This window comes from Cupriavidus necator (genome assembly GCF_013141915.1).
GTDB classification, from domain to species: domain Bacteria; phylum Pseudomonadota; class Gammaproteobacteria; order Burkholderiales; family Burkholderiaceae; genus Cupriavidus; species Cupriavidus necator_B.
In genome coordinates this window covers 1-56,237 of the sequence record NZ_SROX01000009.1, presented here as the reverse complement: position 1 = coordinate 56,237, position 56,237 = coordinate 1, and the positions used below count along the sequence as shown (strand labels likewise).

At 66.1% G+C, this 56,237-nt stretch carries 50 protein-coding genes, 1 tRNA gene and 2 pseudogenes (1 of these 53 running past the window's edge); 22 read left to right on the top strand and 31 right to left on the bottom strand.

Annotation, left to right across the window (positions count from 1 at the left end):
- The 4 genes from E5S69_RS17720 to E5S69_RS17705 all read left to right on the top strand — a co-directional run.
- On the top strand, positions 1–181 hold the end of the coding sequence (locus E5S69_RS17720; protein WP_171515956.1) for an HlyD family efflux transporter periplasmic adaptor subunit. 1,202 nt of this gene lie to the left of the window's left edge; 181 of the gene's 1,383 nt are visible here — the last part of the coding sequence; the start codon falls outside the window, past its left edge; it ends in the stop codon at positions 179–181.
- Positions 182–258: 77 nt separating this feature from the next.
- On the top strand, positions 259–1,011 hold the full coding sequence (locus E5S69_RS17715; RefSeq protein ID WP_171515955.1) for a peptidylprolyl isomerase: 753 nt from the start codon (positions 259–261) through the stop codon (positions 1,009–1,011).
- The gene (locus E5S69_RS17710; protein WP_171515954.1) at positions 992–4,111 is read left to right on the top strand and encodes a peptidase domain-containing ABC transporter; all 3,120 of its coding nucleotides are present in this window, start codon (positions 992–994) and stop codon (positions 4,109–4,111) included. The genes E5S69_RS17715 and E5S69_RS17710 overlap by 20 nt, the downstream gene beginning before the upstream one ends.
- Positions 4,108–5,424 carry a sigma-54 interaction domain-containing protein gene (locus E5S69_RS17705; RefSeq protein ID WP_171515953.1) on the top strand — a complete coding sequence of 439 codons (1,317 nt, stop codon included), beginning with the start codon at positions 4,108–4,110 and terminating at the stop codon, positions 5,422–5,424. The genes E5S69_RS17710 and E5S69_RS17705 overlap by 4 nt, the downstream gene beginning before the upstream one ends.
- A gap of 13 nt (positions 5,425–5,437) precedes the next feature.
- On the opposite strand, the gene E5S69_RS17700 is transcribed toward E5S69_RS17705, so the two are convergent.
- Positions 5,438–6,214 carry a PP2C family protein-serine/threonine phosphatase gene (locus tag E5S69_RS17700; RefSeq protein WP_171515952.1) on the bottom strand — a complete coding sequence of 259 codons (777 nt, stop codon included), beginning with the start codon at positions 6,212–6,214 and terminating at the stop codon, positions 5,438–5,440.
- A 97-nt stretch (positions 6,215–6,311) separates the two neighbouring features.
- Positions 6,312–6,605, bottom strand: a complete 294-nt coding sequence (locus E5S69_RS17695) for a hypothetical protein (RefSeq protein WP_171515951.1) — start codon at positions 6,603–6,605, stop codon at positions 6,312–6,314.
- Between the two features lie 301 nt (positions 6,606–6,906).
- Here E5S69_RS17695 and E5S69_RS17690 point away from each other — a divergent pair.
- Positions 6,907–6,981 (top strand) — tRNA-Arg (locus tag E5S69_RS17690).
- 257 nt (positions 6,982–7,238) lie between these two features.
- Here the strand turns inward: E5S69_RS17690 and E5S69_RS17685 are convergent.
- From E5S69_RS17685 to E5S69_RS32430, 3 genes are all read right to left on the bottom strand, one after another.
- Positions 7,239–7,451, bottom strand: coding sequence for a hypothetical protein (locus E5S69_RS17685; RefSeq protein WP_171515950.1), 213 nt, complete (start codon positions 7,449–7,451; stop codon positions 7,239–7,241).
- Between the two features lie 626 nt (positions 7,452–8,077).
- A complete protein-coding gene (locus tag E5S69_RS17680; RefSeq protein WP_236901378.1) occupies positions 8,078–9,097 on the bottom strand; it encodes an acyltransferase in 1,020 nt (339 codons plus the stop codon).
- Positions 9,009–9,254, bottom strand: a complete 246-nt coding sequence (locus E5S69_RS32430) for a hypothetical protein (protein ID WP_236901381.1) — start codon at positions 9,252–9,254, stop codon at positions 9,009–9,011. The genes E5S69_RS17680 and E5S69_RS32430 overlap by 89 nt, the downstream gene beginning before the upstream one ends.
- Here E5S69_RS32430 and E5S69_RS32650 point away from each other — a divergent pair.
- The 3 genes from E5S69_RS32650 to E5S69_RS17670 all read left to right on the top strand — a co-directional run bounded on the left by E5S69_RS32650 (position 9,253) and on the right by E5S69_RS17670 (position 10,244).
- Complete coding sequence (locus E5S69_RS32650) at positions 9,253–9,378, top strand: hypothetical protein (RefSeq protein ID WP_272871724.1); 126 nt, start codon at positions 9,253–9,255, stop codon at positions 9,376–9,378. The genes E5S69_RS32430 and E5S69_RS32650 overlap by 2 nt on opposite strands.
- A 236-nt stretch (positions 9,379–9,614) precedes the next feature.
- Entirely contained in the window at positions 9,615–9,959 is a 345-nt protein-coding gene (locus E5S69_RS17675) for a hypothetical protein (RefSeq protein ID WP_236901374.1), read from the top strand.
- A gap of 42 nt (positions 9,960–10,001) precedes the next feature.
- Positions 10,002–10,244 carry a hypothetical protein gene (locus E5S69_RS17670; RefSeq protein WP_236901373.1) on the top strand — a complete coding sequence of 81 codons (243 nt, stop codon included), beginning with the start codon at positions 10,002–10,004 and terminating at the stop codon, positions 10,242–10,244.
- Positions 10,245–10,246: 2 nt separating this feature from the next.
- Here the strand turns inward: E5S69_RS17670 and E5S69_RS17665 are convergent, their stop codons facing one another.
- The 3 genes from E5S69_RS17665 to E5S69_RS32960 form a co-directional block, all read right to left on the bottom strand.
- Complete coding sequence (locus E5S69_RS17665) at positions 10,247–11,362, bottom strand: acyltransferase family protein (protein ID WP_171515948.1); 1,116 nt, start codon at positions 11,360–11,362, stop codon at positions 10,247–10,249.
- 844 nt (positions 11,363–12,206) lie between these two features.
- Positions 12,207–12,509 (bottom strand): hypothetical protein, encoded by a 303-nt coding sequence (locus E5S69_RS17660; RefSeq protein WP_171515947.1) that lies wholly within the window; start codon positions 12,507–12,509, stop codon positions 12,207–12,209.
- Positions 12,499–12,693, bottom strand: a complete 195-nt coding sequence (locus tag E5S69_RS32960; protein ID WP_236901372.1) for a DUF2471 family protein — start codon at positions 12,691–12,693, stop codon at positions 12,499–12,501. Before E5S69_RS32960 ends, E5S69_RS17660 begins: the two co-directional genes overlap by 11 nt.
- Before the next feature lie 766 nt (positions 12,694–13,459).
- Between E5S69_RS32960 and E5S69_RS17650 the strand changes: the two genes are divergently transcribed.
- Both E5S69_RS17650 and E5S69_RS17645 read left to right on the top strand, forming a co-directional pair.
- Positions 13,460–14,620 (top strand): glycosyltransferase, encoded by a 1,161-nt coding sequence (locus tag E5S69_RS17650; protein ID WP_171516116.1) that lies wholly within the window; start codon positions 13,460–13,462, stop codon positions 14,618–14,620.
- Between the two features lie 20 nt (positions 14,621–14,640).
- A complete protein-coding gene (locus E5S69_RS17645) occupies positions 14,641–15,378 on the top strand; it encodes a polysaccharide deacetylase family protein (protein WP_171515945.1) in 738 nt (245 codons plus the stop codon).
- Between the two features lie 50 nt (positions 15,379–15,428).
- Here the strand turns inward: E5S69_RS17645 and E5S69_RS17640 are convergent, their stop codons facing one another.
- Positions 15,429–15,761: a DMT family transporter gene (locus tag E5S69_RS17640; RefSeq protein ID WP_171515944.1), complete on the bottom strand. Its 333-nt coding sequence runs from the start codon at positions 15,759–15,761 to the stop codon at positions 15,429–15,431.
- A 256-nt stretch (positions 15,762–16,017) separates the two neighbouring features.
- Here E5S69_RS17640 and E5S69_RS17635 point away from each other — a divergent pair, with 256 nt between their 5' ends.
- Positions 16,018–16,527, top strand: coding sequence for a hypothetical protein (locus E5S69_RS17635; RefSeq protein WP_171515943.1), 510 nt, complete (start codon positions 16,018–16,020; stop codon positions 16,525–16,527).
- A gap of 21 nt (positions 16,528–16,548) precedes the next feature.
- Here the strand turns inward: E5S69_RS17635 and E5S69_RS17630 are convergent, their stop codons facing one another.
- Positions 16,549–17,727, bottom strand: a complete 1,179-nt coding sequence (locus tag E5S69_RS17630) for a benzoate/H(+) symporter BenE family transporter (protein ID WP_171515942.1) — start codon at positions 17,725–17,727, stop codon at positions 16,549–16,551.
- 339 nt (positions 17,728–18,066) lie between these two features.
- Between E5S69_RS17630 and E5S69_RS17625 the strand changes: the two genes are divergently transcribed.
- Entirely contained in the window at positions 18,067–20,001 is a 1,935-nt protein-coding gene (locus tag E5S69_RS17625; RefSeq protein ID WP_171515941.1) for an ATP-binding cassette domain-containing protein, read from the top strand.
- Between the two features lie 163 nt (positions 20,002–20,164).
- Here the strand turns inward: E5S69_RS17625 and E5S69_RS17620 are convergent.
- From E5S69_RS17620 to E5S69_RS17605, 4 genes and pseudogenes are all read right to left on the bottom strand, one after another.
- Positions 20,165–20,464 (bottom strand): annotated as a pseudogene (locus E5S69_RS17620) (transposase); the annotation flags it as partial.
- A 45-nt stretch (positions 20,465–20,509) separates the two neighbouring features.
- A complete protein-coding gene (locus tag E5S69_RS17615) occupies positions 20,510–21,781 on the bottom strand; it encodes an IS256 family transposase (protein ID WP_423766649.1) in 1,272 nt (423 codons plus the stop codon).
- Positions 21,782–21,836: 55 nt separating this feature from the next.
- Positions 21,837–22,428, bottom strand: a pseudogene (locus E5S69_RS17610) (transposase); the annotation flags it as partial.
- Between the two features lie 247 nt (positions 22,429–22,675).
- Positions 22,676–23,887 carry an MFS transporter gene (locus E5S69_RS17605; protein WP_171515939.1) on the bottom strand — a complete coding sequence of 404 codons (1,212 nt, stop codon included), beginning with the start codon at positions 23,885–23,887 and terminating at the stop codon, positions 22,676–22,678.
- A 345-nt stretch (positions 23,888–24,232) separates the two neighbouring features.
- On the opposite strand from E5S69_RS17605, the gene E5S69_RS17600 reads away from it, so the two are divergent.
- From E5S69_RS17600 to parC, 3 genes are all read left to right on the top strand, one after another.
- On the top strand, positions 24,233–26,224 hold the full coding sequence (locus E5S69_RS17600; protein ID WP_171515938.1) for a DNA topoisomerase IV subunit B: 1,992 nt from the start codon (positions 24,233–24,235) through the stop codon (positions 26,222–26,224).
- A 97-nt stretch (positions 26,225–26,321) separates the two neighbouring features.
- Positions 26,322–27,122, top strand: coding sequence for a lytic transglycosylase domain-containing protein (locus E5S69_RS17595; protein WP_171515937.1), 801 nt, complete (start codon positions 26,322–26,324; stop codon positions 27,120–27,122).
- An 80-nt stretch (positions 27,123–27,202) separates the two neighbouring features.
- Positions 27,203–29,545 (top strand): DNA topoisomerase IV subunit A, encoded by a 2,343-nt coding sequence (gene parC, locus E5S69_RS17590; protein ID WP_171515936.1) that lies wholly within the window; start codon positions 27,203–27,205, stop codon positions 29,543–29,545.
- A gap of 203 nt (positions 29,546–29,748) precedes the next feature.
- Here parC and E5S69_RS17585 read toward each other — a convergent pair whose 3' ends face one another.
- Positions 29,749–31,578 carry an ABC transporter ATP-binding protein gene (locus E5S69_RS17585; RefSeq protein ID WP_171515935.1) on the bottom strand — a complete coding sequence of 610 codons (1,830 nt, stop codon included), beginning with the start codon at positions 31,576–31,578 and terminating at the stop codon, positions 29,749–29,751.
- Between the two features lie 155 nt (positions 31,579–31,733).
- On the bottom strand, positions 31,734–33,410 hold the full coding sequence (locus tag E5S69_RS17580; RefSeq protein ID WP_171515934.1) for a lactate permease LctP family transporter: 1,677 nt from the start codon (positions 33,408–33,410) through the stop codon (positions 31,734–31,736).
- 413 nt (positions 33,411–33,823) lie between these two features.
- Between E5S69_RS17580 and E5S69_RS17575 the strand changes: the two genes are divergently transcribed.
- Positions 33,824–34,477, top strand: a complete 654-nt coding sequence (locus tag E5S69_RS17575; RefSeq protein WP_171515933.1) for a LysE family translocator — start codon at positions 33,824–33,826, stop codon at positions 34,475–34,477.
- Positions 34,478–34,508: 31 nt separating this feature from the next.
- Here the strand turns inward: E5S69_RS17575 and E5S69_RS17570 are convergent, their stop codons facing one another.
- Genes E5S69_RS17570 through E5S69_RS17535 form a run of 8 tightly spaced genes read right to left on the bottom strand, consistent with a single transcriptional unit; the run spans position 34,509 to position 40,395 of the window.
- Positions 34,509–35,153 carry a glutathione S-transferase family protein gene (locus E5S69_RS17570; RefSeq protein WP_171515932.1) on the bottom strand — a complete coding sequence of 215 codons (645 nt, stop codon included), beginning with the start codon at positions 35,151–35,153 and terminating at the stop codon, positions 34,509–34,511.
- 37 nt (positions 35,154–35,190) lie between these two features.
- A complete protein-coding gene (locus E5S69_RS17565) occupies positions 35,191–36,375 on the bottom strand; it encodes a PLP-dependent aminotransferase family protein (RefSeq protein ID WP_171515931.1) in 1,185 nt (394 codons plus the stop codon).
- 60 nt (positions 36,376–36,435) lie between these two features.
- On the bottom strand, positions 36,436–36,765 hold the full coding sequence (locus tag E5S69_RS17560) for a DHCW motif cupin fold protein (RefSeq protein ID WP_171515930.1): 330 nt from the start codon (positions 36,763–36,765) through the stop codon (positions 36,436–36,438).
- A 17-nt stretch (positions 36,766–36,782) separates the two neighbouring features.
- A complete protein-coding gene (locus E5S69_RS17555; RefSeq protein ID WP_171515929.1) occupies positions 36,783–37,250 on the bottom strand; it encodes a RidA family protein in 468 nt (155 codons plus the stop codon).
- An 11-nt stretch (positions 37,251–37,261) separates the two neighbouring features.
- The gene (locus E5S69_RS17550) at positions 37,262–38,263 is read right to left on the bottom strand and encodes a DMT family transporter (protein ID WP_423766645.1); all 1,002 of its coding nucleotides are present in this window, start codon (positions 38,261–38,263) and stop codon (positions 37,262–37,264) included.
- Positions 38,264–38,301: 38 nt separating this feature from the next.
- A complete protein-coding gene (locus E5S69_RS17545) occupies positions 38,302–38,976 on the bottom strand; it encodes a LysE family translocator (RefSeq protein WP_171515927.1) in 675 nt (224 codons plus the stop codon).
- The gene (locus E5S69_RS17540) at positions 38,973–39,686 is read right to left on the bottom strand and encodes an alanyl-tRNA editing protein (RefSeq protein WP_171515926.1); all 714 of its coding nucleotides are present in this window, start codon (positions 39,684–39,686) and stop codon (positions 38,973–38,975) included. The genes E5S69_RS17545 and E5S69_RS17540 overlap by 4 nt, the downstream gene beginning before the upstream one ends.
- Positions 39,687–39,717: 31 nt before the next feature.
- On the bottom strand, positions 39,718–40,395 hold the full coding sequence (locus E5S69_RS17535; protein ID WP_171515925.1) for a VOC family protein: 678 nt from the start codon (positions 40,393–40,395) through the stop codon (positions 39,718–39,720).
- Between the two features lie 85 nt (positions 40,396–40,480).
- On the opposite strand from E5S69_RS17535, the gene E5S69_RS17530 reads away from it, so the two are divergent.
- From E5S69_RS17530 to E5S69_RS17520, 3 genes are all read left to right on the top strand, one after another.
- Entirely contained in the window at positions 40,481–42,043 is a 1,563-nt protein-coding gene (locus tag E5S69_RS17530; RefSeq protein WP_171515924.1) for a PLP-dependent aminotransferase family protein, read from the top strand.
- A gap of 119 nt (positions 42,044–42,162) precedes the next feature.
- Positions 42,163–44,064 carry a molecular chaperone HtpG gene (gene htpG / locus E5S69_RS17525; RefSeq protein WP_171515923.1) on the top strand — a complete coding sequence of 634 codons (1,902 nt, stop codon included), beginning with the start codon at positions 42,163–42,165 and terminating at the stop codon, positions 44,062–44,064.
- Positions 44,065–44,131: 67 nt separating this feature from the next.
- Positions 44,132–44,620, top strand: a complete 489-nt coding sequence (locus tag E5S69_RS17520) for a DNA-deoxyinosine glycosylase (RefSeq protein WP_171515922.1) — start codon at positions 44,132–44,134, stop codon at positions 44,618–44,620.
- A gap of 24 nt (positions 44,621–44,644) precedes the next feature.
- Here the strand turns inward: E5S69_RS17520 and E5S69_RS17515 are convergent, their stop codons facing one another.
- Positions 44,645–45,727 carry an SRPBCC domain-containing protein gene (locus E5S69_RS17515; RefSeq protein WP_171515921.1) on the bottom strand — a complete coding sequence of 361 codons (1,083 nt, stop codon included), beginning with the start codon at positions 45,725–45,727 and terminating at the stop codon, positions 44,645–44,647.
- Entirely contained in the window at positions 45,724–46,092 is a 369-nt protein-coding gene (locus E5S69_RS17510; RefSeq protein WP_171516115.1) for an ArsR/SmtB family transcription factor, read from the bottom strand. The genes E5S69_RS17515 and E5S69_RS17510 overlap by 4 nt, the downstream gene beginning before the upstream one ends.
- Before the next feature lie 203 nt (positions 46,093–46,295).
- Here E5S69_RS17510 and E5S69_RS17505 point away from each other — a divergent pair, with 203 nt between their 5' ends.
- Complete coding sequence (locus tag E5S69_RS17505) at positions 46,296–47,048, top strand: tetratricopeptide repeat protein (RefSeq protein WP_171515920.1); 753 nt, start codon at positions 46,296–46,298, stop codon at positions 47,046–47,048.
- Between the two features lie 54 nt (positions 47,049–47,102).
- On the top strand, positions 47,103–47,975 hold the full coding sequence (locus E5S69_RS17500) for a spermidine synthase (RefSeq protein ID WP_171516114.1): 873 nt from the start codon (positions 47,103–47,105) through the stop codon (positions 47,973–47,975).
- Between the two features lie 232 nt (positions 47,976–48,207).
- Here the strand turns inward: E5S69_RS17500 and E5S69_RS17495 are convergent, their stop codons facing one another.
- Positions 48,208–49,848: an ABC transporter substrate-binding protein gene (locus tag E5S69_RS17495; RefSeq protein ID WP_171515919.1), complete on the bottom strand. Its 1,641-nt coding sequence runs from the start codon at positions 49,846–49,848 to the stop codon at positions 48,208–48,210.
- A gap of 136 nt (positions 49,849–49,984) precedes the next feature.
- Between E5S69_RS17495 and trmB the strand changes: the two genes are divergently transcribed.
- On the top strand, positions 49,985–50,671 hold the full coding sequence (gene trmB, locus E5S69_RS17490) for a tRNA (guanine(46)-N(7))-methyltransferase TrmB (RefSeq protein ID WP_171515918.1): 687 nt from the start codon (positions 49,985–49,987) through the stop codon (positions 50,669–50,671).
- A gap of 62 nt (positions 50,672–50,733) precedes the next feature.
- Here trmB and E5S69_RS17485 read toward each other — a convergent pair whose 3' ends face one another.
- The 4 genes from E5S69_RS17485 to E5S69_RS17470 all read right to left on the bottom strand — a co-directional run bounded on the left by E5S69_RS17485 (position 50,734) and on the right by E5S69_RS17470 (position 55,972).
- On the bottom strand, positions 50,734–51,936 hold the full coding sequence (locus tag E5S69_RS17485) for a DUF2863 family protein (protein WP_171515917.1): 1,203 nt from the start codon (positions 51,934–51,936) through the stop codon (positions 50,734–50,736).
- Between the two features lie 107 nt (positions 51,937–52,043).
- Complete coding sequence (locus E5S69_RS17480; protein WP_165835099.1) at positions 52,044–52,199, bottom strand: hypothetical protein; 156 nt, start codon at positions 52,197–52,199, stop codon at positions 52,044–52,046.
- Positions 52,200–52,415: 216 nt separating this feature from the next.
- Positions 52,416–55,121: an aconitate hydratase AcnA gene (acnA, locus tag E5S69_RS17475; protein ID WP_171515916.1), complete on the bottom strand. Its 2,706-nt coding sequence runs from the start codon at positions 55,119–55,121 to the stop codon at positions 52,416–52,418.
- A 272-nt stretch (positions 55,122–55,393) separates the two neighbouring features.
- The gene (locus tag E5S69_RS17470) at positions 55,394–55,972 is read right to left on the bottom strand and encodes a hypothetical protein (protein WP_171515915.1); all 579 of its coding nucleotides are present in this window, start codon (positions 55,970–55,972) and stop codon (positions 55,394–55,396) included.
- Between the last annotated feature and the right edge of the window lie 265 nt (positions 55,973–56,237).

The following is a 56,237-nucleotide window of genomic DNA, read 5'->3' as shown; positions in this document are numbered from 1 at the left end:
GGGCGGGCCGGACAAGCAGCCGGTCTACGAGGGCCGCGTGCGCCTGGCGCGCGACTATTACACCGTGGCCGATAACAAGTATCCGCTGCGCTATGGCATGACCGCCACCGCGGAGATCGTGGTGCGCGCGCGGCGCCTGATCGATCTCGGGCTCGACCCCTTCCGCGAGGTGGCCGGCTAGCGCCCCGGTGGCACACAGCAACAGCATCTGGACAGCCGGGCGCGCAGCCGCGCCGGGCCGTCAAAGGAGTAGCAAACATGACTGGCATCGTGCGTATCGACGACGAGGTGCTTGGTGTCGAGGAATTCGTGCGCCTGCTCAAGCTGACCGGGCAGTTTGAAGGGCTGGTCGAGCAGATCGTGCGCGACAAGCTGACCGTGCACGCGGCCATGCGACAGGGGCTGGTGGTCACGCCGGAACAGATCCAGGAACGCGCTGACCAGTTCCGCCGCGTGCAGGGCCTGCACCGCGCCGCCGACATGAACCACTACCTGGATGCCCTTAACGTCAGCCTGGACGAGTTCGAGGCCTTTATCACCGACAACCTGTACCAGGAGCGGATGATGGAACAGGTGTGCAGTGAAGCCGCGGTGCAGGAATACTTTGCGCTGAACTCGCCACGCTTCGACAGCATCGAGGTCAGCCATATCGTGGTCGACAGCGAGGGCAAGGCCAAGGAGCTGATCTCGTACCTGCAGGACGACCCCGAGGCCTTTGCCGAGATGGCGCGCGAGCACTCCATCGCCGACACCCGCGAGCGCGGCGGCGAGATCGGCAAGGTGCTGCGCGGCTCGCTCAAGACCGATATCGAGGCCAAGGTTTTCAACGCCGAGCCGGGCGACCTGCTGGGGCCGTTCCCGTCGGCGGACCGCTCGTTCTTCGAGGTCTTCCTGGTGCGCGGCAAGCACCCGGCCACGCTCGACAGCGAGGTGGCGGTCGAAGTGCGCCGCCTGCTGCGCGAGGACTGGCTGATGGCGAGGGCGCAGGAACATGTCATCGAAGCCCGCTAGCGAGGCCGGACCGGCCGGCGCTGGCGCCGCCACGGCCGCGCCGCAGCAGCCGGAGGCGGGGCCGGCGCTGGCCGCGTTCCTGGCCGGCGTCGAGATCCTGTCGGTGCTGACGCCGGAGGAACTGGCGCGCCTGGCCGAAGCCGCGCAGGTGCTGAGCTTCGGTTTTGGCGACACCGTCTGTAATGCCGGCGATACCGCGCCGGGCCTGTTTATCGTCAAGTCTGGCTCGGTGCGCGTGTTCAACGAAGAACACGGCAAGGAAATCAGCATGGGGGTGCGCAAGGCCGGCGAGGTCTTTGCCGATATCGCGCTGCTGCGCGACTACCGGCACGAGTCGTCGGTGCGCGCCTCGGGCAAGACCGAGCTGCTGATGATCCCGCGCAGCGTGAGCGAGCCAGTGGTGGCGGGCAACCCCGCCGCGCTCGCCTTCATCACCAGCTATGTCGCGATCAGCTCGGCCGGCGGCTTTGTCGCGCGGCTGTTCGACCTGCGCGGCAAGCTCGACAAGCAGGAGCTGGAGGACGCGGTGCGCAGCGTCGGTGTCAAGCGCGTGGCGGCCGGTCGCGAAATCCTGAAGCAGGATGGCCGCGAGGACCGGCGCCTGTACGTGGTGCGCCAGGGCACCGTGCGCATCGTGCGCAGCGAAGAGGGCAGCGAGTTTCCGCTGGCCACGCTGGGGCAGGGCGATATCTTCGGCGAGCGCGCCTGCGTGATGCGGCAGGAGCAGCTGGCCTCGGCCCTTGCCGAGACCGACGTGCGCTTGCTGGTGATTCCCGAGAAAACCGTGCAGGTGATCCTGGAGCGCAATCCGCGCCTGCGCGAGGTGCTGGAGGAGCGTATCCGGGTGCTCGATCGCGAGCTGCACCGGCAAAAGAAGCTGGCCGAGCGGCGCAAGCGCCCGGTGCTGCTCGACCTGGCCTCCAAGCCCGAGCTGGGCGAGAAGCTGATCCGCCGCTTCGCGCTGGTGGAGCAGGCCGAGGAAATGGATTGCGGCGCGGCCTGCCTGGCGATGATCTGCCGGCACTACGGCATCCCGATGACGCTGGGCAAGCTGCGCGAACTGGCCAATGTCACCACGCAGGGCGCCACGCTCGACAGCCTGGCGCGGGCGGGGGAATCGCTGGGGTTCACCACGCGCGGGGTGCAATGCACGCGCGATTCGCTGATGGGCTTCGAGCTGCCGTTCATCGTCCATTGGGAGGGCTACCACTACGTGGTGGTGTACGGCATCTCGTCGCGCTGGGTGTGGGTGGCCGACCCGGCCATCGGCTTCCGCAAGATGAGCGCCGAGGAATTCGAGCGGGGCTGGAGCGGCACGTGCCTGCTGTTCTCGCCGGGCGAAAGCCTGACGCAGCTGTCGGTGCAGCGCTCGCCATGGCTGCGCTTCATCGGCTATCTGGCGCCGTACAAGAAGATCCTGGCGCACCTGTTCCTGGCGACCTTCGTGATCCAGATGCTGGGCGTGGTGCCGCCGTTGATCATCCAGAACATCCTGGACGGCGTGGTGGTGCACCAGAACGTGGGGCTGCTGCACCTGCTGATCGCGGGGCTGGTCATCTCCAGCGTGTTCTCGCAGCTGATGTCGACGATCCGCGCTTACCTCGCCAACTTCATGGTGCGCAACATGGATTTCGCCATGATGTCGCACTTCTTCAAGCACACGCTGTCGCTGCCGTTATCGTTCTTCGCCAAGCGCAAGACCGGCGACATCTTCGCGCGCTTCCAGGAGAACCAGACCATCCGCGCCTTCCTGACCGAATCGACGGTGACCACGGCGCTGAACCTGCTGATGGTGTTTATCTACTTCACCATCATGTTTCTCTACAACGTCAAGCTGACCCTGCTGCTGATCGCCTTCGTGATCCCGATCGCCGCGCTGACGGTGGTGGTGACGCCCCGGGTCAAGGCCTATGCCCGCGAAGTCTTCGCCGCCTCGACCGATGCCAAGGCCTACCTGATGGAGACGCTGGGCGGCGCCGAAACCGTCAAGGGCATGGGCATCGAGCGCCCGGTGCGGCTGCGCTGGGAGCGCAAGTACACCAAGGCGCTGGAGGCGCAGTACAAGGCGCAGGCGTTCCATATCCTGGTCGGCCTGGCCAGCCAGCTGCTCAATGCCGCCACCACCATCGCGGTGCTGTGGGTGGGCGCGACGCTGGTGCTGGAGCGCGAGCTGACCATCGGCCAGCTCATTGCCTTCAATGCCTTCATGGGCAGCGTGCTCGCGCCGCTGATGGGGCTGGTGGCGCTGTGGGGCCAGCTGAACGACGCCGGCGTGGCGATGGAGCGTCTGGGCGACGTGCTCGACCTGGAACCGGAGCAGAAGCCGCAGGACGTGCTGTCGCGCGTGATGCTGCCCGACTTGCAGGGCGAGATCGTGATGAAGGACCTGTACTTCCGCTACGGCGGTGAAGACACGCCTTATGTGCTGGAGAACATCAGCTTCGCCATCCGGCCCGGCGAGATGGTCGCCATCGTCGGGCGCAGCGGCTCGGGCAAGACCACGCTGGCCAAGCTGCTGGTGGGCTTCTACAAGCCCACCGAGGGTTCGATGACGGTGGACGGCTATGACCTCAACGTGATCGACGCGGCGTTCTACCGCGCCCAGGTGGGTTACGTGATGCAGTCCAACCTGCTGTTTTCCGGGACCATCGCCGAGAACATCGCCTGCGGCGACGACAGCCCGGACCGGCGCCGCATCGAGGAAGTGGCGCGCATGGCCGACGCGCATGCCTTTATCAGCAAGCTGCCGCTGGGCTACGAGCAGGTGGTAGGCGAGCGCGGCATCGGCCTCTCGGGCGGGCAGATCCAGCGGCTGTGCATTGCGCGCGCGCTGTACCACGACCCGCGCCTGCTGGTGTTCGATGAAGCCACCTCGGCGCTGGATACGCAGTCCGAGAGCAACATCCTGGCCAATATGCAGGAAATCCTGCGCGGGCGCACCGCGGTCATCATCGCGCACCGGCTCAGCACCATCATGCAGGCCGACAAGATCCTGGTGCTGTACGAAGGCGCCATCGTCGAGCAGGGCCGGCATGATGAGCTGCTCGAACGCAAGGGCATGTATTTCCAACTGGTGCAGAAGCAACTGAGTGCCGCATGAAGCTATACAACCAGGGTGCCACCCCCGTCTCGGTGACGTCGCCGGTGTCGTTCGCCGGCCTGATCGAGAAGATCGAGATCCTGCGCTCGACCCTGCGCTGGGCGTCGAAGCTTGACCGGCCCGAGATCGAGAAGCTGCTCAAGCAGGCCACCACGCTGCGCGACGAGGTGATGGGCCTGTCGCACAAGGAGCGCTTCGTGCAGGCGGCGTCGGCCGAGGCCGCGCCGCCGCAGCCGGAGGTCGAACGCCTGCCGCGCGAGCGCCGGCAGGCGCTGATGGAGCGCAGCTTTATCTTTGAAGGTACCTTCGGCGACAACCCCAGGCTGCTCGAAGCGCTGGAAATCGCCGAGAAGGCCGCGCCCACCGACCTGCCGGTGCTGATCGACGGCGAGAGCGGCACCGGCAAGGAGCTGATGGCCAAGGTGATCCACGCCAATGGCGCGCGCACCGACAAGCCGTTTATCTCGGTCAACTGCGGCGCCATCCCCGACAGCCTGCTCGAGTCCGAGCTGTTCGGCCACAAGAAGGGCGCCTTCACGGGCGCCAGCAACGACCGGCGCGGCAAGTTCGAGAGCGCCCATGCCGGCACCATCTTCCTCGACGAGATCGGCGAACTGCCGCTGACCGGGCAGGTCAAGCTGCTGCGCGTGCTGGAGGCGCACGAAATCCAGCGCGTCGGGTCGGACGAGATCATTACGGTCGACGCGCGCATCGTCGCAGCGACCAACAAGGACCTGCGCCGGATGAGCCAGGCCGGCACCTTCCGCGAGGACCTGTTCTATCGCCTGAGCGTGATCCACGTCAGCCTGCCGGCGCTGCGCGAGCGGCGCGACGAGATCCCGCTGCTGGTGTCGTTCTTCAGCGACGAGGCCGCCGGCATGCTCAGGCGCGCGCCGGTCCGGCTGACGCCGCGGCTGCGCGACTTCCTGCTGCACTACGACTACCCCGGCAATATCCGCGAGCTGCGCAACCTGCTGTACCGGCTGAGCTGCCTTGCCGGCGATACCGCCGACCTGCCGCATTTGCCGCAGGACATCCGTCCGAAGCCCGCCGCGCTAGCCGTGGTCGGCAACGGTGCGTGCGGCGCGGACGCCGCCATGGCGACATCGCTGAGCGAGGCCAAGCGCGCGGCCAGCGACGAGGCCGAGCGCGCCTTCCTCGAGCGCGGACTGCAGGAGGTGGGTGGCACGGTTGCCGAACTGGCGCGGCGCTTCGACATGAACCGGTCGCACGTGCAGATGCTGCTCAAGAAGCACGGCATCCATTCCAAGGACTTCCGCGCCAGCCGGCAGGCGGATGGCGGCAAGGGGTAACGCGCGCGAGGCGTCAGGCGTCCAGTTCCGGATTGACCAGCGTGCGGTCGGAGCCGTACGGATCGGCCGCGCGCAGCACCACGACCGACACGTTGTCGCGCCCGCCCGCATCGAGCGCTTTCTGCACCAGCGTCAGCGCGGCCTGCGCCACGTCCTGCTGTGCCAGGACCGCGGCGATCTCGTCATCGTCGACTTCATTGCTCAGGCCGTCGCTGCACAACAGGTAGCTATCGCCGTCGACCACGTCGGTCAGCAGCTGCTCCGGCGCCAGCGCCGGGGCCGCGCCGACCGCGCGCGTGATGGTGTTCTGCGCGGGATGGTGGCGCGCCTGTTCCGGCGTGATCAGGCCCCGCGCCAGCAGGCGTTCGACCTGGTTGTGATCCCGCGTGAGGCGCACCAGCTGGCCGCCGCGCAGCCGGTACAGGCGGCTGTCCCCGGCCCACAGGCAGGCACAGCGGCTGTCGCCCGCAAGCAGGACCACCACAGTGCTGCCGATGCAGCGCACCCCCAGTCGCGCGGCTTCGTCGACCAGCGCCAGGTTCACCCCCTGCAAGGCCGCATGCGTGGCGTCGATGCGGTCTTCCAGCCGCGCCTGCGGCGGCAGCGCCGCCAGCGCGCGCACTACCGCCTGGCTGGCGAAATCGCCGACGGCATGGCCGCCCATGCCGTCGGCCACGGCCCACAACTGCTGGCCGGGCAGGTCCAGGCAAGCGTCCTCATTGCGCTCGCGCACGCGCCCGACGTCCGTGCACGCCGCCGAGGTCCACCGGAAATGCGAGTCGCAACCCAATCTCGTCTCCGCTCCGCATCCGCCCGGTCTACGCCACCGCGCCGGTCGCGCCCGAGGCATTGGCCACGGACGCACCAGCACTCAATTCCACACCGGATCAGACCAGCCGGCCGTCGTTCCTGGCACCCTGGTCGGCCCGGACATTGATGTTGGCATTGGGCGCGTTGTTGCGGATATCGATGTTCTGGAACTGGTTGTTCATCTGATCAGCATAGAAGCTGTAGTTGATCTCGTAAAAGTTGATCACCGCGCCGAGCGGCGCCGGCGACGAGGGCACGAACGGGCGGATCCAGCCGAACACCCACTGTCCGCCGGCGCCGCGCACGCGCGCCATGGCGGCGGGAGCCAGTTCGCGGCAGCTGGCAAGGTCACGGATCGAAAGGTTGGCCATGATGCGGTCTCCGGGAGAAGCGGCGTTGCGCCGGGGCGGTACGGACATTGAGCAAGCGGCGTGCCACGGCCGCGAGCCGACCGGCGCAGACCGGAAACCCAGGCGCGCCGGGGGTGCCAGCCAGGCGCGGCCCGCAGCCGCCCCCGGCCGCGTTGGTTGACTGCCAACACCCCGGCAGGCCAGTGTCGGTCAACCCCCACCACTGCAGCGGCGCCGGGCCGCGGGTGTGCGGATTTTGATATACTCCGGCCCGTCTCCAGGATCACCGCGCCCGCGGCTTGCCGTCCTGGCAGTCCTGTCCCTCGCCGTAGTTCAATGGATAGAACGAGCGCCTCCTAAGCGCTAGATACAGGTTCGATTCCTGTCGGCGGGACCATAGAATAGTTCGCGGCAGTTCGTCAAAGTCCTCATCTCCCAAGTAAATCGAGGCTTAGCGTCGCATCGGCGTTCGCTATAGTTCGTCTTGGACCGTTGTATCCGTCACTTTTGAGGGATCCTAAGGGACATCTTCGAATGCCCCTATTTTCGGTGCCCTCGAGCTAACCACGAAGGGAGACACAGTGCTGGGTTCTTCTCCAACATAAGGAGCGCGAAGAGAAGCCGTGGTGGCACCGACCGGAAGCTAGATGCCAGTCAAGGGCTGAGGCGCTCAGAATGGCGATTGCGCTTAGAACCGGCGTTGGTATGCGCTGGCGTTAAGATGTGGAAATAGCGGTAGACCATACCCACCAAAGCCCCGAAGGCGAAATCCAGCAGGATCGGATTCGTCGCAAAGTCGAGGTTGATGTTGTCAAGGACAGGTGGCCTCTCTGGGTAGAAGGTGAAATACCCGTTCAGGGTTGGCACGAGATACGAGAAAGAAAAGGAACATGCCTAGAGTAGAAGCTTAAGACTCCGGAATAACATCGAGGGCGCGAGGAGCATAGAACAGCATTACATAGTTCAGCGTCACCCGACGGTAAGACTCGGCTAAAAACAGTGGCTTCTCCAGTTTTTGCTGGAAGAAGCAAGAGGCTCTCCGGCAACATCGAGGACGGATGGATGGAGCTCGACGTTCTGCCGTAGGCAAATCCAGGCTGCGGTCTAGGAAGCATTGGCAGGCCACACACGGGCGAATCGCTTCACGAGAAATTCCGCGGCGCTCTTTAAGCCCCGTTGGCGCCCCATGTCGTGTGAACCATGATGAAGCCACCGATCATGAAGAATAGGTCGACATCGACGCCCCCCATCGAGAGGAAGTGGCGCAAGCCTGGAAGATCATCGCTTCCTGCAAGCAGGTAGACGGAGTGCTTAAGGACACGAGGAGTGCAGCAACACCCCCATAGCGTGGACGGAAGGGATAGGCGTCTAGTCATCAAGTTCTGCTTTCTTTGCGTCGTGTGGCAATCGTATCGCCAGCAGCAGAGAGACCTCCGAGTCAGCCTGGATATCCGCAAGCGATTGTGTGGGCCACCCCAGCCCACCATTTAGGCTCACCTTGCGATAAGTCGGTCTGCAACCCTCAAGCATGGTCCAGTGACGAATGTCTGTATCACTGCGGCGACGAGGAGCGATCCGAGCAGTACTGTAGATGTCAGCAAAAAAGTGTTCCAGATCGGATGGAACTCTGTCATCTCGAACACCTTGTCCCGCAGCCATACCAAAACCAATGGGTGTACCAGATAGATTTCGTAAGAGTAGGTGGAGATCGTGTTCATCACCCGGTCCAGTATCGCCCCATCAGCTGGTAGCCGCGTCGAACTCATGAATAGCCCGAACACGCCTAACGATAGGGCGTACATGTTCAGGCCTTGATCGAAGATTCCAATCTCTAATTGCCAAGCACGCGCGAAGAAGGTCGTAACAAATCCTAGCGCCGTCAGCGTCAGGAACGCTGGTCTGTATCGCTTCCCATCTACCCTGGTGATGGCATACCCGCCAACAAGGTAAAGAAGCCACGGGCCTATGGTGACCAGACTTCCGTTGATATGGAGTCCTACAAGAGGGGAAAGCTGCCGCAACTGCAACAGCGTCATCGAGACCAGTAGCCCTGTCCATAGCATTCTGTTGTCCATCTGCGTTACGGCGATCGATATGAAAGGTACGATGAAGTAGATGCCAATAAGGGTATAGACGAACCAAAGATGGTAGAACTGCGGTTCGCGAACTATTGCCATCCAGAAGTCGCCGAAGGACATTGGCGACGGCTTCTCGACCAGGTGCCCGTAGACGTAGTAGGCCGCCGAGTAAAGGATGAACGGTATTAGGATCTTTGGGAAACGTCTTAGGTAAAAGCGGCTCACCGAGTCACAAGGCTTAGTCAAAAGCAGCGCGCCGCTGATCATGAAGAACAACGGCAGTCCAACCCGTACTGTCGTGTCGATGATGCCACCCACGATTCCGGTCGGACTCCACATGGCAGGCTTATGGAAAAACGGGCCGTGTGTGTGGATTCCAATCACACAGATCGCCGAGAAAGCCCGCAGGTGGTCTACGTACTTTTGCCTTGTCATTATCAAAAAATGGCAGATCCTCTGGATCGGCCATTCTACCAACGTCATAGCCGCCACCCGTCGTGGCGATTCTCAGCCCGCTCGCGTGGGCAATTTTTGTTTCCCGAGCCGCCATGCCACTCACTATTCCCGCAACTCTGCCGGGAGGCCAGAACATGGCAGCCTTCCTGGACATGCTGGCATTCAGCGAGGGAACGTCACCCGTTCCGGGGAAGGTCGACGGCTACAACGTCAACGTCGGCCGCACGCTGTTCCAGGCGACGTCAACCACCCACGCATAGCGGTCCTGACGCGGTCGGGCTGGAGCGACGCCGCAGCCGGTACCAGGTCATGGCAGCCATTCCGGGAAGGCCAAAACGGATGCCTGGGACTGGGCGAGCCGCGCGTGCGGGGTGCAGGATTTCAGTCCGGCCGCGCAGGACAAGGTTGCTGTCTACCTTATCACCCGCCGCGGCGCGCTCGCCGACATCCCAGGTCGGCCGTCTGGCCGACGCCATCGCGAAATGCCGAAAGGCTGATGTCGATCAACCTTGTGGCGAACGCCATCATCTGGGGCGGCTCGATGTGGGCCGTGCTGACGCAGAGGGTGCGGAACCGGGCCGGCGGTGCCATCGTCGTGCTGTTGCTGGTCAACTTTGCAGCGCTCGGAAACACGATTAGTCCATGGACATGCCACAGCGAGCCAGAAGTCGGGCTGAACACCGCCGTCGCGCTAGGTGTCTTGTGGGGCATCTGGCGACTGGAACTGCAGCACCTAGTGAAGCGGAGGCTGGCGTGCGCATTCTCGATCCTCGCCTGTGGCTGGCTGTCCTGGTGGTCCTTGGCGCGGCTCGCGGTGCCGGCTACGTTAAGGGCAGATTAGACCGGAAGGCCGTGGAGCGTGCGGCCGCGCAGAAGGAGGTCGGTGACTTGGCGCACCAACGCCGACGCCGCCTTCAGCCTGTACCTGGAAATCCGCGACAAGAAGACGGTGCAGTACCGCACCATCACCGAGACCGTGGAGGCTGCCAAGCATGCGACGCCTGACATTGCTGATTGCCGCACTGGTGACGACTGGATGCGCATCTATCGCGATAACGCCGCCATTGCCAACGGCACAGACTTGTTCGCGAGCACTGGAAGCGTCGACGGGGCCGACGCTCGCTGATCTCAGGCAGTTCGCCCTTGACCTGCAGTGTCAGAGCCGCGAGTGCCGGGACCGCCATCAGGCGTTGATCGACTCGCTTGGTTGGAAGTAAGGCGCCACGTCAAGTATCGCCGCGCCGGCTGCTCGACGGTGTAATAGGTGAGTGTAGCCACCAGCAGTACCGCCCCTACCGCCACGATGCCGCGATACGGCGCCGGCAGATCAAGGAATCGAGACACAACACGCGCGACCAGCGGGTGCATAAGGTAGACCGAGTATGAGATGTCGCCGAGGAAAACCAGAGGCTTCGTACGCAGAATGGACGAAAGGAATGAGCGGCCTAGCGAGATGAATACCAAGGCCGGGTAGATGAACAGCACCACGACATAATCGGCCCCCTCCATCCCCGGCGTCTTGTATGCATAGCTCACCCAAGCTAGCAGAGCCAATACAGCGATTGCCGCTGCATTCCCGCCCAGCGACGGTGTGCCATGGACGGTTAGCGTGCGCGCCATCACTACGCCTAGCGAGAATCCCATCACGCAGCGCACCAGCCCGATATTGATGCCGAACTTGTTGGCGAAGGTGAAATCTAGATTCGGGCCCATAGTGGTGAAGATGAACAGGCCCGCTACGATTACCGCCGATATGAAGAACGCAGCCGTCGGTCGTAGCTTCACGAGCACATAGAACCACAGCAGGTTCACGACCATTTCAGTCGAGATCGACCATGACACATCGTTCCATGTCATTTGGCTGGTCAATCCTACGTTCTGCAGGAACACCAAGTTCAAAAAAAATGAGTAGAGCGGCATGTACCAGTTCACTACGTGCCCATGTCCCGTCACCCATGACCACAGCTCGGCCAGCAGAAATAACGCTAGTGCCAGATAGTGAAGGGGTGCCAGCCGGGCAAATCGCCGTGCGAGGAAATCACGCGCGCTAATAGAGCCGGATAGGATCTGAGCCTCATAGGTCTTGGTTAGGACGATCCCGCTCAGAATGAAGAACAGGTCGACAGCAAGGAATCCCCAATGCACAACGCGCGACCAGAAGAACGGCTGGAAATGGGTGAAGACCACGATGAGGGCGGCGATCCCTCGTAGGGAATCAATCTCATATATGCGGCGGTTGCTCATGTGTCGGCCTTGGTGCAAGCAGCGCGCATTGTAGCGCGCGCTGATACTTCCCCACCCGCCAATATTCCACTAAGGCGGAGGGGAAACTTCTCGGAATTCCTCCGAGCATGCGGATTTCGACCGGGTCCAAGCGCTCCGGCGGCACGCCGCCGGGGGGACTTCAACCGCGGCGCGTCGCCAGTGGTAAACAGCGGGCGGTAGCCGTCGTATTTGATCTCGAAGTGCCAGCCGGGCTCGCTTGGGATGGTTTTGCGCTCGCACACCAGCATCGGCGTAGCTCTGCCAGGGTCGGTACCGGTGGCAGCGCGGGCATGATCGTTATCCGACGAAGTCAGCGGGATTGGTGCTTTCGGCACGCAGTCGCACGCCGGCCGCCCAGTGGCTGGATGTGCAGCTCGATATCCTCGCGTCGAGCTCCGGCCCACCCCACACTGATGGCGGCTTCGAGCGCAGGCTGCCAGTCTCCGCTCGCTCGCCGATATCAGTCGCCGTCCGACATGCCAGAACCTCTATCGCCATTACCGATCCATTTTTTCTGGGTCGAGCGCTACCGGTCCTACAAGTAGTCCGTAGTTCCATCTCGGCGCGGAAGGCCGCCCAGTAATAGTGGCTGTGGCGGTTATGGCGTACAAGGCTTCTTCTCGACGAAGAGACGCACGGTGCCAAGGTGGCCAGCTTCTATCAACACCTCATGATGATTCGGCGTTGCCGCCGTGGCCGGCCCAGCGTCTGCAGGCTGGCGGCAATGTGGTCACCTTGGACGCGTCCGAGGATGCCGTTGGCCCTGGTGGTTGGATAGGACTCGGGAATTGTCGCTGGCAGGTGGCAGCCGGCGGCGAGTTTGCTATTGCCCGTGGTCGACTTCCGCAATCGCTGCGTGCTCGCGCCGCGCAAACACGCCCGTGCTTGGCGCGGCCTCAGCCCAGCCACTCACTGCGTGCCGCCGCACCTGTCCAGCAGCCTGAAAAGAGACGAAGTCCGGCGTCCAGCGCAGCGCGCGGACGTGGCGCACATCGAGACCATGGACGACGATTTTGTCCCGCCTCTCGGTGATGGCTTCGCAGTCCAGCCGCTCTTCGACCTGGTCGTCGGGAAGGAACTGTGCCTCGAGGAATACCGCGGACATGTCGCGCAGTTCAGTGGACATGCTTCCATGCCTCCACAATGATGCTGAAGGTCACCGCAACCGCGCCGGCGCTGCCGAAATCGACGGGCTCATCGTTCTTCGGATACCCCACCAGCGGCGACGCGCGCATCATGCGCAGGATGCCTGGGTTCACCTTCCGGCTCGCCTCAACGGCGGCGACAACCTCGTCTTCGATCTGATGCAACAGGCGCCAGGTCAGGTGCCCGGCGGCTCGTGGCGGGCTACGATGTCCGGCGCAGCCTCGCGAATAGCGGTTTCGGCTACGTGGATGGGATCCATGGGTTTCAGTATTGAGTACTGTATGGATATACGTGTACCCAAGCGCCAAAACCCCAGCATTATTTTCGGGGCATTGGTAGGGGCACCGAAATACTCACAGGACCGGTATCCCGCGTACCTAGCGGATTTCTAGCGTTTTTATGAATCCTGTCGGCGGGACCAGCCCATTTCCCCGCTTCCAGCAATTCCCGGCAAGGCACCGTAGCGCTAGGCTATCCGGCGGATCCAGCCTTCGCTGTTCCCGAGTTTCCTTTGATCTGCGCTCGGCATATCAGGACAAGTCATTTGCCGAGGATTCTGTGTCCCCGGCAGATGGCCCTTTTACTGATCACCATCAGATCCCTGCGCTGCATGGCTGCATAAAGTCGCTGTCGGCCATGTCCTTCGCTATCCCGTTCCTGCTGGCCCCGCGTCAACGAGAATGTTTCTCAAGGCGTTACGAAATCTTACTGGGCGAATGCCGGCGGCCGGCCGCGGCGGGCAGGGATTCGACCCATTGTGCGAAGGGTTGCAATCGATTTATCTTTTGCTTTCAAGGGGATGGACGCAAGGATCAGCAGTCCCCCTTGCCTGAAGGCGGGTTTGAGCCACTTTCCTTCCAGGTCCGGCGTAATGGTTTGTAAGAATAAGAGAATGCTCTGAGCATAAAAGAGCACTCAGTGGAGGAGAAATTGAGAGTGCTTTTTACGAACTTCCACCGCGAAAACGGTGGGGGGCATGATACTTATGTCGTCAATCTGTTGACGGGACTGGCGCCCCAGCATGAAGTCACCGTCGCCGTTCCGCGCACGAGCCGTTTATACCGGCTTGCCAGCGTCCGCCCTGCGGTCCGTGTAGTTGCGCTGGACTATGCTCCCCGAGGCCTACGCTGGCTGTGCGAAGTCTGGGCGCTCTGGCGGCTCATCAGCCTGGGGCGGTTCGATATCATCCATGTCAACGGCTCGGCGGACCACAAGCTGGTTTCGCTGGTACGCCTCATTGCCTTGCGTCGGCCACGCATTATCTATACGAAACACAATGACCATCGCAGCACAAGTTTCGGTAATTGGCTGCGCGCCTGGATCGGTACGGATCATGTGATTGCAGTCAGTGACTATGTCGAGCGTAAGCTGCGCTCGTCTCCATACTGCCGTGTGCCGATGACCACTGTTCCGCATGGCCTCGATCCCGAGTATTTCGCACCGCCCGATCTGGCGCGCGTCGAGGCGGCGCGGGCGCGGTATTTTGGTCCCGACGCTGCTTGCACCGTTTTTGTCAGTACCGCCGGCACCCGTTATGAGAAGGGCTGGACGGATTTGCTCGCGGCTGTTGCGCAACTGCCTTGCGACGTGCGCAGCGGTGTGCGCGTGATCCTGGCCGGCGAAGCGCCCTTGCCCTGCATGACGAGTAAAGTCGCTGCGCTCGGTCTTACCGATCAAGTCGTGTTTACTGGCTTGCTCGACGATGTTCGCCCCGCCCTGGCGGCGGGGCATGCTGCTTTTGTGCTGTCGCGAAGCGAGACCTTGTCATTTGCCTGCCGTGAGGCGATGGCGATGGGCCTGCCGGTACTGGTCAGCGATGCCGGCGGCCTGCCGGAGAATGTCACCGATGGGCAGGACGGCTGGGTCGTACCCCGCGCTGACATCGCGGCACTGAAGGCGCGTCTCGAGCAGATCCTGGCTACGCCTGGCCAGCTGGGTGAGATGGGGCAGGCTGCCCTGGCGAAAAGCGCGACTTGCTTCGGCATGGATCGCTTCGTGGCCGCCACCCTCGGGGTGTATCAGGCGGCGCTTGCGCGCGGTGCCCGGTTCCACGTGCTTCCTGCCGCGCCTCGGCGTAGCCTCGGCCAGTAAAGCCGCGCCTTTCTTCCGCCATGTCGATCCCGATCCTGACCTATCACCAGATTGATATCGTGCCGCCCGCTGGCACGCCATTTCGCGGCCTGACCGTCAGTCCCGCGCAATTTCGTCAGCAGCTGGCGTGGATGCGCCGGCTCGGCTATCGCGGCCTGTCGATGCGCGAGCTCATGCCCTATCTGCGAGGGGAGCGGACGGGCAAGGTGTTCGGGATCACGTTTGACGACGGTTTCCGCAATGTCCACCGCCATGCGTTGCCCGTCCTGGCCGAATTTGGTTTCAGCGCCACCAACTACTTTGTGTCTGGCCAGATCGACGGCGGCAACGTCTGGGACGCAGGCCAGGGCATTCCGCATGCGCCGCTGATGAACGCAAGGGAGGTGCGGGAGTGGGCACGCCTTGGCAACGAGGTGGGCGCCCATACGGTCGATCACGTCCACTTGCCCGCCTTGTCGCCGGAAGAAGCGCGCCGCCAAATTGAAACGTCGAAAGCAGCCCTGGAGGACCTGGTGTCGATGCCAGTCACCGCGTTCTGTTACCCCTATGGCGAACAACTGCCGCTCCACCGGGACATGGTGCGCGAGTCCGGGTTCGACAACGCCACGCTGACGCAGCGTGGCCTGGCATGTGCCGATGACAATCCGTTCGGCCTGCCGCGCGTGCACGTGCATTGCGGCACCAACCTGTTCCGCTTCCTGCAGAAATGCCTGACGCGACATGAAGATAAGCGGCGAGCGAAATCGGAGGGATCCTGACATTGGCGCGCCACTTGAAGCAAAACTGGTAGCGCGGTACCCATGCCGCGTCAATGCGCGCTGGTCTTCGAAAACAGCTGGATCACCGCCACGCCGGCAATGATCAGCCCGATCCCGACACAGGCCGCCAGGTCCGGCACCTGCCGGTACAACACCACGGCGATCAGCGATACCAGCACGATCCCGGCGCCGCTCCAGATCGCATAGGCGATGCCGACCGGCACCGTGCGCATCACCAGCATCAGCAGATAGAAGGCGGCGACGTAGCCGGTGACCACCAGCACGCTGGGCATCAGCCGCGTAAAACCCTGCGAGGCTTTCAGGCTGCTGGTGGCGATGACTTCGGCGACGATGGCGAGGGCGAGCAGCAGGTATCCGTTCATGGCTTGCAGAAGTGGTTGGCCGGTTTGGGCCTGATCCGGCATCTTAGCGTCCTGCGCATGTTGCGCCAAAGCCGCGTCCCTCCCTCGCGGTGGTTGTGCGAAGCGGCCATGCAGGATTGAATGTGCCGATCAGGACCGCACCGGGCGGGCGCACGCTGGCCTGCGGCAGGACGGTTGTCGAGGCAGTCGCGGAAGTTTGCCTGACCAAGCCGGCACGCACGATGCCGGTGGCGGGCGCGGGGGATAGGGGAGCGGTATGCAACACACTGGCATCGACGGCGCGGCCGTCTCGGCGTCATCTGCGTCCGGGGACACCGTCATCACGCCTGACACGAATCCATGGCAAGACACCATCGCGGCGGCGGACCAGGCGCTGGAAGAAGCCGCGCGGATTCAGCGCGGGGTGCAGCACAACCTGAGGCTGATGCAGGAGGTGCGCGCGCTGCGTGAGGAACTGCGCAAGGCCCATGCAGAGGCCGACCGCTACCGCGGCATGCACGCCCGGGTAGTCGTGGGCATGCGCCAGCTGGAAGAAGAGCACACCGGCGCAATCAGCCGGCTGCATGCCGACAACGAGATGCTGGTGGTGCGGCACCGGGTCTACCGGCTGCTGGCCGAGCACTACGCGCGCGTGGCGCTGCGGCTGGATCCGCAGGCCTTTGCCGGGGACCGCGACCGCGTGCTGCAGCACATCCTGTTCCAGCGCCGCAAGGGCGTGCCGCCCGAGGAAATCGGGCTGTCCGACCTGGCTTTCCTGCTGCTGTAGCGTCCCGGCGCGGGCCTGCCGTCAGGCCGGCCGGGGGCGCAGCACGTGGTAGGCGAGCACGCCGCCCACCACGCCCCAGAACGCCGAGCCGATGCCCGCCAGGGTCATGCCGGAGGCCGTGATCATGAACGTCAGCAGGGCAGCTTCGCGCTCCGCCGGGATTTGCATGGCCACGGTCAGGCCGTTGGCGATCGAGCCCATCAGCGCGAACGCGGTCACGCCCACCACCAGCGCCTGCGGAAAGGCGGTGAACAGCGCGGCAATGCTGGCGGCAAGCGTGCCCGCGACCAGGTAGCCGACGCCGCACACCACCGCCGCGGTATAGCGGCGGTGGCGGTCGGGATCGGCCTGCGGTCCGGTGCAGATCGCCGCGGTGATGGCCGCCAGGTTGATGCCGTGCGAGCCGAACGGCGCCAGCGCGGCCGAGGCCAGGCCGGTCACGGTGATCAGGCGCGAGGCCGGCACGTGGTAGCCGTCGGCCTGCAGCACGGCCAGCCCGGGGATGTTCTGCGAAGCCAGTGCAACGATGAACAGCGGGATCGCCAGGCTGATGAAGGCCGGCATCGAGAACGCCGGCGTGGTCCACACTGGCACCGCGAGTTCCAGCCGCACGGCCGAGAAATCGAGCTGGCCGAGTCCCCCGGCGACAACCACTCCTGCCAGCAGAACCCCCGGCACCGCATAAGCCGGCCACAACCGCCGCCCCAGCAGGAAGGCGGCGAACATCGCCAGCAGCAGCACGGTCTGGTGCTGCGCCTGCACGAACACGTCCACGCTGATGCGGAACAGGATGCCCGCCAGCAGGGCCGAGGCAATGCTGGCCGGCAGGGCGCGCATCAGCTTGTCGAACCAGCCCGTCATGCCGGCCGCCGTCATTAGCAACGCGGCCAGCAGGAAGGCCCCGATGGCCTCGGCATACGGCACGCCCGGCAGGCTGGCGATCAGCAGCGCGGCGCCGGGCGTCGACCATGCCACCACGATCGGCACGCGCAGCGCCAGCGACAGGAAGATGGTGGTGATGCCCATGCCGATCGACAGCGCCCAGATCCACGACGAAATCTGCGCGTCGGTCAGGTGGGCCGCGTGTCCCGCCTGGATCATCAACACCAGCGAACTGGTATAGCCGGTGAGCGTGGCGACCAGCCCGGCGACAAGCGCCGACACGGACAGGTCGGAAAATTTCAGCGAAGCGGTGGTCATGGGCGAGGCAGCAGGCACTTGGATACGGCCGCCATCTTCGCATGAGTGGCTTGGCCGTACCAATTTGGCCCGGCGCGCCGGGGGCGCAGCGCGGCGGCCATCGTTGACGGGGCTTTCCCTTACGGACTTGTCCGACTGGAGCCGGCCGTGGGCCGTTGTTATGCTGGTTTCGTGCCTTGCGAGCAGGGCACCGAGGAGAGACTCTTGGGCCCGCAGTGCGCGGGCCCTTCTTTTTTGCCCGGCCGGGTCGCGGTGCTGGTCGTCTACAATGCGGGCTGCCGCCGTGGTCCCGCGCCGCCGGCTCGTCCCTTCTTTCCTCGCTGTCTCGTCTTCCTTCCCATGGCCCTGTTTTCCATTACCGACGCCCAGCTTGCCTTCGGGCACGTGGCCCTGCTCGATCACACCGACTTTTCGCTGGAGGCCGGCGAGCGCGTTGGGCTGATCGGGCGCAACGGCTCGGGCAAGTCCTCGCTGCTGAAGATCGTGGCCGGGCTGTCGGCGCCGGATGACGGCCTGATCGCCCGCCAGAGCGGCGTGACCAGCGCCTACGTGCCGCAGGAGCCGCAGTTCGCGCCCGGCATCACGGTGTTTGACGCCGTCGCGCAGGGCATGGGCGATGCGCACGACCTGCTGGTGCATTACGAGGCCGCGGCAGAACGCGTGGCCCAGCATCACGACGACGAAGCCGCCCTGGCCGAACTGCATCGGCTGCAGTCCGAACTGGATGCCGCCGACGCGTGGCAATTGCGCACCCGTGTGGAAACCACGCTGGCGCGCCTCGGCCTGGACCCGCACACGCGCGTCGATGCGCTCTCGGGCGGCCTGCAGAAGCGCGTGGCGCTGGCGCAGGCGCTGGTGGCCGAGCCCGACATCCTGCTGCTCGACGAGCCGACCAACCACCTGGACGTGGAAGCGATCCGCTGGCTCGAAGACCTGCTGCTGCAGTTTCGCGGCAGCGTGCTGCTGATCACCCACGACCGTGCCTTCCTTGATCGCGTCGCCACGCGCATCGTCGAACTGGACCGTGGTCGGCTGGTGTCGTTCCCTGGCAACTTCGCCGCCTACCAGGCCCGCAAGGAAGAGATGCTGGCCGCCGAGCAGGTCGAGCAGGCCAAGTTCGACAAGCTGCTGGCGCAGGAAGAGGTGTGGATCCGCAAGGGCGTGGAAGCGCGCCGCACGCGCAGCGTGTCGCGCATCCAGCGGCTGGTGGCGATGCGCAACGAGCGCGCCGCGCGCCGCGAATTGCAGGGCAACGTCAAGCTGGAGGTGTCGCAGGCCGACCGCTCCGGCAAGATCGTGGCCGAGCTGACGGATGTCAGCAAGGCGTATGGCGACAAGGTGGTGGTGCGCGATTTCACCGCCACCATCATGCGCGGCGACAAGGTCGGCCTGATCGGCCCCAACGGCGCCGGCAAGACCACGCTGCTGCGCCTGATCCTGGGCGAACTGGCGCCGGACAGCGGCACCATGCGCAACGGCAGCAACCTGCAGGTGGCGTATTTCGACCAGATGCGTACCGCGCTGGACCTGGAGAAGTCGCTCGCCGACACCATCAGCCCGGGCAGCGACTGGGTCGAGGTCAACGGCCAGCGCAAGCACGTGATGAGCTACCTGGGCGACTTCCTGTTCGCGCCCGAGCGCGCGCGCTCGCCGGTCAAGTCACTGTCGGGAGGCGAGCGCAACCGGCTGCTGCTGGCGCGCCTGTTCGCGCGTCCGGCCAATGTGCTGGTGCTGGACGAGCCCACCAATGACCTCGACATCGACACGCTGGAGTTGCTGGAAGAACTGCTGCAGGACTACGGCGGCACCGTGTTCCTGGTATCGCATGACCGCGCTTTCCTGGACAACGTGGTGACCTCGACGCTGGCCGCCGAAGGCGATGGCGTCTGGCGTGAATCGGTGGGTGGGTATTCCGACTGGGTCGAACAGTCGGCCCGCAGTGCCGCGCTGCAGGCAGCGCGCAAGCCCGCCGAGCAGAAGGCGGCCGAGCCGGCCAAGGGCAAGGACTCCCGCGAGGCGCGTGGGGCCAATCGCACCGTCAAGCTGTCGTACAAGGAGCAGCGGGAACTGGATGCGTTGCCCGAGCGCATCGCTGCGCTGGAGAGCGAGCAGAAGACGATCTCGGCGCAGCTGGAGGATGGGTCGCTGTATGTCAGTGATGCGGCCAAGGCAGCTTTGCTTGCCACGCGGCATGATGAGATCGAGATGGAATTGTTGGAGGCGTTGGAGAGGTGGGAGGGGTTGGAGTTGAAGGGGAAGGGGGAGGGGGTGTAAGGGGGTTTTTTTGGGGCAGTGTTTGTCGCTGTTGGTGACATGCTGTCGGCTGTTGAACCAGGCGGTCCAAAAGCCGACAGCATGTCACCAGGGCCTGTCAGCGTTTTTGTGTTCAGGGCAGATAAAGGCTCACCGTGGATTTGACCGGTGAGCCAGCATTATCTCAATGATGCGGGTGGGTGAAGCGCTCTTCGTAAAGGATGGCGAACTGGTTCATGGCAGCCTTCCAGTCATGCGTTGAGCTGCCCCACTTGCCGGTGATGTTGCGCAGGGCCAGCCACAGCAGCTTGGTCGCCGCTTCATCACTGGGGAAGTGTCCCCGGGTCTTGATGATCTTGCGCAATTGCGCATTGATGCTTTCAATGGCGTTGGTCGTGTAGATGATCTTGCGGATTGCCGGCGGGAAGGTAAAGAACGGGATCACCTGATCCCAGGCGCGACGCCAGGATGCGGCAATGGGGGGGGGACCTGTCCGCATTTTTGTGTGCGAGGCGGTTTTTGAATTCTGTTAGCCCCGTGCCGCAGTAAATCGCTCGCCATACAGAATAGCAAACTGGTTCATGGCGGACTTCCAGTCATAGGTCGTGCGAACGGACTTGGCCAGCACGTTGCGCAGCGCCAGCCACAGCAGCTTGACAGCGGCTTCATCCGAGGGGAAGTGCCCTCGGGTTTTGATGATCTTGCGCAGCTGCATATTCAAGCTTTCGATGGCATTCGTGGTGTAGATCACGCGCCGGATCTCGGGCGGGAACACGAAGAAAGGCGTGACGTGCTCCCAGGCGCGTCGCCACGACTGGGCGATCATCGGCAGTTTTTCACCCCACGGGCCGTCGGCGAAGTCCTGCAGCGCCTGCTCGGCCTCCTGCTCGCTGGCCGCGCTGTAGATTGGCCGCAGCGCCTGCGCCAGCACCTTGCGGTCCTTATAGTTGGCGTAGTCCAGGCTGTTGCGGATCAAATGCACAATGCAGGTTTGCACCGTCGTGCGGGGATAGGCCGTCGCAACGGCCTCAGCCAAGCCTTTGAGGCCATCGACCACCGCGATCAGGATATCCTGACAGCCGCGGTTCTTGAGCTCGTTGAAGACCTTGAGCCAGAACTTGGCACCTTCGGTCTGCTCGACCCACAGGCCCAGCACATGGCGTTGACCGTCTGCCTGGATGCCCAATGCCAGATACACGGCCTTATTGCTGACCACGCCGTCGGTGCGGATCTTGACCCGCAACGCGTCGAAGAACACGACCGGGTACATGGCTTCGAGCGGGCGGCTCTGCCACGCGATTGCCTCGGCCATGACTTCATCGGTGACCGAGCTGATGAAGTCCGGTGAGACTTCGGTTCCGTAGCTCTCAGCCAAGAACGCCTGGATCTCGCGCACGCTCATGCCGCGCGCGTACATGGCAATAATGCGCTCGTCGAATCCGGTAAAGCGCCGCTCATGCTTGGGGATCAAGACCGGCTCAAAGCTGCCATCGCGGTCGCGCGGCAATTCGACCCGCACCGGGCCGCGGTCGGTGATAACGGTCTTGCCCGTGAGGCCGTTGCGCGCATTAGACTGCTCGGCCGGCTTGGGGTCGCCCGGCTTATAGCCCAGGTGCATGCTCATCTCGGCGCCCATCGCTCGCTCGATGATGGCTTTGTTGAACGCCAGCATCAGATCCTGGACTTCGCTGGGCGTCATCGGCCCTTTAATCAGTTCGTCAAGCAACCCCTCCGGCAAAGCCGGCAGCGGCCCGCGGGCCGCTGCCTGAGACGCAACCGTACGTTTCTTCTTCATCGGCATATCCATGGTCATTACCTCTCATGATATGCCTCGTACACAAAATTCCGGATAGGTCCGCCTTGTTGCGCACCACCCCGTCCTCGCGCATCTTGACCCGCAGCGCGTCGAAGAACACCACCGGGTACATCGCCTCCAGCGGGCGGGCCTGCCAGGTGGTGACCTCGTCCATGACCGCATCGGTCACCGAGCTGATGAACTCGGGCGATACCTCGGTGCCGTACTGCTCGGCCAGGAACGCCTGGATCTCGCGCACGGTCATGCCCCGGGCGTACATTGGCGATGATCTTGTCGTCGAACCCAGTGAAGCGCCGCTCGTGCTTGGGGATCAGAATTGGATCGAAACTGCCGTCGCGGTCGCGCGGAATGTCTATCCGCAGCGGGCCGCCGTCGGTCAGAAGGGTCTTGGCGCTCTTGCCGTTGCGCTGGTTGACCGTGCCGGCCGGGCGCTCGGCGCCAGCCGCGTAGCCTAGGTGATGGCCGAGCTCAGCGCCCAGGGCGCGTTCGATCAGGGCCTTCTTGAACGCCATCGAAGCGTCTTGGACCGCCTCGGCAGTCATCGGGCCCTTGACGAAATGGGCAAGCAACTCCTCGGGGATGGTCGGCAACTCACGGTCGGCGGCCTGGCTCGTCTTGGTTCTGCGTGGCATACATGCTCCTTGGCAACATGTTATGCCCTAAACACAAAATCTCTGACAGGTCCGCCGACAGCATGTCACCACGAGCGACCACCCAAAACGCCCGCAAAAAAACCCCCTCACCCACACCAAGCCAACACCATATTAGCCAGCCCAACCACAAACGCAGGCCGCAAATACCCCACGAACCCCAGCACCAGCACCCCCGCCAGCACCGCCAGACCGGCCGCCTTCGCCATGGTCGCCCGTCCCGAGGCCATCACGCCGCCGCCGGCTGCGCCCGCACCAGCGCCTGCTCGCGGATCGGCAGGTTGACCAGTGCCGCCAGCACGCCCAGCCCGATCGCAATCACCCACACCGTGTTGTAGCCGCCGGTGCGGTCATAGAGGTAGCCGCCCAGCCACGCCCCCAGGAAGCTGCCGATCTGGTGCGAGAAGAACACCACGCCGGACAGCATCGACAGGTACTTCACGCCAAATACCTGCGCGATGATGCCGTTGGTCAGCGGCACGGTCGATAGCCAAAGGAAGCCCATCAGCGCCGCGAACACCCAGGTGCTGGCCACGGTCAGCGGCAGCATCAGGTAGCCGGCGATCACCACCGAACGCGTCAGGTAGATGGCCGACAGCAGGTAGCGCTTGGGCAGCCGCTGCCCCAGGGCCCCGGCGGTATAGGTGCCGAACACATTGAACAGCCCGATCAGCGCCAGCGCCACCACGGCCACCTTCGGGTCGGTCAGTCCCTGGTCTTTCAGATACGGTGCCAGGTGCACGCCGATAAACACGACCTGGAAGCCGCACACGAAGTAGCCCAGCGTCAGCAGCTGGAAGTTGCGGTTGCCGAAGGCTTCATGGATGGCCTGGCCGATAGTCTGGTGGTGGCCACCGCCGTGGGCGGACTCGCGCGGTTCGCGCAGGGTCAGCGCCAGCGGCAGCATCACGCACGCCATCAGCGCCATCACGTACAGCGCGTTCTGCCAGCCCAGGCCGGAGATCAGCCCCTGTTCCACCGGAATCATCAGGAACTGGCCGAAGGAGCCCGCGGCGGCGGCGATGCCCATCGCCCAGACCCGCTTTTCCGGGCTGGCGACGCGGCCGATCACGCCATAGACGATGCTGTAGGTGGTGCCGGACTGGGCGATGCCGATCATCACGCCGGCGCCGGTGGCGAAGGCGGTGCCGCTGGTCGCCATCGCCATCACCACCAGTCCGGCCACGTATAGCGCCACGCCCACCAGCATGATGCGCAGCGCGCCGAATTTGTCGGCCAGGGCCCCGGCGAACGGCTGGCTCGCGCCCCACATCAGGTTCTGCAGCGCCAGCGCAAAGGCGAAGGTCTCGCGGTTCCAGCCGTGGGCCTGCGTGATCGGCAGGTTGAACAGGCCGAAGCCGTGCCGGATGCCCATCGAAAGGGTGACCAGCAAGCCACCGCATACAAGGACGGTGGTCAGGGAGAGTTGTCGGTTCTGCATGTCTTGGCTCGGTGTGCGGTCGCGCCGGGTGGGGCGGCGCCGAGGGGGATGGTCTGTTGCTTGTTGTTTTTGCCGCGCCGGAACGGCAATCAGGCTTGCCGGGGCCGGGTGGAGGGGAGTTTACTCCGGCTCGGGAAAACGCGTACGGCGGCGCCGTCACCTGGGGTGCCGGGGAAAAAGTGCCGGTAGCCCGGCAAGCCGGGGCCGGCACGAGGCGTGCGGGTCCTTGGCTTTTTCCGCGGGATTGGCGTCGCGCGCTTCCATTACAATGCAGTGCCCGGTGCCCCGGCGCGTGCACAGTTGTACGCCTCGCGGCAGCCGGCCCCTCACTTTCGTAGCGACTCCATGGCGAGCAAAACCAGTCAGTACAGCGAATCTTCCATCCGGGTCCTGAAGGGCCTGGAGCCGGTCAAGCAGCGCCCCGGCATGTACACCCGGACCGACAACCCCCTGCATATCGTGCAGGAGGTGATCGACAACGCCTCGGACGAGGCCCTCGGCGGCCACGGCTCCGAGATCCTGGTGACCTTGCATCGCGACGGCAGCCTCAGCGTGGAAGATGACGGCCGCGGCATCCCGGTGGGCGTCCACCCGGAAGAGGGCGTGCCGGTCGTCGAGATCGTCTTTACCCGGCTGCACGCCGGCGGCAAGTTCGACAAGGGCAAGGGCGGCGCCTATGCGTTTTCCGGCGGCCTGCATGGCGTGGGCGTGTCGGTGACCAATGCCTTGTCGACGCAGCTGGACGTGACCGTCTGGCGCGACGGCATGTGCTCGACGCTGACCTTCTCGGGCGGCGACGTGACCGTGCCGCTGGCTTCGCGCAAGCTCGAGCGCGGCGAGAAGAAAAACGGCACGCGCGTTCAGGTGTGGCCGGATGCGAAGTATTTCGATTCCGCCGCGATCCCGCTGGCGGAGCTGCAGCGCCTGCTGCGCAGCAAGGCGGTGCTGCTGCCGGGCGTGAAGGTCACGCTGGTGACCGAGAAAACCGGCGAGCGCCAGACTTGGCAGTATGACCAGGGCCTGAAGGGTTACCTGGTCGAAGCGCTGGCGCAGGGTAGCGGCGCCGAGCTGGTGATCCCGATGTTCGAGGGCGAGCACTTCGCCGACCCCGACGCCAACCCCGGCGAGGAAGGCTTTGCCGACGGCGAGGGCGCGTCGTGGGTGGTGGCCTGGACCGAGGACGGCGCGCCGGTGCGCGAGTCCTACGTCAACCTGATCCCCACCCCGGCCGGCGGCACCCATGAATCCGGCCTGCGCGAAGGGCTGTTCCAGGCGGTGAAAAGCTTTATCGAGATGCACGCGCTGCAGCCCAAGGGCGTCAAGCTGATGAGCGAAGACGTGTTCGCGCGCGCCTCGTTCGTGCTGTCGGCCAAGGTGCTGGACCCGCAGTTCCAGGGCCAGATCAAGGAACGCCTGAACAGCCGCGACGCGGTGCGGCTGGTATCCACCTTCAGCCGCCCGGCGCTGGAGCTGTGGCTGAACCACCATGTCGAGTACGGCAAGAAGCTGGCCGAGCTGGTAATCCGCCAGGCCCAGGCGCGCACGCGCGCGGCGCAGAAGGTCGAGAAGAAGAAGGGCTCCGGCGTGGCGGTGCTGCCGGGCAAGCTGACCGACTGCGAGTCCACCGACATCACCCGCAACGAGCTGTTCCTGGTCGAGGGCGACTCCGCCGGCGGCTCGGCCAAGATGGGCCGCGACAAGGAATTCCAGGCGATCCTGCCGCTGCGCGGCAAGGTGCTCAACACCTGGGAGACCGAGCGCGACCGCCTCTTCGCCAACAACGAGGTGCACGACATTGCCGTGGCGATCGGCGTCGACCCGCACGGCGCCAATGACGAGCCCGACCTGTCCAACCTGCGCTACGGCAAGATCTGCATCCTGTCCGATGCCGACGTCGACGGCGCGCATATCCAGGTGCTGCTGCTGACGCTGTTCTTCCGCCATTTCCCCAAGCTGATCGAGACCGGGAACGTCTATGTGGCGCGGCCGCCGCTGTTCCGCGTCGATGCCCCGGCGCGCGGCAAGAAGCCGGCGCAGAAGCTGTACGCGCTCGACGAAGGCGAACTGGAAGCCATCCAGGACAAGCTGCTCAAGGACGGCGTCAAGGAAAACTCGTGGCAGATCTCGCGCTTCAAGGGCCTGGGCGAGATGAGCGCCGAGCAGCTGTGGGAAACCACCATGAACCCCGATACGCGGCGCTTGCTGCCCGTGATGCTGGGCGAATACGACCTGCCGCAGACCGTCGAGATGATGAACATGCTGATGGGCAAGGGCGAGGCCGCCCAGCGCCGCAGCTGGCTGGAAGAGAAAGGCAACGAGGTCGAGGCCGATATCTGAGCCGGGCCGCTGCGCCGCGGGCGGGGCCGGTCCGGTGCCGGCCCCGCCCGATTGGCGCATAATGCCGGCTCCGGTCCGCCGTACTCTGGAACGCACGATGAAGACGAGAACCCCCGGCAACCCATGGCGCAAGGCGACGGCAGTGCTGCTGGCGCTGGCCGGGCTTGCCTGCGTGCCGGCGGCGCATGCCGAGCTGTGGGGCTACATCGATGACGACGGCGTGGCCCACTTTGCCGACCAGAAGCTGGACGCGCGCTACAAGCTGTTTATGAAGGACGGCGGCAAGCTCGACTCCGCGCGCCTGTCCGCACGGCAGGCGCAGGCCGCGGGCGCGGACATCGACCTGGAACAGCACAAGCTGTACCGCTACGTCGTCAACCATCCCAACATCAAGACCGTCGAGCCGCTGATCCACCAGATCGCCGGCAAGCAGGATGTTGATCCCGCGCTGGTCAAGGCGGTGATGGCGGTGGAGTCCGGTTTCAACCCGGCGGCGGTGTCGCCCAAGGGCGCGATCGGCCTGATGCAGGTGATCCCCGATACCGGCGCGCGCTTTGGCGTCAGCGCCGATGCGCGCCGCAGCATCGAGCAGAAGCTGGCCGATCCGCGCACCAACATTACCGCCGGCGTGCGCTACCTGAGCTGGCTGATGCAGCAGTTCCCCAACAACCTCGAACTGGTGCTGGCGGCGTACAACGCCGGCGAGGGCGCGGTGCAGCGCTACAACAACCGCATTCCGCCCTATCCGGAAACCCGGCAGTATGTCAGCACCGTGCTGCAGTTCTACCGGCTGTACCAGCCACAGCAGGGCGTGGTGCTCAAGCGCGCCAGCGCCGGCGCCGGCGACGACGGTCCGCGCGTGAAGATGGTGATCGGCGCGCGCCGTGCCATGCCCTGACCGGCACCCACGAATCACAAGCCACCCGGTGCGCCCGCCATTGAAGTCCAACGCGTGGCGCGCCGAATCCTTGCCTATCCATGGAACAACAAGACATCACGTTTCAACCTGAAGAGCCGGCCGATTCGCTGACGCTGGCCCGCTACGCCGAGCGCGCCTACCTGGACTACGCCGTCAGCGTGGTCAAGGGCCGCGCGCTGCCCGAGGTGGCCGACGGCCAGAAGCCGGTGCAGCGGCGCATCCTGTTCGCGATGCACGAGATGGGGCTGCGCGCCGACGCCAAGCCGGTCAAGTCCGCGCGCGTGGTCGGTGACGTGCTGGGCAAGTTCCACCCGCATGGCGACCAGTCCGCCTATGACGCGCTGGTGCGGCTGGCGCAGGACTTCTCGCTGCGCTATCCGCTGATCGACGGGCAGGGCAACTTCGGCTCGCGCGACGGCGATGGCGCCGCGGCGATGCGCTACACCGAAGCCCGCCTGACGCCGATCTCGCGGCTGTTGCTCGACGAGATCGACGAAGGCACGGTCGACTTTATCGCCAACTACGATGGCTCGATGCAGGAGCCCAGGCTGCTGCCGGCGCGGCTGCCGTTCGTGCTGCTCAACGGCGCCTCGGGCATCGCGGTGGGCATGGCGACCGAGATCCCGCCGCACAACCTGCGCGAGGTCGCAGGCGCCACCGTGGCGATGATCCGCAACCCGAATATCTCGCTGGCCGAACTGCTGGCGCTGATGCCGGGGCCGGACTATCCCGGTGGCGGCCAGATCATCTCGCCGGCGGCGGACATTGCCCAGATCTACGAGAACGGCCGCGGCAGCCTGAAGGTGCGCGCGCGCTGGACCATCGAGGAGATGGCGCGCGGCCAGTGGCAACTGGTGGTGACCGAGTTGCCGCCCAACACCTCGGCGCAGAAGGTGCTGGAAGAGATCGAGGAAATCACCAACCCCAAGATCAAGACCGGCAAGAAGGCGCTGACGCAGGACCAGCAGCAGCTCAAGGCCACCGTGCTGGCAGTGCTCGACGCGGTGCGTGATGAGTCCGGCAAGGACGCGCCGGTGCGGCTGGTGTTCGAGCCCAAGAGCAAGAACGTGGGCCAGCAGGAGTTCATCCAGACGCTGCTGGCGCATACCAGCCTGGAATCCGGGGCGCCGATCAACCTGGTGATGATCGGCACCGACGGCCGTCCGCGCCAGAAGGGCCTGCGCGAGATCCTGGGCGAGTGGATCGCGTTCCGCTTCAACACCGTCACGCGGCGCACGCGCCATCGCCTGGGCAAGGTCGAGGACCGCATCCATATCCTCGAAGGCCGGATGCTGGTGCTGCTCAATATCGACGAGGTGATCCGCATCATCCGCGAGAGCGACGAGCCCAAGCCCGCGTTGATCGAGGCCTTTGGCCTGAGCGACCGCCAGGCCGAGGACATCCTGGAAATCCGCCTGCGCCAGCTGGCGCGCCTGGAAGCCATCCGGATCGAGAAGGAACTGAAGGAACTGCGCGAGGAGCAGGCCGAACTGGACGTGCTGCTCAAGTCCGAGACCATGATGCGCCGTCGCATCATCAAGGAGATCGAGACCGACGCGAAGCAGTACAGCCCCGAGGACAAGGATCCGCGCCGCACGCTGATCCAGGAAGAGCGCCGCGCCGCGGCCGAGGTGCGCGTGATCGACGAGCCGGTCACGGTGGTGATGTCGCAGAAAGGCTGGGTGCGCACGCGCCAGGGCCATGGCCATGACGCACAGCAGTTCACCTTCAAGGCCGGTGATGCGCTGTATGGCACCTTTGAATGCCGCACCGTCGACGTGCTGCTGGCGTTCGGCACCAACGGTCGGGTCTATTCGGTGCCGGTCGCCGGCCTGCCGGGCGGGCGCGGCGACGGGGTGCCCATCACCACGCTCATCGAACTGCAATCCGGCAGCCAGGTGGCGCATACCTTCGCGGGCGCGGCCGAACAGCGCATGCTGATCGCCACCGTGGGCGGTAATGGCTTCCAGACCCGGGTCGCCGACATGATCAGCCGGCAGAAGGGCGGCAAGTCGTTCCTGACGCTCGACGACGGCGACACCCCGCTGGCCCCGGCGCCGCTGGGCGACGAGGCCACCCATGCCGCGTGCTTGTCGGGCAATGGCCGCCTGCTGCTGGTGGCGCTGGATGAAGTGAAGGTGCTGTCCGCCGGCGGGCGCGGCGTGATCCTGATGGAGCTCGAGCCCAAGGAGAAGCTGCTGCAGGCGGTTGCCGTGGGTGCGCCGGGACTGGTGCTGTCCGGCGCCGGCCGCGGCGGCAAGCCGTCGTCGCAGAAGCTGGCCGGGCAGTCGCTGCTGCCCTACGTGGGCAAGCGCGCGCGCAAGGGCAAGCAACTCGAGGCGAAGCTGAAGGAGCCGATGATCGAGCCGGTGCGGGTGGAGCCGCCGGGCAGCGGCAACTAAGCTTCATCGAAGCAGGTGTTTTCTCCCCTCTCCCATGTATGGGAGAGGGGCGGGGGAGAGGGCCAGCGTGTCCACGAAGTGACCCGCTTTCCTGCTTGCCGATTGGGTTTTCCTGGCTCAGCGAGGGCCCACGCATCCCGATGCGCCGGCCCTCTCCCCCGGCCCCTCTTCCGCGAGCGGGAGAGGGGAGCAAACCGGCCGCCTCAATCCACTCCCACGAATCCCCCGGTCTGATGCGCCCACAAGCGCGCATACAGCCCCCCATGCGCCAGCAATTCCGCGTGCGTGCCGTTCTCCACGATATGCCCGTTGTCCAGCACCACCAGCCGGTCCATGCGGGCGATCGTCGACAGCCGGTGCGCGATGGCAATCACGGTCTTGCCTTGCATCAGCGTTTCCAGGCTTTCCTGGATGGCGGCTTCCACCTCGGAGTCCAGCGCCGAGGTGGCTTCGTCGAGGATCAGGATCGGCGCGTTCTTGAGCAGCACCCGCGCGATCGCGATGCGCTGGCGCTGGCCGCCTGACAGCTTCACGCCGCGCTCGCCGACCTGCGCTTCCAGCCCGGTGTTGCCGTGGGCATCGACCAGGTGGGGGACGAACTCGTCGGCGCGGGCCCGGTGCAGCGCCGCGGCCAGTTCGGCTTCCGTGCTGGAGGGCTTGCCGTAGAGCAGGTTCTCGCGGATCGAGCGGTGCAGCAGCGAGGTGTCCTGCGTGACCATGCCGATCTGCGCGCGCAGGCTTTCCTGCGTGACCGTGGCAATGTCCTGGCCGTCGATCAGGATGCGGCCGCGCTCGACATCGTAGAGGCGCAGCAGCAGGTTGACCAGCGTCGACTTGCCGGCGCCGGAAGGGCCGACCAGCCCGATCTTCTCGCCCGGCCGCACGGTCAGGTTGACGCCCTCGATCACGCCCGAGCCCTTGCCGTAGTGGAAGCCCACCTGCTCGAAGCGGACTTCGCCGTGCGCGACGTGCAGCGCTTGCGCGCCTGGCCGGTCGGTCACCTTGCGCGGCACCGCGATGGTTTTCATGCCGTCCTGCACCTGCCCGACGTTCTCGAAGATGCCGTTGACCACCCACATGATCCACGCGGACATATTGTTGATGCGGATCACCAGCCCGGTGGTCAGGGCGATCGCGCCGGTGGTGACATGCCCGGTGCTCCACAGCCACACCGCCAGGCCGGTGGTGCCGGCGATCAAAGCGCCGTTCATCGCGGTGATGGTGATGTCCATGCCGCTGACCATGCGTCCGGCCTGCCGCGTCTTCTCGGTCTGCTCGGACATGGCGTCGCGCGCGTAGTCTTCTTCCTGCCGGGTATGGGCAAACAGCTTGAGCGTGGTGATATTGGTGTAGCCGTCGACGATGCGCCCCATCAGCCGCGAGCGCGATTCGGTGGCGACCACCGAGCGCTGCTTCACGCGCGGCACGAAGTACAGCAGCGCGGCGACGTAGCAGCCGATCCACAGCAGCAGCGGGATCATCAGCCGCCAGTCGGCCTGGGCGAACAGCACCAGCGAACTGACCGCGTAGATCAGCACGTGCCACAGCGCATCGACGGCCTGCACCGCCGAGTCGCGCAGCGAGAAGCCGGTCTGCATGATGCGCTGGGCGATGCGCCCGGCAAAGTCGTTCTGGAAGAACGACAGGCTCTGCTTGAGCACGTAGCGGTGGTTCTGCCAGCGGATCAGGTTGGACAGGCTGGGATTGATGACCTGGTGCACCAGCACGTCGTGCAGGCCTAAAAAAACGGGCCGCAGCAGCACGGCCACCACTAGCATCCACACCAGCTCGTTGCGATGCCGGGTAAAGAACTCCGCGCCGGGCGTGGTCTGCGCCATGTCGACCAGCCGGCCGAGGAAGCTGAACAGCGCCACCTCGATCAGCGCGCCGACCAGGCCGACCAGCAAGAGCAGCACGAATACGCCCCAGACTTCGCGCAGGTACCACGTGTAGAAGCGCAGGACCTGGCCCGGCGGCTCCCGGTCGGGCATGTGGCGGAAGGGATCGATCAGTCTTTCCAGGCGACGCAACATGGCGGGTTCCGTTGTGCCAGGCGTGCCCGCTGTCTTCGTGGGACGGGGGCGCGCGTGCGGCGGAGCAGACGCAACATGATACGCGCGTCGCGCCACGGAAAAGCCCCGCCGGGGCGGGGCTTTGTCTGCAATGAGGTGCGGCCGCGGCCGCAGTATCAGTGGATAACCATATGCGTGAACGGCGGCACATAGGCCTGCAGCGTAACGAAGATGCCGACCAGGATGGCCAGTGCGATCGAATGGAAGAACACATAGCGCAGGATGTCGCCTTCGTGTCCGTACCACTTGGTCGCGGTCGAGGCCACCACGATTGACTGCGCGTCGATCATCTTGCCCATCACGCCGCCCGAGCTGTTGGCCGAAGCCATCAGCACCGGCGACAGGCCCAGCTGCTCGGCGGTGGTTTTCTGCAGGCCGCCGAACAGCACGTTCGAGGCAGTGTCGGAACCGGTCAGCGCCACGCCCAGCCAGCCCAGCATGGTGCCGAACAGGGGATAGAGCACGCCGGTCTGCGCAAACGCCAGGCCCAGCGTTGCGTCGAGGCCCGAATAGCGGGTCAGGTAGCCGATGCCGAACATGGCGCTGATGGTCAGCAGCGAGAACTTGGTCAGCTTGATGGTTTCCCAGTATTCCTTGAGCAGGCGCGGCACCGAGTAGCCCATCAGCAGGCCACCGACCACGGCCGATACCAGGATGCCGGTGCCGGCCATCGACAGCACATTGAACAGGAACACGGCCGGCTCGGCAATTTCCTTGGGCGTGACCGGCGGATGCTTGATGATGGCCTTGTCCAGCCCGGGCACCGGGAATTTGAACTGCCACACGGCGTCCATCATCTTCTTGAACTCGGGGATGCCCCACACGAAGACGAACACGGTCAGGATGACCCACGGCATCCAGGCCTTCACCACCGAGATGCCGGCCGAAGCGGCGGTAGCGCGGGCGTCGGCTTCGAGCGCTTCGGGATGGTCGACTTTGGACTCGTCGTGACGGCCGAGGATCTTGGTCGAAGTCCAGATCTCCTTGGGGTGCCAGATCTTCAGGAACAGGGTCAGGCAGCCCATCGACACCAGCGAAGAGATCACGTCCACCAGCCAGGGGCCGTGGAAGTTCGACACCAGGAATTGCGGAACGGCGAAGGTCACGCCGGCCACCAGGATCGCAGGCCAGATCGCGAGCATGCCGCGGAACCCGGCGAAGGCCCAGATCAGCCAGAATGGCACCAGCACGGAGAAGAACGGCAACTGGCGCCCGATCATGGCCGACAGCGTGACCTGGTCGATGCCCGTCACCGACGACAGGCCGATGATCGGGGCCCCCAGCGCGCCGAACGCCACCGGCGCGGTGTTGGCGATCAGCGCCAGGCCCGAGGCCGCCAGCGGGGAAAAGCCCAGGCCGATCAGGATGGCGCCGGTCACTGCCACCGGCGTGCCGAAGCCGGCCGCGCCCTCGAAGAAGGCGCCAAAACTGAACGCCACCAGCAGCAGCTGCAGGCGGCGGTCTTCGGTCACGCCAGAGATGGAGCCCTGCAAGACCTTGAACGATCCGTTCAGGGTTGTCAGCCGGTGCAGGAAGATGATGTTGAGAACAATCCAGCCGATCGGGAACAAACCGGAAATGATGCCCAGCCCCGCGGCCTTGCCGGCCATCGCGGCGGGCATGCCGAATACCACGGCGGCCACCACCACGCCCACTACCAGTGCCAGGCCTGCGGCCAGATGCGCTTGCATATGAAAGAACGCTAGTGCGACCAGCAGCACGGCGACGGGTATTCCCGCGGCAATGGTCGACAGCGCCATATTGCCTAGCGGGTCATAGACTTGACTCCACACGATCGAAATCCTCCTCTGGTTTGGCTCAGGTGACCGGGCGATCTGCGTGCCCTGGAACTCCCGCATGCGCTTTGCACCGGCGTGCGGCATCCGCCGTGCCGGCAAAGAACAAGGATTTTAAGAAAGGGCCCGCCCCCGGCCGCAGTACATCGCGTCATGCCCGCGATGAGCCACATTCACGGATCAGGGTTTGCCCCAGGGAGCAGGGCGGCGCACATGCGGCCCTTGCGGCACACCGACCAGAGTACTCTAAACGGCGCCCATTGCAAAAGTACGCAAGCCCGCTGCGGCGCCGCATGGCTTGGCTGTGGCGACGATTCCGGCCGCTGGCGCGGGCGCAGCCATGGCGCCATACTGGCGGACAGCGCGCCGGCGTCCGGTCGGCGCCATCCCACTTCGAGGGGAGGTTTCCCATGACTGAATTGCTCCCGCCGTGGCCGCTGCTGATGGCCTTCGTGGTGGCCAGCCTGGCGCTGGCGATCACGCCGGGACCGGCCGTGGTCTATATCGTCACGCGCACGCTGGCGCAGGGCCGCCAGGCTGGCCTGGCCTCGATCGGCGCGGTGGCGCTGGGCAACCTGGGCAATGCCATCGGCGCTTCGCTGGGCCTGGCGGTGCTGTTCTCGGTCTCGGCGCTGGCCTTCACGGTGGTCAAGTACGCCGGGGCGGCCTACCTGATCTGGCTGGGCCTGCGTGCCTTGCGCGGCGGCGGCAGCGGTGCCGATGGCGGCACCGCGGAAGCGTCGCCGCGCAGCCTGCGCCAGGTGGTGCGCGATGGCTTTGTGGTGGCCTTGCTCAACCCCAAGACCGCGATCTTCTTCGCGGCCTTCCTGCCGCAGTTCATGAACCCTGCGGGATCGGCGCTGGGGCAGAGCCTGGCGCTGGGCGTGGCCTTCGTGCTGATCGCCGCGACCACCGATGCATGCTATGTGATGGCCGCCGCCGCGGTGATGCCGGCGCTGCGCCGCGCCGGCCGGGCGCGCGCGCTGGGCCGCTACCTGACCGGCGCGGCCTTTATCGGGCTGGGGATCTTTACCGCGGCGTCGGGCTCGCGCGCGCCGAAGTAGGCGACGAGGGCTGGGCGGAAACCGCTGCGCCTCAGCGCAGCGGCAGCTCCAGGATGCCACCGGCGGCGGGGCGGGCGCGCATGGCGTTGAGCCAGCGTTCCAGGTCGGGACGCGGCTGGTGCTTGCGCGGCAACCCCATCCAGCGGTGCGCGGCGCAGGCCAGCGAGATGTCGGCCATGGTGAAGCGGTCGCCGCCGACGAACTCGCGTCCGGCCAGCGCCTTGTCGAGCAGCGCGGCCAGCGGCTCGGTGCGCTCGCACGAGGCCTGGATGGCGGCCTGGTCGCGCTCGGCTGCGGGCTTGCGCACCAGGTTCAGGAATGCCGTCACCATGGCCGGGCTGAAGGCGGTGGTCTGCCAGTCCATCCAGCGGTCGGCCGAAGCGCGTGCCTTGACGTCCTCGGGCCACAGCGTGCCTTCGCCGTAGCGCGCGCACAGGTAGCGCACGATCGCATTGGACTCCCACAGCACGAACGGCTCGCCGCCGACATCGGTGCCGCGGAAATCCTCGATCACCGGGATCTGGCGGTTCGGGTTCAGGCGCACATAGGCCTCGGTGTCGAGGTCGCCCTTGGTCACGCCGATATCGACGCGCTCATGGTCCAGGTGCAGCTCGCGCGCGCACCAGACCACCTTCTGCACGTTGATGGAGGAAAGCCGGCCCCAGATACGCAACATGTCGTCTCCCAAGTGAGATGTGCCCGTTTGCCGTGGCTCAGGCCGCGCGCGGCTGCCGGGTCGCGGCAATGGCTTCGCGGAACAGTTCGCCGAGGATCGCCACGCCTTGCTCGATGCGCTCCGCCGGCACCGTGACAAAGGCCAGGCGCAGCGCGTTGCGCTTCGGGTTGCCGGCGTAGAACGGCGCGCCCGGCACGTAGGCGACGTTGCGCTTCACCGCTTCTTCCAGGATCACCATGCTGTCCAGGCCCTCGGGCAGCTCCATCCAGATGAACATGCCGCCTTCGGGCGCATTCCAGCTGACGCCCTCGGGCATATGGCGCCTGAGCGCGTCCAGCATGGTCTGGCACTGCTTGCTGTAAAGCTCGCGGATGGTCGGGATGTGGGTGTCGAGCAGGCCGTCGCGGATGGTCTCGTAGGCCACGCGCTGGGTGAAGGTGGGCGTGTGCAGGTCAGACGCCTGCTTGGCCTGGCACAGCTTGAAATGGAGCTCGGGCGGGGCGATCACGTAGCCCAGGCGCATGCCGGGCGCCAGGATCTTCGAGAACGAGCCCATGTAGATCACGCCATCGGGGTTCATCGACAGCAGGCTCGGCAGCTGGTCGCCGGTGTAGCTGAGCGCGCCGTAGGGGTCGTCCTCGACCAGCAGCACGCCTTGTTCCTGCGCGCGCGCCACCAGCGCCTGGCGGCGCTCCAGCGGCAGGCGGCGCCCGGTCGGGTTTTGGAAGTTGGGCAGGGCGTACAGGAAGCGGGCGCCGGCGGTCAGTTCGGGCGTCAGCGCCTCGGGCAGCAGGCCCTTGTCGTCGCTGGGGATCGAGACGAATTCCGGCTCGAACAGCGAGAATGCCTGCAGCGCGCCGAGATAGCTCGGGGTTTCCACCATCACCTTGCTGCCGGGGTCGATCATCACCTTGGCGATCAGGTCCAGCGCCTGCTGCGAGCCGGTGGTGATCAGCACGCGCTCGACCGACACCTCATGGCGCCGGGCGATGAACTCGCGCAGCGGCAGGTAGCCTTCGGTGGCGGCGTATTGCAGCGCCGCCTGCGGGTTGTCGGCGAAGACGCGGGCCGTCGCCGCTTCCATCGCCGCTACCGGGAACGAGGCCGGCGACGGCAGGCCGCCGGCGAACGAAATGACTTCCGGACGCTCGGTGACCTTCAGGATTTCGCGGATGGCCGAGCTGGTCAGTTGCTGCGCCCGGCGGGAGATGGCCCATTTCATGATGTGTCTCTTGTGGTCTGCGGTGATTCTGGGGAGAGCGGCCATGGCAAGGCCTGCCGCTCAGTCAACGATAAATAGTCTGGCACCGGTGGGCGACGACGAACGGTGCGCTTCCGCCTGGTCGGCAACCTGATAACTGGTGCCCGCGCCCAGCACGAACTGCCGGCCGTCTTCCAGTTCGGTATGCAGCTCACCCTCCAGCACGAACAGGATATGGCCCTTGCTGCACCAGTGGTCGGCCAGGTAGCCGGGCGAGTATTCGACCATGCGCACGCGGATGTCGCCGAACTGGCGCGTGCGCCAGTTGGCGTGGCCCTGCTCGCCGGGGTGGCGGGTCGGGGCGATGGCCGACCAGTCGGTGGTGCCAAAGGGCAGGTTGTCGATGCGCATGCGCTGGCAGCCCTCGATCAGCCCTGCACTTCGGCGATCAGTTCGATCTCGACGCAGGCGCCCAGCGGCACCTGCGCCACGCCAAACGCGCTGCGGGCATGCTTGCCCTTCTCGCCGAAGACTTCGGCCAGCAGCTCGGAGGCACCGTTGGTGACCAGGTGCTGCTCGGTAAAGTCGGTGGTCGAATTGACCAGGCTCATCACCTTGACGATGCGGGTCACGCGGTTCAGGTCGCCGACATGCGCATGCAGCGTTGCCAGCAGGTCGATGGCGACGGCGCGGGCTGCGGCCTTGCCGGTTTCGGTGTCGATGTCCTGGCCCAGCTTGCCGGCCCATACCTTGCCGTCCTTGCGGGCGATATGCCCGGACAGGAACACGGTGTTGCCGGTCTGCGCGGCCATCACATAGGCGGCGGCAGGGGCGCTGACGGCCGGCAGTTCGATGCCGAGGCGGGCAAGGATATCGTAGACCGAGGTTTGGGACATGTAGGCTCCAGTCAGTGAATGCGTCCGGGAAGGATCGGTGGGGGTTCCGGGGCAGGGGCGGGTGCGGCTTGCTGCACGGCGGCGCGGCGGCCCAGGGCCACGACGGCAATCACCGCCACCGCGAAGGCGAGGGTGGGGGCGTCAAGCGGCTCGGACAGGATCAGCGCGCCGCCCGCCAGCGTCAGGAACGGCTGCAGCAATTGTATCTGGCCGACGCGGGCCACGCCGCCTTTTGCCAGGCCGGCGTACCAGAAAAGAAAGCCCACGAACATCGAGAACACCGAAACATAGGCCATGCCGCCCCAGGCCCGCGGCGATGCCGCGGCAATCGCCGGCAGGTCGCGCAGCGTCAGCCATGCCACCACCGGCACCAATAGCGGCAGCGATACCACCAGCGCCCAGCTGATGGTTTCCAGCCCGCCCAGCTCGCGCGACAGCTTGCCGCCCTCGGCGTAGCCGAGCGCGCCCAGCAGCACCGCGCCGAACAGGTACCAGTCGGCATGCTGCAGGCCGCCGGCGCCTTGCCACACGGCAAAGCCGACCACCAGCGCGCTGCCGGCCAGCGCCGACAGCCAGAATGCAGCCGATGGCCGCTCGCGCCCGAACCAGGCGGCGAACACCGCGGTCGCCAGCGGCAGCAGGCCGATCACGATGGCGCCGTGGCTGGCCGGGACCTCGCGCATGGCCAGCGAGGAAAACAGCGGAAAGCCCGCCACCACGCCCAGCGCGGTCACGGCCAGCCGCGGCCATTGCCCGCCGCGCGGGCGCCGGCTGGCATGCAGCGCACCGCGCCACGCCAGCAACCCCAGCGCCAGCAGGGCGGCCAGCACAGCCCGCGCCAGCGCGACGAAGATCGGGTCCAGTTCCGCCACCGCCATGCGCGTGAACGGCAGCGTCTGGCTGAAGATCGCCACGCCGGTCAGGCCCAGCAGCATGCCGCCGGACGCCGGCGCGGCAGGGGCCGGAGGTGTCGATGAAAAAGGAGGATGGGGAGCGGGGCGGCTGGCGCGCATGGTTGGCTTCTCGGTATTGATCTACGGGCAATCCGGAGTCAGGCTGCCGCGGGCACGCCGGGCCGGGCCCCGACCGCGATCCACAGCGCCGTCAGCGCCAGCGCCACCCCCATGGCCCGGTTGAACCAGCGCACGCGCCGGCCTTGCTGCAGCCACTGCCGCAGCGACGCGCCCACCGCGCCATAAACGCCGTTGCTGACAAAGCCCAGCACGCCAAATACGCCGCACACCAGCAGCACGCGCTGCAGCGGCGACGACGCGCCCGCCATGTACGAGGCCGCCACGGCCAGCGCCAGCATCCACGCCTTGATGTTGGCGTACTGCAGCGCCGCCGACTGCCACACGCTGAGCGGGCGCAGCACCTGTTTCTCCGCCAGCGCCGTGCTGCGCGCGATTTTCCACGCCAGCCACAGCAGGTAGGCCACGCCGGCCGCGTGCACCACGGCGGCCAGCGCCGGCTGGCCCAGGATCAGCGCGCCTACCCCCAGCGCGCATAGCGCCAGGATGCTGGCAAAGCCGAACGCGACGCCCACGCAGTGCGGCAGCGTGGCACGCAGGCCGAAGTTGGCCCCGGTCACGGCGGCGATGGTGGTGTTGGGCCCGGGTGTGAACAGGCCGACCGTGAGCAGCGTCAGCAGCGCCGCGAACTGCGCCGCGCTCAGGCCGGTGAGCAGGCCGGTGAGCAGGCCGGCCAGTACTCCGGACGTCGTCATGCGAAGGCCACCGCCACGCGCCGGTTGGTGCGGCTCTTCTTTTCGATCTTGGTCACCACCACCGCGCCGATCTCGCCGGTGTTGGCCACATGCGTGCCACCGCACGGCTGGCGGTCCACGCCGGGGATCTCGATGATGCGGATGCTGGCGGTACCGGCCGGCGGGGCCGCGCCGATGGTGCGCACCAGGTCGGGCTGCGCGGCCAGTTCCTGCGGCGTGATCAGGGTGGTGCGCACCGCGGTGTTGGCGCGGATCAGCGCGTTCAGGCGCTCGGACAGGTCAGCCTTGTCGAGCGTGGACTCGGGCAGGTCGAAGTCGATGCGCGCCGATTCCGGCGAGATGCCGCAGCCCGTCACCGGCACCGGGATCAGCGAACCCAGCAGGTGCAGGCAGGTGTGCAGGCGCATCAGCCGGTGGCGGCGGGCCCAGTCGATCGCGACCGTGACGCGCTCGCCGACGCGCGGCAGCGGCGCCCCGGGCGCCGGCACATGCAGGATCCGGCTGCGGTCGTCGGCGTAGACCGTGTCGATGATGGCGACGGTGCCCCCGTCAGGCAGCGCCAGCGTGGCGGTGTCGCCGGCCTGGCCACCGCTGCGCGCATAGCACACGGTCTCGTCGAGCTCGATCCCTTCGGCGCTGGCGGCCACGACGGTGGCGGTGCAGTGGTCGAGGTACGGGTCTTCGTCGAAGCGCTTGCGGGTGGCGGACATCGGGGACTCCTTGGCGTTGTTATGGGTATGGCTAGCGCAGGGTGCGGATGCCCTGCGGCGTTTCGATTTCGGCGACCAGTGCAGGCGGACCGTCGTCTTGCTCGACGGCGATCAGGTGGTCGGCGCCCATCCAGGCGAGCCCCTGGCGCAGCAGCTCGGCGCGCGGATGGCGCGCGCCCAGCCGGCGCAGCGCCAGGTCCTGCCGCGGCAGGCTGGCGCCGGGCCAGGCGGCCACATCCCATTGGATCAGGCTGGGCAGCGCGCCGTTGCCGGCGCTGCCGGCTTCGCCAGGCCAGGCCGGCAGGCTACCGTCGGCGGGCACGGTGATGCGCCAGTGCAGGCTGCCCCGGCCCATCGGGATGACGGGGGCGATGCGTTCGGGATACTGCGCCTGCCATCGGCTCAGGTCGGCCGGCCGTTCCACGCGCGCGGCCCAGTGCAGCAGGAACGGGCCATCGCGCAGGCGCTGCTGTACCGCTTCGGTGTCCAGGCCGAACCAGCGCGGCCGCGCCGGTTGGGCAGCGGCCGGGTCGATTGCGATCACTTCCAGGTAGAGGCCGCCGAACAGGCCCAGCACGCGGTTGTGCGTGCCCATGGCCGCATGCGCGCCGCCGCCCTGGGGCGCAATGCCCAGCACGCCGGCAACGTAATCGGTGCCGGCGTCGAGGTCGGGGGCGGCAACCACGAGGTGATCGAGAGCTAGCTTCATGTTGGCATTGATGGTAGACAAGGTAGTCGGTACAGTACCGGTACAGTTCAGCGGATCGTCTTCAGTACAGTTGCAGGAGCAGCACATGGAGTCCAACAGCAGCAGCGGCGACGCCGCGGGCGACAGCGTCGTCCAGACCGGCGCCATGGCCCGCCAGAAGGATAGCCGAGGCGGCCCGCAAGCCGCATCCGGCAGCGTGCCGGCGCGCGCGCTGCAGCTGGTGTTGCCGCCCACGGCGCGGCTGCCGGACCCGGTCCCGTCCGCGCAGATGACGCTGGTCGAGCAGCTGACCGAATGGGCGCGCATGCGCATCGACGAGCGCGTGTTCCGCGCCGGCATGCGCATGCCGTCGATCCGCCAACTGGCGCAGGAGAAGGGCATCTCGCGCTTCACCGTGGTCGAGGCGTATGAGCGGCTGGTGGCGCTGGGCTACCTGGAATCGCGTCGCGGCTCGGGCTTCTACGTCCGCGAGCGGGCCCCGGCCGCGCCGGCGGCGCCGGTCTCCCGCGACGCCGCGGTGGCGCGCAAGATCGACGTGACCTGGCTGCTGCGCAGCATGTTCCATACCGCCGAGGCGCACAAGGCGCCGGGGCTGGGCTTCCTGCCCAACGACTGGCTCGACGGCGAACTGATCGCCAGCGCGCTGCGCGGGCTCGGCCGCCAGCCCGGCAACCATTTCCTGGCGAGCGGCACGCCGCAGGGCTTCCTGCCGCTGCGGCAGCAGCTGCGCACGCGGCTGGAAGAACTGGAGATCCGCGCCGGCGCCGAGCAGATTGTGCTGACCTCGGGCATCACCCAGGCGCTCGACCTGATCGCCCGACTCTACCTGCAGCCCGGCGACGCGGTGCTGGTGGGCGACCCGGCGTGGTTCGTGATGTTCGGTCGCTTCGCCGCGCAGGGCGCGCAGGTGATCGGCGTGCCCTACACCGGCGAAGGGCCGGACCTGGAGGCGCTGGAGCGCATCGTGCAGGCGCGCCGCCCCAAACTGTTCGTGATCAACTCGGTGCTGCACAACCCCACCGGCACCTCGCTGTCGGCGGCCAAGGCCTTCCAGCTGCTGCGCATGGCCGAGCAGTATGACTTCCTGATCGTCGAGGACGACATCTACTGCGACCTGTGCCCGCCCGGCCACGCCGCCACGCGGTTGGCCAGCCTGGACCAGCTGCGCCGGGTGATCTACCTGGGTAGCTTCTCCAAGACGCTGGCGGCCAACCTGCGCGTCGGCTTTATCGCCGCGCACCCGGAGACCGCGGCAGCGCTGACCGACAGCAAGCTGCTGGCGGGGCTGGCTACGCCCGAGATCAACGAGCGGGTGCTGTACAAGGTGCTGACCGAAGGGCATTACCGCAAGCACGTCGAGCGCGTGCGCAGCCGGCTCGACCGCGCCCGCGACGACACCCGGCGCGCGCTGGAACGGCTGGGGATGCGGCTGTTTCCCGGCCAGCATGCCGGCATGTACCTGTGGGCCGATACCGGCCGCGATTCCAACGCCATTACCACCGCCGGCCATGAAGAGGGCTACCTGTTCGCCCCCGGCAGCCTGTTTTCGCCGTCGCAGATGCCGTCCGGGTGGATGCGCTTTAACGTCGCCAGCAGTGGCGATCCCGACATGCTGCGTTTCCTGGCTCGGCAACTCGAACGCCTGTAGGGCCGGCAGTCGGCTGCGCCCCGGGTCTTGAAAATGGCCCGGGCGTCCCTATTTTTGCCGTCACGGCCCCCGCGGCCACCCAACCCATTCCAGATTCGCCTGTTTTCAAGAGGAGAACCATGACCGCACCGCACGAGACGATGAGCTTCCAGGCGGAAGTGAAGCAGCTGCTGCACCTGATGATCCACTCGCTGTACAGCAACAAGGAAATCTTCCTGCGCGAGCTGGTCTCGAATGCTTCGGACGCCACTGACAAGCTGCGCTTCGAGGCGATCGCGAATCCCTCCCTGCTCGAGAACGACGCCGACCTGGCGATCCGCATCGAGGCCGACGCGCAGGCACGCACGCTGACGATCACTGACAACGGCATCGGCATGAGCCGCGACGAGGCCATCCGCAACCTGGGCACCATTGCCCGTTCGGGTACCAAGGAGTTCTTTCAGCAGTTGTCCGGCGACCAGCAGAAGGACGCCGCGCTGATCGGCCAGTTCGGCGTGGGCTTTTACTCCGCCTTTATCGTCGCCGACAAGGTCACGGTGGAAACGCGCCGTGCGGGCCTCGGCGTCGAAGAGGCGGTGCGCTGGGAAAGCACCGGCGACGGCGAGTTCACCGTCGATGCCATCGCGCGCGCCGAGCGCGGCACCACCATCACGCTGCATCTGCGCGAAGGCGAGGACGATTTCCTTTCCGCCTGGCGCCTGAAGAGCATTATCCAGAAGTACTCGGACCATATCTCGCTGCCGATCCGCATGCCCAAGGAAGTGTGGGACGCCGAAGCCAGCACCTACAAGCGCACCGACGAGTGGGAGAGCGTGAACCAGGCCAGCGCGCTGTGGACCCGCGCCAAGTCCGACATCACCGACGAGCAGTACACCGCCTTCTACCAGCACATCGCCCATGACAACGAGGCGCCGCTGGCGTGGACCCACAACCGCGTCGAAGGCCGCAGCGAATACACCCAGCTACTGTACATCCCGGCGCGCGCGCCGTTCGACCTGTGGGACCGCAACCACAAGGCCGGGCTGAAGCTGTACGTCAAGCGCGTCTTCATCATGGACGATGCCGAGCAGCTGCTGCCGGGCTACCTGCGCTGGGTCAAGGGCGTGGTCGATTCCGCCGACCTGCCGCTGAACGTCTCGCGCGAGCTGCTCCAGGAGAGTCGCGACGTCAAGGCGATCCGCGAAGGCTGTACCAAGCGCGTGTTGTCGATGCTCGAAACGCTGGCCGACAGTGAAGACGAAGCGGAACGCGCCAAGTACGCGACCTTCTGGCAGCAATTCGGCCAGGCGCTCAAGGAAGGCGCCGGCGAGGACCAGGCCAACCAGGAGCGCGTGGCCAAGCTGCTGCGCTTTGCCTCGACGCACAACGACACCGCCGAGCAGAATGTCGCGCTGGCCGCCTATGTCGGCCGTATGAAGGAAGGGCAGGACAAGATCTACTACGTGACGGCCGACACCTGGGCCGCCGCCAAGAACAGTCCGCACCTGGAAGTGTTCCGCAAGAAGGGCATCGAAGTGCTGCTGCTGACCGACCGCGTCGACGAGTGGATGCTGTCGTTCCTGCGCGAATTCGACGGCAAGGAACTGGTCTCGGTGGCGCGCGGCGACCTCGACCTGGGCAAGCTCGCCGACGAGGCCGAGAAGGCCGAGCAGCAGAAGGCCGAAGCCGACTGGAAGGACGTGGTCGACCGCGCCAAGGCCGTGCTCGAAGGCAAGGCCAAGGACGTGCGCGTGACGCTGCGCCTGACCGCATCGGCCTCGTGCCTGGTCTCGGACGACGGCGACATGAGCGGCTACCTGCAGCGCCTGCTCAAGCAGGCCGGCCAGAAGGCGCCGGACGCCCAGCCTATCCTCGAGCTGAACCCGGAGCACGCGCTGGTGCAGAAGCTGCGCGATCTTCCCGAGGGCGACGCCTTCAGCGACCGCGTGCAGGTGCTGTTCGACCAGGCGCTGCTGGCCGAAGGCGGCATGCTGGAAGACCCGGCGGCCTACGTGCAGCGCGTCAACAAGCTGCTGGCCTGACGGGCCACGCTGCGCCTGTGCGGACGTGCAAGGCGTCCGCACCGCGCACGGCACGGCCGTGACCCTCATGACCCTGAAGCGTTGTTTCCCCCCGGTTGTCGATGCCAACACGCGGGTCCTGATCCTGGGCAGCCTGCCCGGCGAGGCGTCGCTGGCTCGCGGCCAATACTATGCGCACCGGCTGAACCAGTTCTGGCGCCTGGTGGGCGATACGATCGGCGTGGACCTGGCGTCGCTGGACTACGATGCGCGGCTGCAGGCGCTGCGCGCGCATCGCATCGGGTTGTGGGACGTGGTGGCCGAGGCGCGGCGCGAGGGCAGCCTCGACAGCAACATCCGCGGCCATGCGGGCAATGACCTGGTCGGCCTGGTCGAGTCTTTGCCCGGTCTGGCGGTGATTGCCTTCAATGGCGGCGCGGCGGCCCGTATCGGCATCAAGGCGCTGGCGCATCACGCGGACCGGCACCGGCTCGTCATGCTGCCGTCCAGCAGCCCGGCCTACACCCTGGCGTACGCGCAAAAGCTGCGTGCCTGGCGCAGCCTGGCCGAAGCATAGCCACACCGATCCGGACTCGACGGATCAGCCGAATTCCGGCTGCGTGGCGGCGTAGCTGGGCCGCGCGCGCATGACCGCGTGGCCACGCCGGAGGTTGGGCCGCGTCTCCAGCATCGCCGCGCTTTCGGGGAATCGCGCCAGATACTCGATGATCGGCGCGAGAAACAGATCGGCCATCGACAAGGTAGTGCCGACCAGGAAATCGCGCCCGTCGTAGGCCTGCTCGAGTGCATCGAGCTGGCTTGCCATCTCGGGTAGGGCCGCCTCGATGGCGGCACGATCGGGCTGGCCGTCCTGGCCCTTCGGGAACACGTAGTGCAGCACGTAGCGGCGCACCATCGCATCGTAGCCGTGGCAGTTGATCAGGCTGATCCATTGCTCGCAGCGTGCGCGCGCAATCGGGCCGGTCTGCGGAATCAGGTTCGGGCCGCCAAAGACATCGTTGATATAGCTGAGGATGGCGCGCGTTTCGTAAAACTCGATCGGACCGTCGGCAAATGCCGGAATGCGGCCGAACGGGTTGTGCGGCAGCAGTTCGTCGTGGTGCGGCGCCAGGGGCTTGAGGGTGTACGGTACGCCTTTCTCTTCGAGCGCCAGCCGCACGGTGCGGACGTAGGTACTGCGGGCATCGCCGTAGACGGTCAGCGTGCCGGCGCTGCCTTCAGGGTCCACATAATCGCTCAGGTTGTTGAACACCGATTGCCAGCCACTGGCGTGCGAGTCGCGCGTGGCGGCGTCCGGGAAGCCGCTATGGCGCATATGCAGGTGCGTGCCGCCGTCCCGGTCGGTCAGCGTGATCTCGATGAGCGTGCGCACGCCGGCGGCTGGCTCGCTGCCTTGCCATTGCCACGTATAGGCCAGGAAGTCCGCGCGATCGAGCTTCTGGTACTCGCCGCCGACGATGTGCTGCTCGCCGTCCTTCGCGCCCATCACCAGCCGATAGCGGCCGCCGACGCGCGCATCGGCGCTGGCTTCCAGCACCTGCATGCCGCGCGGGCAATGCCAGACGGCCAGTGCGGCCTGGTCGGTGAAAGCGTCAAATACCCGCGCGCGCGGCGCGCGGATCTGGCGGCTCATCTCAAGCTGAAAGGTTGCTGCTTCGGTCATGACTTGATCCCCTTTTTTCGATGGGTGACAGCGGCCTCGCCCTGCGTTTGCTCGACAAAGGCCACCAGCCTGTCGAGATTGCCTTCCCAGAGCTGGCGATAGTTCTCCAGCCAGCCGTGCGCGTCGCGCAATGCGCCGGGGCGCAAATGACAGATGCGCCATCGTGCGTTGACTTCGCGCTCGATCAGTCCCGCGTCGGCCAGCACACGAAGATGCCGGGAGATGGCCGGAGCGGAAATCTCGAACGGCCGCGCCAGTTCGCCGACCGGGGCGTCGCCCTCGGACAACCGCGCGAGGATCGCGCGGCGCGTCGGGTCTGCCAGGGCAGCAAAGATGGTGGAGAGGGAGTCGCTGGGATTCGGCATGGCTTCATTTAACGTGTTGGTTAAATGAAGATCAAGCGCTGTTACATCTGCGCCGCCGCGCGCATGGATGGAGCGCGGGCGGGTGACCATGCTGACGCCGCACGGGTGCCGGCATTCCCGCCGGCGGCTGAAACCAATCCGAATGCCTTTCTGTCACAATGCCGGCGGCGGCGTGACCGCCATGTTTTCAAGGTGATTTCCCTATGCGTATCTTCGGCATCAGCATCCATATCATCGTTGCACTGTTCTTTGCCGTGCACGCAGTGCGCACGCACCAGAACATGTACTGGCTGCTGATCCTGTTCCTGTTCCCCGGGCTGGGCAGCGTGGTCTATTTCTTTGCGATCTACCTGCCCGAACTGCGCCAGTCGCGTGGTGCGCGTGCGGCCACGCGTGCCATCACGCAACTGGTCGATCCGAACCGCGCGGTGCGCGAAGCCCGCTCGGACTTTGACCGTGCCCCGACGGTGGCGCACCGCATGCGCCTGGGCGCGGCGCTGCTGGCCGCCGGCGAGCCGGCGGAGGCGTTGCAGCATTACCAGGCCGCGGCCAGCGGGCCCTTTGCGACCGACCCCGCGCTGCTGCAGGGCCTGGCGCAGGCGCAGTTCGCCACCAGCGATGCGCCCGGCGCGCTGGCGACGCTGGAAAAGCTGTTCGCCGCCAACCCGCAGTCACGCCAGCAGCCCGAGCCGGCCCTGCTGTACGCCCGTGCGCTGGCGACCACCGGCGTGGCCGGCACGCGGGCCGCTTTCGAGCAGGCCCTCGTCAGCGCCAGCGACGCCGCGCCGCGCTGCCTGTTTGCCGACTGGCTTGCCGCCCAGCCCGACGCCGCCGACCGCGAGCGCGCGCAGCAGCTCTATGCCGATATCGTCCACGATGCCCGCCACTGGCCGCGCCACGCCCGCGAACATAACCGCGACTGGCTGCAGCGCGCGCAGGCGGCACTGGGCAAATAATCCGTGTCCTCCCCAGCGAAGCTGGAACGGGCGCTGAATGCCTTTCTCGACAACATGACCCTACTGAAACGCAAATCGATTGAAGCCGTGGCCTCGCGCCGACCGGCACGTGGCACCCGCACCCGTGGCGAGGCGCCGGACCGCGCGGAAAAACGCATGACGCCGCGCTTCGCGCCGGTGACGTTCTCGGAGATGGAAGGGGTGCGCTACCTGCACTTCGGCACCGAGTGGGTCCAGGGCGCGATGCGGCTGCGCAAGCCCGACGCGATCGAACTGGAATACGCGCAGCAGATGATGGCGTGGCTGCTGTTCCTGTCGCCGTCGGTCGAAGAATTCCACGTGGTCCAGCTGGGCCTGGGCGCCGCCGCGCTGACCAAGTTCTGCCACCGCCAGTTCAGCCGCGCGCGCGTGACCGCGGTGGAACTGAACCCCGCCGTGATCATCGCCGGGCGCAGCATGTTCGGCCTGCGCGAGGACGATGCCCGCCTGACGGTGCGCGAGCAGGACGCCTGGGACTACGTGATGGACGGCGCCCACACCGACGCCATCGATGTGCTGCAGGTCGACCTGTACGACGCTACCGCGCGCGGCCCGGTGCTGGACACCACCGCGTTCTATCGCGCCTGCCGCCGCACGCTGAAGGCCCCAGGGGTCATGACGATCAACCTGTTCGGCGACCACGACAGCTTTCCGAAGAACATCGAACGCATCTGCGAGGCCTTCGACAACCGCGTGCTGGTGTTCCCGGAAGTGCATGACGGCAACATCATTGCGCTGGCCTTCAACGGGCCGGAGATCGATGTATCGTGGGACGTACTGGAAGCGCGCGCCGACGTGGTCGAGGACACCACCGGGCTGCCGGCGCGCGACTGGGTGCAGAAGCTGCGCGCGGCGAATGCGCGGCAGGACGAGCGGCTGAGGATCTGAGCGAGAACAAAAAAGGGGAGAGCGGTGTTGGGTGCGCCCAAGCCGCCCGTACTCGCCCAAGCAAGATGTTCTCCCTCTCCCCTCATGGGGAGAGGGCCGGGGTGAGGGGTGGTTTAGCTAGGCACCAGGCCAAGCGAAGCCCTCGGTCTTAACCCACAGGCCTCAGCCTTTGAAGCGCCGCCCCTCTCCCGCAAGCGGGAGAGGGGCGAAAAAACTCAGCAGGCAGACGCCCTCACTCCTTGTGAAAAAACTGCGCCAGCGACCACTCGTCGGTGCGCGCCTCATACTTCAACCCTTTCTTCATCGCCCACATCGCCAGCTGGCTGTGCGATGGAATGATCGCGTGGTCGGCCAGCGCAAACTTTGCCGCCACGCGGGCGTTTTCCTCGCGCGCCTTGTCGCTGCTGACGGTGGTTAGCGACTTCTCGATCAGCTGGTCAAGCTGCGGGTTGCTGTACTTGCCCCAGTTCCAGGTGCCGTAGCCGGTCTTGGGGTTGGGCGTGCCGGTGATCGAGCGCAGCGCCACGTCGGCGGCGGCCGAGCCCCAGCCCAGCATCTGGAAGGCAAACTCGCCCTGGCGCGCGCGCGTGAAGTAGGCTGCCACCGGCATGGTTTCCACCTTGGTCTGGATGCCGATGCGGGTCAGCATGCTGGCGGTGGCCTGCGCCACGGCGGCGTCGTTCAGGTAGCGGTTGTTGGTGGCGTGCAGCGTCAGGCCGAAACCGTCCGGGTAGCCCGCCGCGGCCAGCAGCTTCTTTGCGCCTTCCGGGTCGTAGGCTTCGGGCTTGGTGCCGGGATGCCCGAAGATCTGCGGCGACACGATCGACGAAGCCGGTACCGCCAATCCTTCCATGATGCGGCTGACGATGGCGTCGCGGTTCAGCGCCTTGCTGACCGCCGCGCGCACGCGCGCATCCTTGAAGGGATTTTTGCCCAGCGGCTTGCCGGCCTTGTCGGTGACGAAGGGCGGGTTGTCGCGCGACTGGTCCATCTGCCAGAAAATCGTGCGCCACGACACCTGCTGCTCGATCCTGAACTTGGGATTCTGCTTCAGCTTGGCCACGTCGGCGGAGGGCACGCTCTCGATCACGTCGACATCGCCCGCCAGCAGCGCCGCGCTGCGCGCGCCGTTGTCGGTGATGATGCGGAACACCGCGCGGTCCCACTCGGGCTTGGGGCCCCAGTAGTTGGGGTTGCGCTCCATCACGATCTCCTGGCCGCGCGCAAAGCGCACGAACTTGAACGGGCCGGTGCCGATCATGGCCTTGCCCGAATCGAAATCGGTCTGGGTCAGCGTGGCAGCGATCTTTTTCGGCATGATCGGCACGCTGTTCAGGTCATTCGCCAGGTTGGCGTAGTTCGGTACGTTCATGGTCAGGCGCACGGTCAGCGGGTCGGGCGTGTCGATGCGCGCGATCGGCTTGGTGTAGCTGGTGAACGAGCCCGGGCTGTTGGTCAGCTTCTCCGGGCGCTCCAGCGAGGCCTTGACGTCCTCGCTGGTAAACGGCGAGCCGTCGTGCCACTTCACATTCGGACGCAGCTTGATTTCCCAGGTGATGGCGTTGACCGGCTTCCACGACAGTGCCAGGCCGGGGATGTAGCGGGCGTTCTTGTCCATGAACACCAGCGACTCGAAGATATGCAGGGCGATGGCGTTGTTGGGGCCCGCATTGTTCCAGTGCGGGTCCATCGAGGTGACATCGGCGGCCAGGCCGATGCGCAGGTCTTCGGCATGCGCGGCGCCGGCCGGCAGCAGCGTGAAGGCGGCGCTGCCCAGCACCAGCGCCGCGGCGGCATGGAGGACTGCGCGGCGCGCGGGGTGGGCGGGGCGGCGCGGCGGACGTTGCGGCGGCAAGGCGTGGATCGTTGTCATCAGGCAGGCTCCTCGTACGGGTCCGCGCGGACGCGGACGGGTTCTGAGACGGTTTGTCCCGCATTGTGCCGCTAAAGTGACATGGTTGCAGCGTTTGGCGGGGCGGGGGACGATCCGGCGAGGCCAGGCCGGTAAAATGGCGCCCATGTTTGCCAATTCCCGCACCATCGTCTCGGCGCAGTCCGATATCCACGAACACCTGGCCGCGCGCGTCGTGCGCCACCTTGCCGAACCGTTCCGCAAGCCCATCGGCGAGCCCAGCCGGCGCGAGCTGGCCACGGCGCTGCAGCGCTGGCGGCAGGCGGGCAGCGCGCCGCTGATCCTCGATGCCGGCTGCGGCGTGGGCGAAAGCACGCTGCGCCTGGCCACACAGTTCCCGGACCACTTCGTTATCGGCGTCGACCAGTCCGAGAAGCGCCTCGCCGCCGGCAAGGACTGGTGGGGCGATGCGCCGATGCCCGCCAATTTCTGCTGGGCCCGCGCCGATCTGGTCGATGTCTGGCGGCTGCTGCAGGCGGATGCGGTGCCGGTAGCACGCCACTACGTGCTTTACCCGAACCCATGGCCCAAGATCGGCCACCTGGGCCGGCGCTGGCAAGGGCACGCGGTGTTCCCGGCGCTGGCGGCGTGCGGCGATTACCTGGAGTGCCGCAGCAACTGGCGCATCTATATCGACGAGTTTGCGCAAGCGCTGTTGCTGGCAGGGCGGCCGGCGCGGGTCGAGGCCTGGGCGCCAGCGCAGCCGATGACGCCGTTCGAGCGCAAGTACGGGGCCTCCGGCCATGGCTTGTGGCGCTGCGTCAGCGAACGCCGGCCGGTCTGAACGCCCAAAATGAAAACGGCCCGCATCGCGGGCCGCTTCGCTGTCTGGCGCGCCAGTGGGCGTCAGTGGAACAGCGGCTGCTGCGTGGGCGCGTCCTCGGGCAGTTCGGCATGGACGATCTCGCCATTGCGGTCGGCATACAGCGGCGTGCCGCAGTCCTCGCAATATTCCGGATCGAACAGCGCCGCGTGGCGGAAGATGTCTTCGACACCGGCGTTGCGCAGCTCCTCGCAGATCTGCTCGAGCGGGTTGCCCTTTTCATCGGCATCGACCTCGCCGGCTTCGCGGCCGTAGACCGGCCAGACGATGCCGTAGATCACATCCTTCTCGCCGCGCATGGTGAAGCCGACGCGGTATTCCTCGACCACCTCCTCGCCGAAGGCCGCCACCACCGCGGCCAGCTGCCCCGCGGAGATATCCAGCGTGCCGCACAGGTAGTTGACGGCGGCGCGCACGGTCAGCGGGCGGATGCTCTTGTCGGACTCGCGGCAGGACAGGAAGAACGCGTCCGGCAGCAGCAGCTCGAACTCGCAGCCCGGCAGCAGCAGCGCCACCGAGGGCTGTACCTGGCTGCGCCATTGTTCCAGGCAGGTCGAGCGCTCGGCGTGGTGCTCCTTGGCGTCTTCCTGCCAGCGGAACAGCGCCTGTTCACGCGGCGCCACCACCACCGCCAGCAGGTAGCGCGGGTCGGCCAGGATGGGCGCGGTCTCGGGCAGGTCGCGCAGGTCGACCTTGGGCACCGCGCCGGCCAGCGCCGCCGCCGCCAGCTTGTGCGTCAGCGCGAAGGTGTCGCTGTGCGTGCGCGGCAGCTGGTCGATGCTGTAAAGATAGGGCGACAGTGACACCTTGGTGCCGTTGGCCAGCACGTGCGCTTGCAGGTGCACCGCCAGCGTCTGCGCCAGTTCCGGCTTGAGCGCGCCGGACGGGATGGCGTAGCGGGTATGCGCCAGGATCGGGGCGGCGATCAGCAGCGCGTCATAGGACTGGCCATCGACCTCGATGCTGGCGGATTCGGCCAGTGTCTCGGCCTGCTCGGCCAGCACGTCGGAGGCGTCCGCATTGTGCTTGAACAGGTGCTCCAGCGCTGCGTCGAGCGCGGTCTGGCTACCGTTCTTCAGCAGGCGGCCAAGGCGCTGCGAAAGCCGCCGCTCCCAGTATCCATCCTCCATGCGGCTGCCCGATGCGTCGAGGGCGAGCGCATCGGCGACCAGACGCTCGGCGTCGGGAGAGAGTCGCGGGGAAGCCTTGGGGCGAAAACCTGCCATAGAAAGAAACCGTCCGTTTTTTGCGTAAAACGGTATTCTACTCGTTGCGTTGACAGGGAGACCGCTATATGCGTGCGGCCGGTGTGAACGTTGCTGCCTGCGAGCGATTATTTCTCGGCCGGGGCGGAGGCTGCCGGGGCTGCGGGCGCATGGCTTTCGACGCTGTGCGACTCGCCGGAAATCGACACGTCGCTGCCGCCCTTGGTCAGCAGGTAGAGGGCCGCGCCGGCGACCACGATGAAGGCGATAAGGATCTTGACCATGGTGTCTCCTGGGTCTGGGTGATGCCGGGGTCCGGCTTCCGGTCGTTCGACCGCGTTGTTGTGCGACACAGTTTGACAGCCATGGCTTGCGTGGAACTTACACGCGCGGCGCCGCGCTTTAGGTGATGCCCGGGTCGCAAGCTCCCATGGAAAACGCCGCCCTGTCACGCCCGGAAGAGGCGTGGCGCGGGCGGCGTCCATGGCGCGGTGGGGCGCTCAGGCGGCCAGCAACTGGCGCAGCACGAACGGCAGGATGCCGCCGTGGTTGTAGTAGTCGACCTCGATCGGCGTATCGATGCGCAGCAGCACCGGCACGCGCTGCATGTCGCCGTTGGCGCGCTTGATCACCAGCACCACGTCCTGTTGCGGCTTGAGCTCGCCCTCGATGCCTTCGATGTCGAAGGTCTCGTTGCCGGTGATGCCCAGCGTCTGGGCGCTGTCGCTGCCCTTGAACTGCAGCGGCAGCACGCCCATGCCGACCAGGTTGGAGCGGTGGATGCGCTCGAAGCTGCGCGCAATCACGGCCTTCACGCCCAGCAGCTGGGTACCCTTGGCTGCCCAGTCGCGCGACGAGCCGGTACCGTACTCTTCGCCGCCGAACACCACCGTGGGCGTGCCCTCGGCGACATACTTCATCGCCGCGTCATAGATCGACATTTGTTCGCCGGTGGGCTGGTGGATGGTGATGCCACCTTCCACGCGGGCGCCGTCGGCTGTCGGCGGGATCATCAGGTTCTTGATGCGCACGTTGGCGAAGGTGCCGCGCATCATCACCTCATGGTTGCCGCGGCGCGAGCCGTAGCTGTTGAAGTCGGCCTTCAGCACGCCATGCGACAGCAGGTACTTGCCTGCCGGCGAGGTGTCCTTGATCGATCCGGCCGGCGAGATGTGGTCGGTCGTCACCGAATCGCCGAAGATGCCGAGCGCACGCGCGCCGCGCACGCTGGCCGAGGCCGTCGACGGCTCCATGCTGAAGTCCTGGAAGAACGGCGGCTCGGCGATATAGGTGGATTTGGGCCAGTCGTAGACCTGGCCCTTGGTGCCCTGGATCGCGCCCCATAGCTTGCTCGGCTTCTTGACCTGCTCGTAGTTGCCCTTGAAGGTCTTGGCGTCCATCGCGAACTTCATCAGCGCGTGGATTTCTTCAGAAGTCGGCCAGATGTCGCCCAGCCAGATCTCGCGGCCGCCCTTGCCCTTGCCCACCGGCTCGGTCATCAGGTCGCGCGTGACATTGCCGGCGATGGCATAGGCCACCACGAGCGGGGGCGATGCCAGGAAGTTGGCGCGGATGTTCGGGTGGATGCGGGCTTCGAAATTGCGGTTGCCCGACAGCACCGCCGCCGCTACCAGGTCATTGCTGGTGATGGCGTCGTTCAGTTCCGGCGTCAGGTCGCCGGCATTGCCGATGCAGGTGGTACAGCCATAGGCGGTCACGCCGAAGCCCAGCTTTTCCAGGTACGGCAGCAGGCCAGCGGCCTTCAGGTATTCGGTGACCACGCGGCTGCCCGGCGCCAGCGAGGTCTTGATGTGCGGCGCCACGCTCAGGCCGGCTTCGACCGCCTTCTTGGCCAGCAGGCCGGCGCCCAGCAGCACGCTCGGGTTGGAGGTGTTGGTGCAGGAGGTGATGGCGGCGATCAGCACGTCACCGTTGCGCACTTCGATGCCGTCGGCGGTGCGGTAGCTGCGGTCCAGCTCGGCGGCATCCTTGTTGAAGCCGTTCTCGGCCACCGGCTTGCTGAACAGCGAGGCAAAGGTGCTCTTGACGTTGCCGATCTCGATGCGGTCCTGCGGGCGCTTCGGCCCGGCCAGCGACGGCGCCACGGTGCCCAGGTCCAGCGTCACGACCTTGCTGTAGTCGATCTCGCCGGCCTGGGGAATGCCGAACATGTTCTGCGCGCGGAAATAGCCCTCGAACGCGGCGATTTCCTCGTCGGTGCGGCCGGTGCCCTGGAAGTACTCGATGGTCTTCCCGTCCACCGGGAAGAAGCCCATGGTGGCGCCGTATTCGGGCGCCATGTTGCCGATGGTGGCACGGTCGGGCAGGGCCAGGCTGGCGGTGCCTTCGCCGAAGAACTCGACGAACTTGCCGACCACCTTCTCCTTGCGCAGCATCTCGGTGATGGTCAGCACCAGGTCCGTCGCGGTGACGCCTTCGCGCAGCCGGCCCTTGAGTTCGACGCCGACCACGTCGGGCGTCAGGAAGTACACCGGCTGGCCCAGCATGCCGGCCTCGGCCTCGATGCCGCCGACGCCCCAGCCGACCACGCCGATGCCGTTGATCATGGTGGTGTGCGAATCGGTGCCGACCAGCGTGTCGGGGTAGTAGACGCCATCCTTCTTGTGCACGCCGCGCGCCAGGTATTCCAGGTTGACCTGGTGCACGATGCCGAAGCCCGGCTGCACCACGCCGAAGGTGTCGAACGCCTGCATGCCCCACTTCATGAACTGGTAGCGCTCGTTGTTGCGCTGGAATTCCAGCTGCATGTTCAGGTCCAGCGCCTTCTTTTCGCGGAAATGGTCAACCTGCACCGAGTGGTCGACCACCAGGTCCACCGGCACCAGCGGCTCGATCTGCTTGGGGTTCTTGCCCATCTTCTCGGCGACGTTGCGCATCGCCGCCAGGTCGGCCAGCAGCGGCACGCCGGTGAAATCCTGCAAGACCACGCGCGCCACCACGAACGGGATCTCGTCGACGCGGTCGGCATTGGGCTTCCAGTTGGCCAGCTGGCGAACGTGTTCTTCGGTGACTTTCTTGCCGTCGCAGTTGCGCAGCACCGATTCCAGCACCACGCGGATCGACACCGGCAGGCGCCCGATGTCCAGGCCCAGAGCCTCGCCCAGCTGGGGCAGCGAGTAATACTGGCCCTTGCCGGAAGAGCCGATACTGAATTCTTTTAGCGTGTTCTTGAGGTTGTGGGGCATTGCCGTACTCCGATCGAAGGATGATGCGATGGCATTTGGCTCGGACCTGAATCGGGACCCCGATGCGCTGCCGCGGTGTTGACCGCGGTCCGAGGCCGGCAGCGCACTGCAACTGCATACTCTAACCGGCGCGCGGCGCCGCCGCCACCCCGGGCGGCATCGCGCCGGGCAAAACCCGGCGCAGGCGCCTGCCTGGCCGGGGAAGACCGCCCCGACAAGGCAAAAAGGGCGTTGGCGGCCCCGCCTGCGCCGCCAACGCCCTCGCCAAGGACTTACTGCCGAGGCGAAGTGGGTTGCTGGCTGCCTTCCGTCTGCAGCAGCGGACCGCCCGGCACCTGCGTCGGGCCGCCCGGGGGCGTGACCAGCAACGGCGTGGTTGCCGGCGCGCGCAGGCCGCCAGCCTGGGTCGGGGCCGCGGCGCCGGCCTGCATGGCGGCGCTCTGGCAATCGTCGGCCAGGCGCTGGCCGAGGTTCTTGTTGAACAGCATGGCCTTGCTCGGGATCACCACCAGGTCCAGGCCGGTGCGGGCATCGTAGTAGCGGTCCGCCCCGGTCACCGTGGGCTGGCGCGGCAGCTTGTAGTCGCGGCCTTGCCAGTGCACGGTCAGGATTTCGTCGCGCAGCATGTCGCCGGCGATATAGAGGCTGTTGCCCAGCTCGCACTGCCACTTTTCGCCGGTCGGCGTCACCGCCGCGGCAGCGCCGGCCGCCGCGGCCGTGCCGGCGGCGGCCTTCTTGGTCGACGCCTTCTTCTTGGTGGTGGTCTTCTTGGCCGGTTCCTGCGCCATGACGGCGGTGGCAGTGGTCAGGCTGAATGCGCCGATGCAGGCGGCAAGGACAAGATGTTTCATGTTGGGAGGGCCCTTTCGGATGCTGAAATCGATTTTTCGTCATTCGCCGCCGGCAAAGCAGGCGGCGCCGGGATAATTTCCGCCGCTATTCTCTACGATTTGGCCAGGGTGGCGTAGTGCTCTGGGCTTTGGTTACATAATCGGCGCCGCTGTTGGGCCGGCTTCACTTGCGCTTGCCGATCGGCACAAACTTCAGGTTCTCCGGCCCGGTGTAGTTGGCGCTGGGGCGGATGATCTTGTTGTCGATGCGTTGCTCGATGATGTG

Excerpts from the sequence above, each read along its gene's own strand:
- E5S69_RS17545 (WP_171515927.1), bottom strand. The coding sequence starts at position 38,976 with ATGACGACGTCCGGAGTACTGGCCGGCCTGCTCACCGGCCTGCTCACC.
- E5S69_RS17485 (WP_171515917.1), bottom strand. The coding sequence starts at position 51,936 with ATGGCAGGTTTTCGCCCCAAGGCTTCCCCGCGACTCTCTCCCGACGCC.
- E5S69_RS17565 (WP_171515931.1), bottom strand. The coding sequence starts at position 36,375 with ATGAAATGGGCCATCTCCCGCCGGGCGCAGCAACTGACCAGCTCGGCC.
- E5S69_RS17635 (WP_171515943.1), top strand. The coding sequence starts at position 16,018 with ATGCAACACACTGGCATCGACGGCGCGGCCGTCTCGGCGTCATCTGCG.
- E5S69_RS17595 (WP_171515937.1), top strand. The coding sequence starts at position 26,322 with ATGAAGACGAGAACCCCCGGCAACCCATGGCGCAAGGCGACGGCAGTG.
- E5S69_RS17640 (WP_171515944.1), bottom strand. The coding sequence starts at position 15,761 with ATGAACGGATACCTGCTGCTCGCCCTCGCCATCGTCGCCGAAGTCATC.
- E5S69_RS17585 (WP_171515935.1), bottom strand. The coding sequence starts at position 31,578 with ATGTTGCGTCGCCTGGAAAGACTGATCGATCCCTTCCGCCACATGCCC.
- E5S69_RS17535 (WP_171515925.1), bottom strand. The coding sequence starts at position 40,395 with ATGAAGCTAGCTCTCGATCACCTCGTGGTTGCCGCCCCCGACCTCGAC.
- E5S69_RS17570 (WP_171515932.1), bottom strand. The coding sequence starts at position 35,153 with ATGTTGCGTATCTGGGGCCGGCTTTCCTCCATCAACGTGCAGAAGGTG.
- E5S69_RS17515 (WP_171515921.1), bottom strand. The coding sequence starts at position 45,727 with ATGACCGAAGCAGCAACCTTTCAGCTTGAGATGAGCCGCCAGATCCGC.
- E5S69_RS17710 (WP_171515954.1), top strand. The coding sequence starts at position 992 with ATGTCATCGAAGCCCGCTAGCGAGGCCGGACCGGCCGGCGCTGGCGCC.
- E5S69_RS17510 (WP_171516115.1), bottom strand. The coding sequence starts at position 46,092 with ATGCCGAATCCCAGCGACTCCCTCTCCACCATCTTTGCTGCCCTGGCA.
- E5S69_RS17540 (WP_171515926.1), bottom strand. The coding sequence starts at position 39,686 with ATGTCCGCCACCCGCAAGCGCTTCGACGAAGACCCGTACCTCGACCAC.
- E5S69_RS17630 (WP_171515942.1), bottom strand. The coding sequence starts at position 17,727 with ATGACCACCGCTTCGCTGAAATTTTCCGACCTGTCCGTGTCGGCGCTT.
- E5S69_RS17520 (WP_171515922.1), top strand. The coding sequence starts at position 44,132 with ATGACCCTGAAGCGTTGTTTCCCCCCGGTTGTCGATGCCAACACGCGG.
- acnA (WP_171515916.1), bottom strand. The coding sequence starts at position 55,121 with ATGCCCCACAACCTCAAGAACACGCTAAAAGAATTCAGTATCGGCTCT.
- E5S69_RS17505 (WP_171515920.1), top strand. The coding sequence starts at position 46,296 with ATGCGTATCTTCGGCATCAGCATCCATATCATCGTTGCACTGTTCTTT.
- htpG (WP_171515923.1), top strand. The coding sequence starts at position 42,163 with ATGACCGCACCGCACGAGACGATGAGCTTCCAGGCGGAAGTGAAGCAG.
- E5S69_RS17675 (WP_236901374.1), top strand. The coding sequence starts at position 9,615 with ATGTCGATCAACCTTGTGGCGAACGCCATCATCTGGGGCGGCTCGATG.
- E5S69_RS17550 (WP_423766645.1), bottom strand. The coding sequence starts at position 38,263 with ATGCGCGCCAGCCGCCCCGCTCCCCATCCTCCTTTTTCATCGACACCT.
- E5S69_RS17705 (WP_171515953.1), top strand. The coding sequence starts at position 4,108 with ATGAAGCTATACAACCAGGGTGCCACCCCCGTCTCGGTGACGTCGCCG.
- E5S69_RS17605 (WP_171515939.1), bottom strand. The coding sequence starts at position 23,887 with ATGCAGAACCGACAACTCTCCCTGACCACCGTCCTTGTATGCGGTGGC.
- E5S69_RS17470 (WP_171515915.1), bottom strand. The coding sequence starts at position 55,972 with ATGAAACATCTTGTCCTTGCCGCCTGCATCGGCGCATTCAGCCTGACC.
- E5S69_RS17695 (WP_171515951.1), bottom strand. The coding sequence starts at position 6,605 with ATGGCCAACCTTTCGATCCGTGACCTTGCCAGCTGCCGCGAACTGGCT.
- parC (WP_171515936.1), top strand. The coding sequence starts at position 27,203 with ATGGAACAACAAGACATCACGTTTCAACCTGAAGAGCCGGCCGATTCG.
- E5S69_RS17660 (WP_171515947.1), bottom strand. The coding sequence starts at position 12,509 with ATGTCCACTGAACTGCGCGACATGTCCGCGGTATTCCTCGAGGCACAG.
- E5S69_RS17680 (WP_236901378.1), bottom strand. The coding sequence starts at position 9,097 with ATGACAAGGCAAAAGTACGTAGACCACCTGCGGGCTTTCTCGGCGATC.
- E5S69_RS17500 (WP_171516114.1), top strand. The coding sequence starts at position 47,103 with ATGACCCTACTGAAACGCAAATCGATTGAAGCCGTGGCCTCGCGCCGA.
- E5S69_RS17625 (WP_171515941.1), top strand. The coding sequence starts at position 18,067 with ATGGCCCTGTTTTCCATTACCGACGCCCAGCTTGCCTTCGGGCACGTG.
- E5S69_RS32650 (WP_272871724.1), top strand. The coding sequence starts at position 9,253 with ATGGCAGCCTTCCTGGACATGCTGGCATTCAGCGAGGGAACGTCACCC.
- E5S69_RS17495 (WP_171515919.1), bottom strand. The coding sequence starts at position 49,848 with ATGACAACGATCCACGCCTTGCCGCCGCAACGTCCGCCGCGCCGCCCC.
- E5S69_RS17600 (WP_171515938.1), top strand. The coding sequence starts at position 24,233 with ATGGCGAGCAAAACCAGTCAGTACAGCGAATCTTCCATCCGGGTCCTG.
- E5S69_RS17555 (WP_171515929.1), bottom strand. The coding sequence starts at position 37,250 with ATGTCCCAAACCTCGGTCTACGATATCCTTGCCCGCCTCGGCATCGAA.
- E5S69_RS17715 (WP_171515955.1), top strand. The coding sequence starts at position 259 with ATGACTGGCATCGTGCGTATCGACGACGAGGTGCTTGGTGTCGAGGAA.
- E5S69_RS32430 (WP_236901381.1), bottom strand. The coding sequence starts at position 9,254 with ATGTTCTGGCCTCCCGGCAGAGTTGCGGGAATAGTGAGTGGCATGGCG.
- E5S69_RS17645 (WP_171515945.1), top strand. The coding sequence starts at position 14,641 with ATGTCGATCCCGATCCTGACCTATCACCAGATTGATATCGTGCCGCCC.
- E5S69_RS17575 (WP_171515933.1), top strand. The coding sequence starts at position 33,824 with ATGACTGAATTGCTCCCGCCGTGGCCGCTGCTGATGGCCTTCGTGGTG.
- E5S69_RS17665 (WP_171515948.1), bottom strand. The coding sequence starts at position 11,362 with ATGAGCAACCGCCGCATATATGAGATTGATTCCCTACGAGGGATCGCC.
- E5S69_RS17530 (WP_171515924.1), top strand. The coding sequence starts at position 40,481 with ATGGAGTCCAACAGCAGCAGCGGCGACGCCGCGGGCGACAGCGTCGTC.
- E5S69_RS17480 (WP_165835099.1), bottom strand. The coding sequence starts at position 52,199 with ATGGTCAAGATCCTTATCGCCTTCATCGTGGTCGCCGGCGCGGCCCTC.
- E5S69_RS17615 (WP_423766649.1), bottom strand. The coding sequence starts at position 21,781 with ATGCCGATGAAGAAGAAACGTACGGTTGCGTCTCAGGCAGCGGCCCGC.
- E5S69_RS17560 (WP_171515930.1), bottom strand. The coding sequence starts at position 36,765 with ATGCGCATCGACAACCTGCCCTTTGGCACCACCGACTGGTCGGCCATC.
- trmB (WP_171515918.1), top strand. The coding sequence starts at position 49,985 with ATGGCGCCCATGTTTGCCAATTCCCGCACCATCGTCTCGGCGCAGTCC.